Source organism: Streptomyces sp. SAI-170 (assembly GCF_049739565.1).
Taxonomy (GTDB): Bacteria; Actinomycetota; Actinomycetes; order Streptomycetales; family Streptomycetaceae; genus Streptomyces.
On the sequence record NZ_JBMGQD010000001.1, the window covers coordinates 4557582 to 4611334 of the forward strand.

Consider the following 53753-nt stretch of genomic DNA (forward strand, 5'->3'; position numbering starts at 1 on the left):
CTTCGCCATGATGGGCACCTGCCTGGTGCTGTTCGTCCTGGCGTGGGCGGTCGTGCGGCTGTTCTCGACGGAGGCGGCCGTCGCGATGTGCGTCGTCGCCATGGTCATCCCGCCGGTCGCCGCGATGGTCGCGAACCGGCGGGGCCCGGACGACCGCTGGTGGGACGACCCGTCCGGGGACCCGAAGTCCGACGAGTGGTGGGACGAGCTGGACGGCAAGAAGCGTCCGCGATAGGACCGGTACATGCCTGACGCCCGGCTCTCCACGGTCGTACTCGACGCGCACGACGCCCATGAACTCGCCGGCTTCTACCTCCGGCTACTCGGCTACGAGGTCCGCGCCGAGGAACCCGACTGGGTGCTGATCGGCCCGCCCCCGGGCACCGAGGGACTCTCCCTCGCCCTCCAGACCGAGCCGGAGTACGTCCGCCCCGTGTGGCCCACCCGCAGGCCCGGCGAGCAGCAGATGATGCTGCACCTCGACATCGAGGTCGACGACCTGGCGGCCGAGACCGCGCGGGCGGTGGCGGAGGGCGCCACCCTCGCGGAGTACCAGCCCCAGGACGACGTACGGGTGCTCCTTGACCCGTCGGGGCACCCGTTCTGCATGTGGACCGAGGCGTCTCAGTAGACGAGCGCCTGGGTGTCGTCCGCCAGTGACTCCTGCACGAACACCTGTGCGCCCGCGATGCGCACGCCCTCGATGACGTCCTTCTCCGTGATCTCCCGCCGCGCCGCGCACTGCGTGCACAGCGTGATCCGCCCGCCCGCGAGCAGCGACTCGATCAGATCCGGCAGCGGCGCGGCATGCGGCAGCTCGAACTCCGCCGCCCGCCCCGGCAGCGCGAACCACGACGACTCCCCGGTCAGCCACAGCGACACGTCCACACCGCTCGCCACGGCCACCGCCGCCACGGTGAACGCCTGCGAGCAGCGCTCGGGGGCGTCGGCCCCGGCCGTCACCTTGATCACCAGCTTCTTCGCCATGCGGGCAGCGTAGTCGCTACAGCAGAAGGTGCAGTCCGGCCGCCACGAGCATGCTCCCCACGCTGACCGCGGTGAGCAGCACGCTCCAGAAGACGTCCTTGTTGCGACGCGGCGCTGGCGACGGCTCCACCGGCGGCGGGAGCAGCGGGGGCGGGACGGCGTACCGCGGGGTCGCCTCCTGGATGTACCGGCGCCGGCTCATGCGTGCACCTGCCGCTGGTGCTGACGCAGCAGCACGTTCGCGTCCGTCTCGGCGCTGCGGTCGTACGCCGTCTTCGCGGCCTCCCGCAGCCCGGCCAACTCCGCACAGATCGAGCAGCCGGGCACGGGCCGGGGCGGCAGAAGCTCCCGGCTCCGCCCGTTCGCGGCCCGCACGCCCGCGCCGATCCGCTCCTGGTCGGTGGCGGGCCGCAGGCCGTCGGGGTCGGCCTGCCATTCGCGGCCTCCACCGACGGGGCGCAGCAGGGCGTAGGGCCCTGAGCGGTCCTGGTACTCGCCGACCTTGTCGGTGGCGGGGTCGTAGAGAAGGGTTCCGGGTTCCATCGGGCCTCCGTTTTGCGAACTTCCTTACGGAACGCACCTGTTGAACTACTCTGTGCATTCCTGGGGCGTTACGAGGATGGCCCAGGGTGGAGGGCGGATGCATCGCCAACGGGCGCAAATTCCACAGACGGCGATCCAAATTCCACAAATTCCACAGCCGAGGGCGGGAGGGTGCGGTGCCGCAGTGGAGGGCTGTCACGGGGCGGAGCCACGAACCGAGGGCGCGGTTCGCGGAGGAGTTGCGGCTGCTCAGGGCCGCGAAGGGGGAGAGTCTGCGGGACCTCGCGGACCGGCTGGGCTGGGACGCGTCAATGCTCGGGAAGATGGAGAGCGGGCGCAGTCTGGGCAGCCCGGAGATCGTGGAGGCGCTGGATCAGCACTACGGGACGCCGGGGCTGCTGCTGGCGCTGTGGGAACTGGCCGTGGGAGATCCGACGCAGTTCAAGGAGCAGTACCGGCGGTACATGGTGCTGGAGACGGAGGCGCACAGCCTGTGGCATTTCGGCGTCAGCATCCTGCCGGGGCTGCTTCAGACGGAGGGCTACGCCCGTGAGTTGCTCGCGCTGGGCGGATACAAGGGCGATGAGCTGGACCAGCAGGTCGAGGCCCGCATCGGGCGGCGCGAGCTGCTGGTGGAAGAGGATGCGCCCCTGTTCCGAGCGGTCATCGCGGAGGCCGTGCTTCGCACACCGCTTCAGGACGACAGCGCGTGGCGAGGGCAGCTGGAACACCTACTGGAGATGTCGCAGCGACCGAACGTGACGATCCAGGTGCTGCCGCAGCAGGCCGGACTCCACGGCCTGGTGAGCACGAGCGTGATGTTCCTGCGGCTGCTGGGCGGTCGGACGGTTGCTTACGCGGAGAACGCGATCCGGGGTGAACTGGTCGAGGAAAACGCCTCTGTTGAGCAACTCCACCATGCATACGATGCGATGCGGGACCTGGCCCTGAACCCGGCCGAGTCGCGCAAGTTCATCCTGCGGATGTTGGAGGAAGTGCCGTGCGAGCCATCGACCTGAGCGGCGTGACGTGGCGCAAGAGCAGCTACAGCAACCCCGACGGCGGCGAGTGCGTCGAAGTCTCCGCCGACCTCCCCACCCTCGTCCCCGTCCGTGACAGCAAGGACACCACCCGCAGCCCGCTGCTCTTCGCCGCAGGCACCTGGTCGGCGTTCGTGGACGGTGTCAAGACGGCAGACGGGCGCTGACCAGCAGCGTGTCCGTCGTGCCGGACAGCACGTCGGCCTGTGTGATGCGCAGGCGGGGCGCGAGGTGGCTGTACAGATCGTCGGCCATCGCGCAAGTCACGGCGCCCGAGGCCGGGCCCCGTGGGATCGCGACGAGCGGTCAGGCGGGACCTCGGGTCGCGCAGGCGCTCGCCTGAGACCTGGAGGGCGTACCTCACAAAGAAGGCCCGGCCCCGGCCGCGTAAGCTGGGGTCCGGCCGTGTGCATTCGTACCCTCCGCTCACCAAGGAGCGCCCCGTGATCCTCTTCTTCGAGCTGCTGCTGGTCGCCGTCGCTGTCGGCGTCCTCGCCTTCGCCGGTCTGACCGTGAAGAAGCTGTACCAGGGCCAGCGCTGAACCACGTCTAGGAACTTCCGCTGATGATCGAGATCCCGTCCGACCTCCACAAGAGCCTCGTCCCGCTGGCGTTCCTGCTCGGCAGGTGGGCCGGTGCGGGCGTGCACGACTTCCCCGGCTCCGAGAAGTGCAACTTCGGCCAGGAGGTCTCCTTCACGCACGACGGGCGTGACTTCCTGGAGTACCACTCGCACACCTGGGTGCTGGACCAGGACGGCAACAAGGTCCGTCCCCTGGAGTCGGAGTCCGGCTTCTGGCGTATCGACGACAAGCGTCAGGTCGAGGTCACGATGACCCGCGACGACGGTGTCATCGAGATCTGGTACGGCGAGATGGCTGACAAGAAGCCGCAGATCGACCTGGTCACGGACGCGGTCGCGCGCACCGCGGCCTCCCGGCCGTACAGCGGTGGCAAGCGGCTGTACGGCTACGTCAAGAGCGACCTGATGTGGGTCGGCGAGAAGCAGACCCCCGAGGTCGAGCTGCGCCCCTACATGTCGGCCCAGCTGAAGAAGGTCGTCACGCCCGAGGAGGTCGAGCGCTGGGCGAAGGCCCTGCCGCAGGACCTGCCGGACGACGGGATCGCCTTCTTCAAGTAGGCCTCCGCCGGACTTCCAGCGGGTCTCGGCCCGAGTGGTTCTAGACTCGTCGGTGTGGTGAGCACCGACTGGAAGAGTGATCTGCGGCAGCGCGGCTACCGGCTGACCCCGCAGCGGCAGCTTGTGCTCGAAGCCGTGGACACCCTGGAGCACGCGACCCCCGACGACATCCTCGCGGAAGTGAGGAAGACGGCGTCGGGGGTCAACATTTCCACGGTCTACCGGACGCTGGAGCTGCTGGAGGAGCTGGAGCTGGTCAGCCACGCGCACCTGGGGCACGGGGCGCCGACCTACCACCTCGCCGACCGGCACCATCACCTCCACCTGGTGTGCCGGGACTGCACCAACGTCATCGAGGCCGATGTGTCGGTGGCCGCCGACTTCACCGCGAAGCTGCGCGAGGAGTTCGGGTTCGACACCGATCTGAAGCACTTCGCGATCTTCGGCCGGTGCAAGGACTGCTCCGGGAAGACTTCAACTACCGAGTCGTAGGCTTGGCGGTATGAAGAGCCCCCTGCTGTCCCTGCCCGGCGCCGTTCCCGCCGAGGGCGTGGACGAAGGCGTCGCCGCCCACTACGGCGACCTGTTCCGCGAGCAGCGCGCCCTCGCCGACGGCGCCGGTTTCGTGGACCTCTCCCACCGCGGCGTGGTCACCGTCTCCGGCGACGACCGGCTGAGCTGGCTGCATCTGCTGCTCACCCAGCACGTCAGCGAGCTCCCGGCCGGTGAGGCGACGGAGGCGCTGATCCTCTCGGCGAACGGCCACATCGAGCACGCGCTGTATCTCGTCGACGACGGCACGACCGTCTGGGCGCATGTCGAGCCCGGCACCCAGGAGGCGCTGATCGCCTACCTGGAGTCGATGAAGTTCTTCTACCGCGTGGAGGTCGCCGACCGGACCGCGGACTTCGCGGTCGTGCACCTGCCCGCCGGCTCCATCGCCCCGGTGCCGGAGGGCGCCGTCGTCCGCGAGACCGCGTACGGCCGTGATCTGTTCCTCCCGCGCGCGGACCTGGAGTCGTACGCCGAGCAGGCCGGCCCCGCCGCCGGAATCCTCGCCTACGAGGCCCTGCGGGTCGAGCACCACCGTCCGCGCCTCGGCTTCGAGACCGACCACCGCACGATCCCGCACGAGCTGGGCTGGATCGGCACGGCCGTCCACCTCCAGAAGGGCTGCTACCGCGGCCAGGAGACGGTCGCCCGCGTCCAGAACCTGGGCAAGCCCCCGCGCCGCCTGGTCTTCCTCCACCTCGACGGCAGCGAGGTGCACCTCCCCGTCCCCGGCACCGAGCTCCGCCTCGCCGAGGAGGAGCCCGACGGCCGCAAGATCGGCTTCGTGACCTCCTCCGTACGCCACCACGAACTCGGCCCGGTCGCCCTGGCCCTGGTCAAGCGCAACGTCCCCGTGGACGCCCGCCTGATGGCCGGCGACACGGCCGCCGCCCAGGAAGTCGTCGTAGAGCCCTAGGGCCTGTCTTCCGGATCAGGCCGGCTGCGAGGCGCTTCCGCCTCCTGGCCGGGTCGAGCGGGGTCTGGTGCGTGCAGCTGCAAGGCGGAGGAGGGCGTCGACGCGATGGGGGTCCCCCCGCTCGAGCGAAGCCGAGAGTGGGGGAGTCGGCAACCGACGACAACGCGGCAGATGTGCGTGCCAGGCCCCGCGACGCCGGCATGATCCGGAAGACAGGCCCTAGATCTCCAGCAGCACGGTGAACGGGCCGTCGTTCGTCAGGGAGACGCGCATCTTCGCGCCGAAGCGGCCCGTCGCCACCGTCGCGCCCAGGGCGCGTAGTTGGGCGACGACCTCGTCGACCAGGGGTTCGGCGACGTCGCCGGGGGCGGCCGCGTTCCAGGTGGGGCGGCGGCCCTTGCGGGCGTCGCCGTAGAGGGTGAACTGGCTGATGACGAGGAGCGGGGCGTCGATGTCGCTGCACGACTTCTCGTCGTCCAGCATGCGGATCGACCAGAGTTTGCGGGCCAGTTGGGCCGCCTTCTCCTTGGTGTCCTCGTGGGTCACCCCCACCAGGACGCACAGGCCTTCGCCGGTGATCTCCCCGACGGTCTCGCCGTCCACGACGACACTCGCGCCGTCCACCCTCTGTACCACTGCTCGCATGCGCACCATGATGCCGTGGGGCCCGCCGGGCGTCGTAGGGCGGTTTCCATTCGCTCCTTAAGAGCCCATCTGGGGCCGTTCGGGGGCACTCGGTCACATTGCGGCCAGTTGGGGTGGCACGATGCTTCCCACACGCCGGTCGAGGGGACGGTTGAGGCACATGAGCACACCGAGTACCGGGCGGCTGGGCATGACCACCCAGCGCACGCCCGTGCAACGCACCGACGGTCCGACAGGGGCCGCCGGCACCGCGCTGGGCGTCGAGCCCGGCGCACCCGATCTGGGCCTGCTGAGCCTGCCGGAACTGCGCGCGCTGCGCAGGGACGCGCAGCGCGACGAGGCCGACCTCAGCTATGTGCGGCGGCTGCTGCAGGGGCGGATCGACATCCTGCGCGCGGAGCTGGCCCGGCGGGGCCCGGCGGCCGTGCCGCCGCAGCCGGGTGAGGCGTCCGTCGTCGACCGGCTCCCGGAGATCCTGACCGACGCCCCGGCCCGGCACCGCTCCTCGGCCCGGCACGTCACGCTGGGCACGCCGCACGGCGAGGAGTACCGGCTGCTGGCCGCCGAGATGCTCGCCGAGGTCGAGCTGTCCGACCTGGCCGCACGCACGGACCTGGAGCTGAACGCCGCGATGGGCAGGCTCGTACGGTACGAGCAGGAGGTGTCCCGGCGGCGGGCCGGGCTGCAGGGCACCACCGACGCGTGCAGCGCGGAGATCGCCCGCCGGTACCGGGACGGCCTGGCCCAGGTGGACGACCTGCTGATGTGAGCCCTGCGGTCCGCCGCGCACGGAAATGCAGACGACACCGCCGGGGCCCGCACCTACCGTGGGCCCATGACTGGCCACACCGACATCGCCGTACGTCCCATCGCCGCAGCCGAGATCGCCGACTGGAGCCGGGCCCTGAACACGGGCTTCCTGCGGGCCCCCGAGAGTTCCGAGGAGGAGGTCGCCGACCGGGCCTCGTACATCGACCTCGCCCGTACGCTGGGCGCCTTCGAGGACGGCCGTTGTGTGGCCACCTTCCGGTCGTTCGCGCAGGAGGTCACGGCCGTCGGCGGTGCGGTCGTGGCCGCGGACGCCATCTCCAATGTGACCGTGTCGCCCACCCACCGGCGGCGCGGCCTGCTCAGCCGCATGATGGCCGCCGACCTGGCGGCCGCGAAGGAGCGCGGCGACGTGGTGGCCACGCTGATCGCCGCCGAGTACCCGATCTACGGCCGCTACGGCTTCGGCCCGGCCACCTGGACCGCCGAGTGGACGGTCGACGTGCAGCGCTCCGGGCTCGACCCGCGCTGGTCGGGGCCGGGCGACGGGGGCCGGATCGACCTCGTGGACCCGGCGGACGTGCGCAAGCTGGGGCCGGAGCTGTACGAGCGGGTGCGGCGGGCGCAGCCGGGCGCGGTCGACCGCAGCGAGCGGTGGTGGCAGAAGGCCACGGGCGCGCTGCGGACCGGGCCCAGCCCCTGGAGCGAGCCGTTCTTCGCCGTGTACCGGTCGGCGCAGGGCGACGTCGAGGGCCTGGTGTCCTACGGGGCGGACGACAACTGGCAGGCCAAGCAGCCGCACAACACGGCGAGCGTGAACTGGCTGGTGGCGACGGGCCCGGCCGCCGAGCGGGCGCTGTGGCACTACCTGTGCTCGATCGACTGGATCACCCAGGTGAAGTCCGGCTGGCGGGCCCCCGACGACCTGCTGCCGCTGCTGCTGCCGGACCCGCGGGCCGCCCGGATCACCACCCAGGCGGACTGGCTGTGGGTGCGCGTGCTGGACGTCGTACGGGCGCTGGAGGCGCGTACGTACGGCGGTGAGGGCGCGCTCGTGCTGGAGGTCGGCGACCCCGACGGGCTCACCGCGGGGCGTTATCTGCTGGAGGCGTCCGCCGAGGGGGCGTCCTGTGCGCCGACCACCCGGGACGCCGATCTGGTGCTGGGCGCCGGGGAACTGGGCGCGCTGTGGCTGGGCGACGAGTCGGTGGTGCGGCTGGCCGCGCTGGGGCGGGTGCGGGAACAGCGGACGGGCGCCGCCCGGCTGGCCGACGCCCTGCTGCGCACGTCCCGGCGGCCTTGGTGCCCGGACGTGTTCTGACCGGTGCTGTCCCTGCGGACGCCGGGGTGCGGATGTGCTTGTTCAGTTGTGGCTGTGCGGTTCAGTTGTGACTGTGCTGCGCGGTTCAGTTGTGGCTGTGCGATTCAGTTGTGTCTTTGCCGCATCCGTAGCGGGCTGTTCAGTTGTGGCTGTGCGTCCGCCGGGCTCCCGGCTCCCCTCCGGAAGGGAGTCCGGCCGGGGCCAACCCCCCGTGAAGTATGACCAGGTCACCGGAGTTGGCGACCAACTTCTCTTATCTCATGCCCACTTGGGGCGATGCCTAACCACCTTCACAGGGCCGGGCCGGTGACCAGCAGGGCGAGCACCACCGCGCCGACGGAGCTGACGGTGGGGTTCTTCGCCTTGATACCGATGGTGAGCAGGAGCAGGCCGACGATCCCGGTGGGGCCGTACCGCCACTCGACGAGCTGCTCGAAGCCGATGACGAGGACCGCGGTGAGAAGAGTGAGGACGGGCACGGTGGTTCCCCCTTCGGGCAGGAGGTGGAGGCCAGGAAGCGGGAAGTAAAGCTTCCGCCAACTTGGCCGAGTTGGCGACCAACTCTGATTAAGTTGTCCCCACTTGGTCGATACTCATAAACAACTTTCCGGCAACTCCCCATAGATGGATGGAAGTTGTAGCGTTTGGTCGTGACCCAGGAGAACGTGGCAGTGAACGGCAGCAGAAGGCTCACGCCCCAGGAGATAGCCGACACTCTGCGCGAGCGGATCCGGACCGGCGCCCTGCGGGCCGGCGACCGGCTGCCCACCCAGGCCGAACTGGCCGAGGAGTTCGGGGTGGAGCGCGGCACGGTCCGCCAGGCGCTGCGCGCTCTCCAGGAGGACGGCCTGCTCAGCAACGTCAGCAAGGGCAGCCCCCCGCGCATCGCCGAGCCCACCTCCGCGCAGGCCGAGCCGCAGCCGACCATGGTCGCCCTCGCACCCCGCCTCACCGAGGCGTTCTCCGCCCGGCACGTCCACGTCGACGCCGCCTGTCTGACCGCCGAGACCCTGATGCTGGCCCTCGGCGAGCCGCTGCGCCGCATCCACGAGGGCAGCATCAGCCCCGAGTCCATCGACGTACGCATCCTGCTGCCGTCCCGGAAGATCAACCTCGCCTTCCCGGTGCCGGTCGAGCAGGGCGGCGACGACGACCCCGTCCACGACCGCTGGCTCGCCCAGCGCAACGCCCAGGGCCACGTCCTGCGCCACAACCTCCAGGCCCTGCGCGCCACCCACGGCATCGACGTCAAGGTCGCCTTCCGCGCGCTGCCCTTCACCCCGCCGGCCAAGCTGTACCTGCTCAACGGCACCGAGGCGCTGTTCGCGTACTACATGGTCGCCCGCCGCGAGGAGACCACCGACGGCGAGACCCTCGACATGTACGACGTGCTCGGCACCGAATCGCTGCTGTTCTCCTTCGACCGGCGCAGCGGACAGCGGGACGAGGCGTTCGTGGCGCAGTCGCAGCTGTGGTTCAACGCCCTCTGGGAAACCATCACGACGGACCTGACACTCTCTTAGTGACTTCCGACGTGACTTCTGATGCGACTTCTGACGCGATTTCCGACGCGAAGCAGCTGCGTGAGCTGATCGGCCGCGCCCGCGTGGTCCTGTGGGACTTCGACGGCCCCGTCTGCCGTCTGTTCGCCGGCCACACGGCGCGGCGCGTAGCGCGCGAACTGGTGGAGTGGCTGGCCGAGCAGGGACTCAGAGGACTGCTGGAGGACGGGGAGCGCGAGACCGCCGACCCGCACATCGTGCTGCGCGCGGTGGACCGCAGGCACCCGGGCAGCGACCTCCTGGACGAGCTGGAGGAACTCCTCACCCGGCACGAACTGCGCGCCGTGCCCTCGGCGATGCCCACCGCCTACGCCGACCCGCTGATACGCACCTGGTCGGCGGTCGGTGTCCAGCTGGCCGTCACCACCAACAACTCCGCGCGCGGGGTGCGCGCCTACCTGGACGGCCGGGGCCTGACCGCCTGCTTCCCGCACATCTACGGCCGTACCGCGGATCTCTCCCTGCTCAAGCCCCACCCGCACTGTCTGCACCGGGCCCTGAACGCCACCGGCGCGGCCCCGGAGGACGCCCTGATGATCGGCGACACCGCCACGGACCTCCAGGCCGCCAGGACGGCGGGCGTCCCCTTCCTCGGCTACGCGCGCAACGTCCGCAAGGAGAAGCTGCTGCGCGAGGCCGGCGCCACGACGATCGTGAGCACCCTGAAACCCGTCCTCGACGCCGTCCGCGGACGCGACCGAGCGGCAGGAGCGTCATGACCTCACCCGGGCGACCGGCGGGTTAGCATGCCCGCACCGCGCGAGCCGTCTCCCCGTCCGCATGAGGCCGGGGCGTATCGAGCAGCTTCGAACGACCTCATGCCGAAGAGTGGCGGACCACCCATTGCGCCCACTCGTTACCGGCCCCGGTCGTGGGCTGTGACCGTCCAGCCTTACCTTTGCCGTACTTCTCGTGACAGCCCTCGGAGCGGCTCGTGGACGTACCTCCTGTGCCCGCAGGCGTTCTCCGCGCGTTCGTGGAGCGCGCCGGCACCGAGGGCGAGGAGCGCGGCGGCCGGCACCACCGCAGTCTCCTGCTGAAGCTGCCCGAGGACCTGGCGCGCTGGGTGCGCCGCAGCCCGGGGACGCCGGTGACCGTGCGGGTGCGCCGCGCGGACGCGCTGCCCGTGGTGGTCAGGACCTGGGCGAGGGAGGCCGGGATCCACGCGGCGGCCCGGACCGTCCTGCCGCAGGTGCCGGGCTGCCTCGCCGAGGGCGACGGCGTCGCGGTCCTCGAGTACGTCGACGGCGTCACCCTGGCCGCGCTCTGCCCGGACGGCAAGCTCGTCGACACCCTGCTGGTGGGGGAGCTGACGCGGATGCTCGCCGACACGTCCCGGGTGCGCCGGGCGGTCGTACCGCCGCTGCCCGCCGGCCGGCCGGGCAACCACACCGACAGCCGCGCGTATCTCCGCACCCTGGCGCACCAGGCGGAGCTGCGCGTACGGCGCCCCAACTGGCCCGTGTACGGCGGCCTGTTCAAGGCGCTCGGCGTCCCCGAGGACGCCCTGCCGCGGTTCGCCGAGCGCCTCCCCGCCCTGGCCCGGCGGCCCTACGGGCTGCTCCACGGCGACCTGCACCGCGGCAATGTGATCGTCCCGCACGAGGACGGGGCCCCGCTCGTCCCCATCGACTGGGAGCTGGCCGGCTTCGGCGACCCCCTCCACGACCTGGCGGCCCATCTGTGGCGGATGAGGTACCCGGCCGCCCAGTGGGACGAGGTGATCGACGCGTGGGCGCACGCCATGGGCCGGGTCCGCCCGGCCGCGCTGAACGGCCTCACCAAGGACCTCGGCCACTACGTCGACTTCGAGCGCGCGCAGTCCGCCTACGCCGAGGTGATGCGGGCCGCCCGGTCCCTGGAGCGGTCCACCGGCGAGGCGGGCCTGGAGGTCGCGGCGGAGGCCGTCGACCGGGCCCTGGAGGAGGCCGCGGGGCCGCTCGGCCTCGCCCGGCGCCCCGGCCGCGACGAGATCGCCCGCATCCTGCACCGCCGGCACGCGGCGCGGGCCGACGCCGCGGGGCGGCCGCTCCTGGCCGTCGCCTGGGAGCCCGACGGGCGCGTGGACGAACATCCCCGCTTCCCCGCCGACGCGGTGACCCGCGCGCTGCTCGCCGAGGGCGCGGCCCCCGCCGAACGCGTCTTCAAGGGCACCGCGCACCTCAACACGGTCGTCCGGGTGCCCGGCGTCGGCTTCCCCGTCGTCGTACGGCGCAAGGTGAGCGACGTGGAGCGCCGCGAGGCCGGTTACCTCAGCGAGCACGCCGTCCTGCGGGCCCTCGAACGCTCCGGCGCCGACGTGGCGGCGCCCAGGGTGCTCGCCCTGGGCCGGTGCGGACAGGGCGAGCCGTTCGCCGTCCACACCTACGTCGGCCCCCACGACGACCTGGACCGGCCGCCCGCCCACCCGGTGTACGGGCTGCTGCCGCACGAGGCGGACGGCCTCGTCGACCAGCTGTGCGAGCTGACCCGGGTCGACTGCCGGCAGATCGACCCCACCGCGGGCGAGGGCGGCTTCCACCCGTGGCTGTGCGACCAGCTCGCCGTACTCGTGGCGGGCCTGCCGGACAGGACCCAGCAGCCGGCCCGCTCCCTCGGTCTGCCCGACGCGCCCCGGCTGCGGCAGATCCTGGCCCGCCACCGGGTGACGCCGCGTCGGCCCGTGCTGCTGCACGGCGACCTCAACCCGTGGAACCTGGTGCGCCGCCCCGACCGGCGGGCCCTCACCCTCATCGACTGGGAGCTGGCCCTGGTCGGCGACCCGCTGTACGACCTCGTCCGGCACATGCACCTGACCCCGACCGGGCCCGAGATCCGCGAGCGGATGATCCGCCGCTGGGCGGAGCGGATGCCGAAGGAGTGCAGCCGGGGCTGGGCCGAGGACTGGCGGGTCTACCGCTGGCTGGAGATCGTACGGTCGGCGTACGTCGACCTGGACCGCATGGTCAGCGGCGCGAGCCTGGACGCGCCCAACGTCCGCCGGGCCGTCGGCTCCTACGCCATGACCCTGGAGGTCGCCCTCGCCTCCCTCGGCCTGCGCCGGCCCCGGACCGCGGGGCCCTGTCTTGTGCGGGCGCTGGCCTGAGCGGGCCTCTGCGCGGGGCTTGCCGGACGGTCGTGGGCTTGCGGGGGGCTTGCCGGACGGTCGTGGGTCTGCGCGGGGCTTGCCGGACGGCCGTAGGTCTGACAGGGCCCGCCGGACGGCCCTGGCTCACACCTTCAGCACCACCTTCCCCACCAGCGCCCGCCCCTCGATCGCCGCGTGGGCCGCTGCCGCGCGGTCCAGCGGAAACACCTCGCCGATCACCGGCCGCAGCCGGCCCGCGGCGGCCTCGGTGAAGGCGGTGGCGGTGAGGCGGCGCAGGTCGGCGGGGCCGAAGCGGTAGTCCTGGATGCCGTAGAGGGCGATGTCACGGCGTTTCGCCTCGTCGGCGTCGACGGGGGCGAAGCCGCCGGTGGGGGCGCCGTGGGCGGAGAAGCGGCCACCGTCAGCGGTGAGGGCGAAGGCTGCCGCGCCCAGGGGGCCGCCCACGCCGTCCAGGACCACGTCCGCCGCGCCGCCGAGCGCGGTCCGGGCCCGCTCCGGCCAGTCGTCGGCGGTGAGGTCGACGGTCTCGTCGGCGCCCAGCTCCCGCACCAGGGCGAGCTTGGCCGCGCCGCGGGCCGGTGCCACCACACGGGCGCCGCGGGCGTGGGCCAGCTGCACCAGCAGGGTGCCCATGCCGCCGGAGGCGCCGAGGACCAGGACCCGGTCACCGGTGCCCACGCCGGTCCGCTCGACCACCCCGGACGCCGTGACCCCGTCATGGACCAGCGCGGCGGCCGTCAGCAGGTCCAGGCCGTCCGGCACGACGGTCAGCGCCTCCACCGCCGCCACCGCCCGCTCGGCGTAGCTGCCGGTGACGAAGGCCCCCACCCGGCGGCCCAGCCACGTCTCCTCGACCCCCGCCCCCAGCGCCCGCACCACACCCGTGACCCCGCCCCCGGGGACGTACGGCGGGCGCACCGGGAAGTACTCCTGGCCCCAGCCGGACCGCAGCTGCGTCTCCAGGAAGATGGTGTCGGCGTGCGCCACCTCGATCAGCACCTCGCCCGGCCCCGGGACCGGGTCGGGCAGCCGGACCGGGACCAGGACCTCGGGCCCGCCGAACTCCGTCACGTGCACTGCGCGCATGGCTCTCCCCCAGAAGGTGATCTCTTGTGCCGTGCCCGCAGTCTTCGACCTCGACCGCGCTTGAGGTCAAGCGCGGGTGCGTAGGCTCGGGGCATGGCTGAGATCGGGCTGCGCGAGCGCAAGAGGCAGCGGATGTACCAAGAGGTGTCGGACATCGCGGTCGGGCTCTTCCTGGAGAAGGGGTTCGACGCGGTGTCGGTGGCCGAGGTGGCGGCCGCCGCGCAGATCTCCAAGCCGACGCTGTTCCGGTACTTCCCCGCCAAGGAGGACCTCGTCCTGCACCGGATCGCCGACCACGAGGGCGAGTCGGCCCGGATCGCCGCCGCGCACCCCGACGCCCCGGTGGCCGCGCTGCGCACCCACTTCCTCGACGGCCTGACCCGCTTCGACCCGGTGACCGGCCTGAACGACCACCCCCAGGTCCTCGCCTTCCACCGACTCCTCTACGGCACCCCGTCCCTGGTCGCCCGCGCGTACGGCCATATGCAGCGCTCCGAGGCCGCGCTGGCGCGGGCCCTCGGCGACGACCTCGACGCCCGTCTGGCGGCCGGCCAGATCACCGCCGTACAGCGCGTGCTGGCGATGGAGAACTGGCGGCGGATCGCGGAAGGGGCGTCCGCGGCCGGGTTGCTGGAGCGGGCGGTGGGGGAGGCGGAGCGGGCGTTCGGGCGGCTGGAGCGGGGCCTGGTGCGAGACTCCGCGGGGCCTTCGAGCGAGACTCGGTAAAAAACTTAACCGAGTTACAGAATGTGGGTATGCTGGACGGCATGACCTCAGCCGACCCCGCCCTCGACCATGCCCTGCTCACCGCACGCGCCCACCACGACGCCTGCCGCGCCGCCCTCGCCGCCATGGTCGAGGGCGCCGACGAACAGGTCGTCGTCGGCGAGGACGTCTCCGCGTCCGGCGCCGACGCCGAAGTCCTCGGCCACCGGCTGCGCAGCCGGGCCAAGGCGCTGCGCGAACTGCCCGAGGGGCCGCTGTTCTTCGGCCGGCTGGACTTCGAACCCGGCGAGGCCGCCGGTGACCACGCCGGGCAGCGCTACCACCTGGGGCGGCTGCGCATCAGCGAGGACCCGGCCGCCCCGCCGCTGGTCGTCGACTGGCGCGCCCCCGTCTCCCGCGCCTTCTACCAGGCGAGCGCCCGCGACCCGCAGGGCGTCGCCGTCCGCCGCCGGTTCGGCTGGGCTCCCGGCAGCCGCGGCGACAGCGCCGACCTCACCGGCCTGGAGGACGAGCACCTGACCGCGGGCGAGGACCGCACCAGCGACATCGTCGCCCGCGAGGTCGAACGCCCCCGCGTCGGCCCGATGCGCGACATCGCCGCCACCATCCAGCCCGAGCAGGACGACCTCGTACGGGCTCCCCTCACGGCCTCCGTGTGCGTGCAGGGCGCCCCGGGCACCGGCAAGACCGCGGTGGGCCTGCACCGCGCGGCGTACCTCCTCTACACGCACCCGCAGCGCATCCGCCGCGGCGGCCTGCTGATCCTCGGCCCGAACCGCACCTTCCTGTCCTACATCGCCGAGGTGCTGCCGTCCCTCGGCGAGAGCGGCGTGCGCCAGTCGACCCTGCTGGAGGAGATCGCCCGCCACCCGGCCACCGGCGCCGACGAGCCGCGCGCCGGCGCCCTGAAGCACGACCCGCGGACGGCCGAGGTGCTGCGCCGGGCCCTGTACGCGCGCGTGGACCCCGACGCCGCCGGTTCCTTCGTCGTGCCCGACGGCAACCACCGCTGGCGGATCGACGCGGAGGAACTGCGCGCGATCGTCGCGGACGTGCGAGCCGAGGAGCCGCCGTACGACACCGGGCGCGAGCGGGTCACGGCCCGGCTGGTGCGCGTCATCCAGACCCGTTCCGAACAGCGCTTCGGCCCCCGCCCGGCCCGCTGGGTCCGCGCGGCGGAACGGGCCGTGCGGCCGCACCTCGACCAGGTGTGGCCCCGGGTCCGCCCGGAGGAGATCCTCGCCGCGCTGCTCACCGACGCGGACAGCCTCGCCCGGGCGGCCGAGGGCCTCCTGGACGCGGACGAACAGAAGGCCCTGCTGTGGCCGAAGCCGCCCCGCTCCTGGAAGTCGGCCCGCTGGTCACCGGCCGACCTGGTCCTCCTCGACGAGCTGTCCGGGCTCCTCGAACACCCCGAGGGCTACGGCCATCTCGTGGTCGACGAGGCGCAGGACCTGTCCCCGATGGAGTGCCGGGCGATCGCCCGCCGGGCCCGCTTCGGCTCGCTGACCGTCCTCGGCGACCTGGCCCAGGGCACCACCCCGTGGGCCGCCCGCTCCTGGCCCGAGCAACTGGCCCACCTGGGCAAGCCGGACGCCTCGGTCGTCGCGCTGACCACCGGTTTCCGGGTGCCCGCGCAGATCGTGGACCTCGCCAACGGCCTGCTGGCCCGCCTCGACGTGGACGTCCCCCCGGCCCGCTCCTTCCGCCCCGACGGCCGCCTCCGGCTGCGCCCGGCAGGACCCGACCTGCCCGCGCGGGTGGTGGAGACCGTGCGCGAGGCCCTCGCGTACGACGGCTCGGTCGGCGTCGTGGCGGCGGACGCGGACGTGCCCCGGCTGCGGACGGCCCTGACCGGGGCCGGCCTCGCGCCCGAGGGCCCCGAACGGCTCGCGGCCCGGCTGACCCTGGTCCCCGCGAGCCTGGCCAAGGGCCTGGAGTACGACCATGTCGTCGCCGTCGAGCCCGCCACGATCGCCGAGTCGGAGGACAGGGGCCTGCACCGGCTGTACGTGGTCCTCACGCGGGCGGTGTCGCGGCTGGACGTCGTACACGCCAGGCCGCTGCCCTTCCAGGGCGGGTCTCAGGCTGCCTCCAGTGCGGCCAGCAGCGGCAGCAAGTGCTCCTCCTCGTAGTCCAGATGGGCCTCCAGGGTGGCCGTCAGCCGCACGACGTGGCCGCGTGCGGTGGGCGTGTCGCCGCCGCCGACCACCTCGCGCAGCTCCGCCACCAGTTCGGCGATCAGCTCATGCTCCTCGCCGAGCCGCGCCAGGAGCGGCGCGGCCTGCGGATGGCGGGCCGCGACGCCCGGGAAGAGCATCAGATCCTCGCCGGTGTGGTGGTTGTGCAGACCGTGGCAGAAGGTGAGGCAGTTGGCCCGCAGCTGGACCCCCAGCACCGGACCCGACCGGCTCATCTCCTTTCGGATCAGGGCGAGTTCGCGCCGGAAGCCGTCATGGGCGATCGTGACGGCCTCGCTCAGGGAGCGGGCGCTGCTCTTCGGCGGCCCGTCCACGGCGATCGGGTGCAGGGCGATCACCGGGATCACCCGCTCGGTCTTCGCCTGGTACTCGGCCCAGCCCGGGTCCGACTCGACGGCCCGCGCGAAGGCCTGGTCGCGCTCCTCGCCGGCCAGCGGCACGGCCTGCGCCGGGTAGGTGAACAGGCCTGTCTCCACGGTCACTTCGGGGTGCGCGAGGAGGTTGTGGTACCAGTCGGGGTGCTGGGGGGCACCCCCGGCGGAGGCGATGACCAGGACGCTCTCGCCCCCGTCGGGCAGATAGCCGACCGGTGTGGTGTGCGGCCGCCCGCTGCGGGCGCCCGTGGTGGTCAGCAGCAGGAGCCGGCCACCCTCGAAGGGGCCGCCGACGCGGCCGTGGTGGGCGCGGAACTCCTCGATGACACGCTGATTGAAATCGTTGGGCATGCTTCTTCTTTCTCTGTCGCTCGCTTCTCTTCCTGGGACGGGGAGGAGAGACAGAGACGGCGGACCCCTGGTCCGCACCGGCCTCACTCAGAGGCCGGGCAACACCCAACTCGCTCGCGGCACACGGCCGACCCGGCAGTCATGATCACCACGCTAGCGGTGAACGCGACTGAGCGCCAAGGGATTTGGGCCTTCAAGGGATTTGGGCCTTCAGCCGCGCCGCCCCAGCAGATCGACCACCCGTATGAAGCCGTCCCCGCCGTGACCGAGCCCGATCACCCGCCGGGCCAGGCCCTCGGTCGCCCGCATCACACTCGCGTCGATGCCGTGCGCCTCGGAGGCGTGCACGATGTGCGCCATGGTCGACACGGCCGAGGTGATCGGGTTGATGTGCCCCGAGTACGTCCCCTCCTCGACGTCCGCCGCGAACTCCTCGAACAGCGGCGGCAGGATCGCCGCGATGCCCTGCGCGAACGGCGCCAGCTCCCGCGGGGAGACACCGTCCGCCTGCGCCATGGCGAGGGCGTGCGCGTACCCCGACATCGCGGTCCAGAAGACGTCCAGCAGCGCGAGGTCGTACGCCGCCGCCCGCCCGATCTCCTCGCCGACGTGCGTGTGCGTGCCGCCGAGCGCGCCCAGCACGCCGCGCGCCTGCTCGTACAGCGCGGCCGGCCCGCTGTGCAGGAACACCGCCTCCGCCGTGCCGATGCTGGTCGCCGGGGTCATGATCGCCCCGTCGAGATAGCCGACCCCGTGGTCGGCGGCCCATGCGCCCAGGTCACGGGCGCGCGCCGCGGTGTCGGCGCTGAGGTTGACGACCGTGCGTCCCTTCAGCGCGGCCGCGACCTCGTCCTGCCGCAGCACCGCGTCGGCGGCGTCGTAGTTCACCACGCAGACCACGGTCAGCGGGCTCGCCTCGACCGCCTCGCGGGCCGACCCCGCGCTCTTCGCACCGCGGGCGACAAGCTCCCCGTCCCGCCCCGGCGTACGGTTCCATACGGTGGTGCGCACGCCGGCGTCCAGGAAGGCCCCGGCCAGCGCCCGCCCCATCGGGCCCAGGCCGATGACGGTGACGGCGGGCTGATCCTCGTAGAAGGACATGCTTCGACTCCTCTTCATTCCTTTGGAAACCTTGAAAGCCTTTGAAAGCCTTTGAAAAACGGCACAATTGATCGAACAGACGAACAACTCACGAGAAACGGGGCGAGGATGACGCGCAGCCGGGCCCAGGATCCGAACGTCTGCGGAGTGACCGCCGCGATCGCCGTGATCGACGGCAAGTGGAAGACCGCGCTGCTGTGGCTGCTGGAGTCCGGCCCGCACCGCCCCGGGGAACTGCGCCGCAGGCTGCCGGGCCTCAGCGAGAAGGTGCTGACTCAGGCACTGCGCGAGATGGAGGAGGACGGTCTGGTGCACCGTGAGGTGTACGACGTCCTGCCGCTGAAGACGGTGTACTCGCTGACCGCCTTCGGCCGTGAACTCTCCGAGGCCCTCGCCCCCCTCTCGAACTGGGGCCACCGTCGTCTGGAGCGACTGGCGGCCGCGGCCTCCTGATCACCTGCGACCAGCCTCGCGCAGCGAGCCGGGGCCGCCAAGTACCCACAAAAAAGTGGGTAGGAGGGCGCCCGGCAGGCCCGATCGGCCCGGCACACTGGCCCCATGAACCCCGCTGATCCCGACCCCAAGGTCGCCCTCCGCTTCTACCTCCAGTCCGCCCGCGACGCGCTGCTGTGGAAGCTGGAGGGGCTTTCCGAGTACGACGCCCGCCGCCCGATGACGCCGACCGGCACGAACCTGCTGGGCCTGGTCAAGCATGTGGCCGGCGTCGAGCTGGGCTACCTCGGCGACACCTTCGGCCGGCCGCACGGCGAGTCGCTGCCCTGGCTGGAGGGTGCCGTCGAGGACAACGGCGACATGTGGGCGACGGCCGACGAGTCCCGCGAGGACCTCGTGGCGCTCTACCGCCGGGCCTGGGCCCACGCCGACGCCACCATCGAGGCGCTCCCGCTGGACACGGTCGGCCGCGTCCCCTGGTGGCCCGACGGCAAGGACGAGGTCACCCTCCACCACGCCGTCACCCGCGTGATCGCCGACACCCACCGCCACGCCGGGCACGCCGACATCCTCCGCGAGCTGATCGACGGGGCCGTCGGCATGAACGAGACCAACACCAGCCTCCCGTCGAGCGACCCGGGGTGGTGGGAGCGGCATCGGGAACGGCTGGAGGGGGAGGCGCGTAGGGCGGCGGAGCGGTGAGAGGTCCGTTCGCGCGGCGCGAGTAACTCTTGCTAGCGGCTTGCTTGCAATTGTTAGCGGGTTGGGTGCACAGTGGAGCCATGGCATCGCTCAATGTCGGCAATCTCGGTGAGTACCTGCGCGAGCAGCGGCGCAACGCGCAGCTGTCGCTGCGGCAGCTCGCCGAGGCGGCCGGGGTGTCGAATCCGTATCTGAGCCAGATCGAGCGCGGGCTGCGCAAGCCGAGCGCGGAGGTGCTCCAGCAGGTCGCCAAGGCGCTGCGGATCTCCGCGGAGACGCTGTACGTGCGCGCCGGGATTCTGGACGCGGAGCGGGAGCGGGACGAGGTGGAGACGCGCGCCGTCATCCTCGCCGACCCCACGCTCAGCGAGCGGCAGAAGCAGGTGCTGCTCCAGATCTACGAGTCGTTCCGCAAGGAGAACGGCACCGAGGCCGTCCAGCCGGACGGCGACTCCGCCGACGCCCTGGGCGGCGCCGACGGAGATCCGCGGCAGTCGGCCGGTTGACCGGACCAGGGGACCGGCCGCCGTACCGCGGACCCACCGAACCCTCAGCCGAACGCGAATCCGGGAGGACCCTCACCATGGCCATCACCGACGACCTGCGCAAGACCCTCAGCGACCCGACCCCGCTCTACTTCGCCGCCGGCACCGCCGACCTCGCCCTGCAGCAGGCGAAGAAGGTCCCGGGCCTGGTCGAGCAGCTGCGCGCCGAGGCCCCGGCCCGGATCGAGGCGGTGCGCAACACCGACCCGAAGGTCGTCCAGGAGCGCGCCGCCAGCCGGGCCAAGGAGGCCCAGGAGACCCTCCAGTCGAAGGTCACCGAGTTCTTCGGCGCCCTCGACGGCGACCTGAAGAAGCTCGGCGAGTCCGCCCAGGACCTCGCGCTGCGCGGGGTCGGCGTGGCCGCCGAGTACGCCGTCCGCGCCCGGGAGACCTACGAGAAGGTCGCCGAGCACGGTGAGCAGGCCGTGAAGACCTGGCGCGGCGAGGCCGCCGAGCAGATCGAGGACCTCGCCGTGGCCGTCGAACCGAGCGCGGAGCCGAGCGCCGAGCCGGTCCCGGTCAAGGACGAGCCCGAGGCCGCCGGCAGTGAGCCCGCCGAGGCCAAGGCCGCCGCGCCGGCGAAGAAGACCCCCGCCAAGAAGGCGCCGGCCCGTAAGCCGGCCGCGAAGAAGGCGACGCCGCCCGCCGAGTGACACAGGGCTTCCAGGAGCGGGCCGGGCACTTCCCGAGTGCTCGGCCCGTTGTTCGGGTAGCCGGGCCGGGCTTGCGGGTACGGTGACCGGGTAGGACGAGCCGAACCGGATGGTGGACATCATGCTGATGGAGGGATTCGCGGGGTTCATGGCCCTGCTGAGCCTGGCCTTCACCCTTTTCAGCGGCTTCGCGCTGGTGGACGCCGCCGTGCGGCGTGAGGACGCCTATCGCGCCGCCGACAAGCAGACCAAGCCGTTCTGGCTGGTCATCCTCGGCCTGGCCTTCGTGGTGAGCCTGATCTTCGGCATCCTGTCGTTCCTGCCGATCATCGGCCTCATCGCCACGATCGTCTACATGGTCGACGTCCGCCCGGCGCTCCGCCAGATCTCGGGGCCGCGGCGGCGTGGGGGCAGCAGCAGCGACGGGCCCTACGGGCCGTGGAACGGCGGTCGCTGACGCCGCCTGGCCGCGGGCATGCGTGCCGCCTGGGGCGGCACGGGTGGGCTGGGGGTCCCCCTCTGGGGGAGGCACCTCGTAGCGCCGAGTTGCGCGAACGCCCCTCGCCCCGCCGCACACCCTCCCGCTGCTCAGCTCGGCCGGAGGCTACGGCACCCGGTCCAGCAACAGCACGGCCACGTCATCCGTGAGGTCGCCCCCGTTCAGCTCGCGCACCTCGTGCACGGCCGCCCGCAGCAGCTCCTCCCCGCGCAGGCCCTCGGCCAGCTGCCGGCTGACCATCTCGACCATGCCGTCCTGCCCCAGCCGCTCCTTGCCGGCGCCGACGTGGCCCTCGATCAGCCCGTCGGTGTAGAGCATCAGGCTCCACTCGGCGCCCAGCTCCACCTGCATCCGAGGCCACCGGGCCCCGGGCAGCAGTCCCAGCGCGGGCCCGTTGTTGTCGTACGGCAGCAGCCGCGGGGCCCGTCCGGGACGGGCGATCAGCGGGGCCGGATGCCCGGCCAGGCACAGCCCGGCCCGGCGGCCGTCCGGGGCGATGTCCACCGTGCACAGGGTCGCGAAGATCTCGTCGTCGGACCGCTCGTGCTCCAGCACCTGCTGCAACGTGCTCAGCAGCTGGTCCCCGCACAGCCCCGCCAGGGTCAGCGCGCGCCAGGCGATGCGCAGCTCCACACCGAGCGCGGCCTCGTCCGGGCCGTGCCCGCAGACGTCGCCGATCATGGCGTGCACGGTGCCGTCCGGCGTACGGACGACGTCGTAGAAGTCACCGCCCAGCAGGGCACGCGAGCGGCCGGGCCGGTAGCGCGCGGCGAAGCGCAGCGGGGAGCCCTCCAGCAGCGGCGTGGGCAGCAGCCCGCGCTCCAGGCGGCGGTTCTCCTGCGCGCGCATACGGCCCTCGGCGAGCCGCCGCTCGGCCGTGTCGGAACGTTTCCGCTCCACGGCGTAGCGGATCGCGCGGCTCAGCAGCCGGCCGTCCAGCTCGTCCCGGAAGAGATAGTCCTGGGCGCCGACGCGCACGGCATGGGCACCGCGCTCGGCGTCGCCGGAGGCGGTGAGCGCGAGCACGGCGTGCCGGGGCGCGATCTCCAGCACGTGCTTGAGCACGGCGAGCTCGTCGTCGTCCGGCTCGCCCGCGCGGCCGGGCGCGGTGAGCGCCAGGTCGAGCAGGATGCAGTGGACGTCGTCGGTGAGCAGCCGCTCGGCCTCGGTGAGGTTGCGGGCGGTGCGGACGCGGATGGGCTGGCCGGCGGAGTCGAGCAGATCGGGCACGATGGCGGACCCGCCCGGGTCGTCCTCGATCAGCAGCAGCGTGAGGGGGGCGGTGGTGTCCTCCTTGATGAGGCCTGCGGTGGACGCGGCCGGCGCCTGACCACTCTCCACGGCCGGGATCGCTCTCTGCCGCGGTACGGGTACGGGCATTGTCCTGTGTTCCTTCCCTCCCCCCGAGGGCATGGCGGGGCGAGGGACCTCGACCCACCGACCGGGACCATAGCGGGTGACGCCGCCGCAGCGGAATGGTCCACGCCACTCCGCCCGGTGCCAGGTCACTGTCATATGCCGCGTTCCGTACCGCAGTTGGGCGAGGTGACCGGGGCTCCGGGATGACGAACGTCACGTCCTGGCCGAGTTTGGGAGCGACTTGCCGTGCCGCAGGTCACGTGGTCGCGGTCACGGCTTCGGTCACGGGGCCCGGCTCAGGCGGTGGCCCGCGTCACGAGGTCCCCGTCACGAGGTCCCCGTCACAAGGCATGCCCCCGCACCCCATAGCCGTACAAGACCTCACGCATCCGGCCGAACCACCCCGAGTATCGGCATCGAGCCCGCACCCGCGACCGTCACCGTGCGCCCCGGGCGCGGGGCGTGGACGATCAGGCCGTCGCCGATGTACATGGCGACATGGCTGGCGTCGTCGAAGTAGATGATCAGGTCGCCGGGCCGCATGTCCTCGACGTCGACATGGGGCAACTGGGCCCACTGCTGCTGCGAGGTGCGCGGGATGGCGCGGCCGGCGCTCGCCCAGGCCTGGGAGGTCAGGCCGGAGCAGTCGAAGGAGTCGGGGCCCTCGGCGCCCCAGATGTACGGCTTGCCCTGCTGTGCGGCGGCGAACTGGACCGCCTTCCTGCCCTGTTCGCTGGCTCCGGCGGTGCTGCCGTCGAGGACGCCGGTGTCGAGCCAGGCGGTCTGGGCCTTCTGTGCGGCCTCCCGCTCCAGGCGGGCCAGCCGCTCCTTCTCCTCCTTCTGCAGCTGCTTCTGGAGCGCCTCGGCCTCGGTGATCCGCTTCTTGATCTTCTGCCGGGCGGCGGCCTTGGCCTTGCGGTTGGCCTCCAGCTTCTTCCACTGCGCGGAGGCGTCCTTGGCGTACTGCTCCAAGTCCTGCTGGGTGCGGGTCACTTCCCCGAGCAGGTTCTTGGTGGCGCGCTCGCCCTGGCGGATGCGGCCGGTGCCGTCGAGGAACTCGCTCGGGTCGTCGCTGAGCGCGAGCTGGGCCTCGGGCGGCAGTCCGCCGGTGCGGTACTGGGCGGCGGCCGCGGCGCCCATGCGGTCCTTGAGCCCCGCGAGCCGCTCGCGGCCCGCCACGATCTTCTTGGCCAGCGCGACCAGTTGCGCGGACTGCTGCTCGGCCTTCTCCTCGGCGGCGTTGTAGGCGTCGGTGGCGACGGCCGCGTCGTGGTAGAGCTCGTCCAGCCGCTGCTGCACGGCCTGAAGCTCCTTGTTGGTGGCCGGAGTCGGCCGGGTCGCCGAGGCGGACGGCGTGGGCTCGGGCGTGGGGGCGGGTGCGGCGAACGCCGTGCCCGGTGCCGCCAGCACGGTGACCGCGCAGACGACGGTCAGAGCCGCCGTGATCAGGCCGCGCTTGCCCGTTGCCATACCTCTTCCCCCAAACTGATTAACCGTCAGTAACTTACGGCGCCTGGGGGATAGTGCCATGCCGCCGCCCAGAACGACAGAGGTCGTGCCCGGACGGGGCATGAATCGCCTTCCCCCCACGGCCGTACGGCCATGTCGTGCTCCCCGCCTGTGTGACGAACGGCTCGCCGAGATCGTTCCCCCAGGTCACCCACATGGGCGAAGGTCAGCTGCCGGGGGCCAACGCGTCCCAGCGCACGGTCACTTCGCCCTGGCGCCAGCGCGCCGGCCCGTCCGTCACCGGCCAGTCGGCGGTCAGGTCCCGCACTGTGCGCATCCAGCGCTGGCGGGCGCCGTAGGAGGCGTACGGCGCGGCGGCCGCCCAGGCGCGGTCGAAGTCGCGCAGGAAGGCGTGCACCGGCTCGCCGGGGACGTTGCGGTGGATCAGCGCCTTCGGCAGCCGCTCGGCGAGGTCGGAGGGCCGCTCCAGGGAGCCCAGCCGGGTGGCGAAGGTGACCGTGCGCGGCCCCTCCGGGCCGAGCGCGACCCAGACGTGCCGGCGCCCGATCTCGTCGCAGGTGCCCTCCACCAGCAGCCCGCCCCGCGAGGGCCCGGCGGCCGGGGCGAGCCGGGCGCACAGCCGCTCCCAGACGGCGGCGACCTGCTCCTCGTCGTACTGGCGCAGCACGTTGGCGGCGCGGATCAGCAGCGGCCGCTGGGGGAGCGGGATCTCGAAGCCGCCGTGCCGGAAGGTCAGGCCCTCCCGCTCGTAGGGCCTGGCGGCCTGCACGCGCGCGGGGTCGATCTCGATGCCGACCACGCGCGCGTGCGGCGCGACCGTGCGCAACCGGCCGAGCAGCTCGACGGCGGTCCAGGGGGCGGCGCCGTAGCCGAGGTCGACGGCCACGGGGTCGGCGGCGCGGCGCAGTTCGGGGCCGTGGGCCGCCGCGATCCAGCGGTCCATGCGGCGCAGCCGGTTCGGGTTCGTCGTCCCGCGCGTGACCGTGCCGATGGGGCGGGCGGCGCGGGATGTCATACGTATGAGGGTATGCGGCCCGCGGTGCCCCGACTCCCATGGATATCGAACGGTTGAGCGACAAGCCGTAATGATTCGGCAAAGAAGCCATGGGAAGAAGGCGGAAGGAAATGGAACTACGGCGTCCGTGGTTGCACCCCCTTGGAGGGCGCGGCAGGTCCTCCGTCCGGCATGCCCGCAGCAAGGAGGAACGCCACGTGAGCCACTACGTCGGCCGGCTCGGGCGTCGCTCTCCGGCGGCCCCCTCGCGGCTCAGGCTCGGGCACCGCCGCCCCCGGCGCGTCGCCATGCTCTCCGTGCACACCTCCCCCCTGCACCAGCCGGGTACCGGCGACGCGGGCGGCATGAACGTCTACATCGTGGAGCTGGCCCAGCGGCTCGCCGCGATCAACATCGAGGTCGAGATCTTCACCCGGGCCACCACCGCGGCCCTGCCGCCCACGGTCGAGATCGTCCCCGGCGTGACCGTCCGGCACGTCGACGCCGGCCCCTACGAGGGCCTGGCCAAGGAGGACCTCCCCGCCCAGCTGTGCGCCTTCACGCACGGCGTGATGCAGGCCTGGGCCGGCCACCGCCCCGGCCACTACGACCTCGTCCACTCCCACTACTGGCTCTCCGGCCACGTCGGCTGGCTCGCCGCCCAGCGCTGGGGTGTGCCCCTGGTGCACGCCATGCACACCATGGCCAAGGTCAAGAACGCCAACCTCGCCGACGGCGACACCCCCGAGCCCGCCGCGCGGGTCATCGGCGAGACGCAGATCGTCGCCGCGGCGGACCGGCTCATCGCCAACACGTCCGAGGAGGCCGACGAGCTCGTACGGCACTACGCCGCCGACCCCGGGAAGGTCGCCGTCGTCCATCCCGGCGTCAACCTCGAGCGCTTCCGCCCGGCCGACGGCCGAGCCGCCGCACGGGCCCGTCTGGACCTGCCGCAGGACGCCCTGATCCCCCTCTTCGCGGGCCGCATCCAGCCCCTGAAGGCGCCGGACGTGCTGCTGCGCGCGGTGGCGGTGTTGCTGGACGAGCGCCCGGAGCTCCGCTCGCGCATGCTGGTCCCGATCGTGGGCGGCCCCAGCGGCAGCGGCCTGGCCAAGCCGGAGGGTCTGCAGAAGCTGGCCGCACGCCTGGGCATCGCGGACGTCGTACGGTTCCGCCCGCCGGTCGGCCAGGACCAGCTCGCGGACTGGTTCCGCGCGGCATCGGTGCTGGTCATGCCGTCGTACAGCGAATCCTTCGGCCTGGTCGCCATAGAGGCGCAGGCGGCCGGCACGCCCGTCCTCGCGGCCTCGGTCGGCGGCCTGCCGGTGGCCGTCCGCGACGGGCGCACCGGCTTCCTCGTCCAGGGCCACGATCCGGCGGCCTACGCGCGCGTGCTGCGCGATTTCGCCGACACCCCGCACCTGTCGGCGAGCATGGGCGAGGCCGCCGCCCGGCACGCCCGCTCCTTCGGCTGGGACGCCTCGGCCGCCGCCACCGCCGAGGTCTACACCGCCGCCCTGCACGCCCATCGCCGTCGCGTACGCTCCCACCATGGGTGAGTCACAGCAGGCCGCACGAACCATCGAGGGCGCCCTGAAGGACGCCGAACTGGAGTGGGAGTCCCCGGAGTCCGGCCACTACGTCGTCAAACTCCCCGGCACCCGCAAGCTGTCGACCACCGTCTCCCTGAAGGTCGGCCGCCACTCGCTGTCGCTGAACGCCTTCGTCATCCGCCACCCCGACGAGAACGAACCCGCCGTCCACCGCTGGCTCCTGGAACGCAACCTCAAGCTCTACGGAGTGAGCTACGCGGTCGACCCCCTCGGCGACATCTACGTGACCGGCAAGCTCCCCCTGGCCGCCATCACCCCGGACGAGATCGACCGCCTCCTCGGCCAGGTCCTCGAAGCCGCCGACGGCTCCTTCAACACCCTCCTCGAACTCGGCTTCGCCACGGCCATCCGCCGCGAGTACGAGTGGCGGACCTCACGGGGTGAATCGACCCGGAACCTGGACGCGTTCGCGCACTTGCTGCGACGGCCTTCGAGCTGAGGGCCGCGGTCCGCGGGCGGCTTCACGCCCGTCACCCGTCCGGATCTCCCGGACTGTGCGGGCGGTGCGACCGGCATGACGCTGGAAGCCAGCCCGAGAGCCGACGTCCTGCGGCTGCCCATCCTCCAGGAGCGTGCGCATGGCCCGGAACCGTCGTCTGATCCTGAGCTCGCCCTCCGAGGTCTGGAGCCTGCTGTCCGACGGCCACCGCTACGGGGAGTGGGTGACAGGGACCCAGCAGGTCCTGGCCGTGGACCCGCACTGGCCGGACGTCGGCGCCCGACTGCGCGTCCGCGTCGGCGCCGGCCCCCTCACCCTCGACGACACCTGCGTCGTCCGCATTTCCGAACCACACCACCGCCTGCAACTGGAAGCCAAGGCAGACCCCTTCGGCGCGGCCCGCATCGCCATGAAGCTGACCCCCTGGGGCGACCACACCCTCTTCACCCTCGACTGGCACCCTCTCCGCGGCCCCGGCACCCGCATGCACGGCCTGCCCGTCGACTACGTCGTCGCCATCCGCAACGGCATGATGCTGACGAAGCTGGCCCGCATCGCGGTCAGCGAGCATGCCGGGAGCGTCTGATCCGGCTGCCGAACGGGGGAGGACCTGTGGCAGAACTGCCCGAGCGTGTGGATCGCGACATTCTGGAGGGGCGCGCCATCCTCGCGGTGCAGACGATTCGTGAGGCACGAGGATGCTCGCTCCGCGAAGCGGTCGATCTTTACCATCAGCGCTACGGAGAGCTGCGTCCTGAGCCGGAGCCATCTCCGGAAGCCCCCCGGCCCCGCGTGCTGCGGTTCGAGCGGGACGGGTCTTTGGTCGTGCTCGAGGGACTGCAAGACGGTCAGCACCCGAAGGAATGAGGGGCCGGACGGCCACCTGGACCGCTACGCGCCGGGGGCCCGGTACTGGACTTGCCCGGCTTTGCGCAGGGCATCCATGGTTTCGTCGATGCTCAGCAGCACGGTCGTCTCGAACGAGCTGAGTGCGCCGCCTCCGCTGATCGCCAGGGCGACCGCGGCCATGGAGACGTTGTCGGGGGCCTCCCACAGGTTGTAGCCGTCGCGGCTGCCGAACGCGTACCAGAAACCGTGGAGCTTGCCGCCGACGGACTCGATGTACGACTGAGCGGCCTTCGCGCGGTCCTCGGGGTGGCCGATGAGTCTCGCCCAAGTCTCCGGTGTGTAGCTGAACCTCGATAGATAGAGCGGCATCATGTCTCCCTTTCGTCCCAGCAAGGGATGCCCCCGCAGGAGGAGACACGCCGCCGAGGCCGCGCGCATCTCCCCCGAATGGCCGGGATGATGACCGGCATGGCCACTGCGTGAGCGACTCCGCCCGCATCGGAACTAGGGGGCCTTCCGAAACCTCGGGCTTACTTCTCCTTGCCCTGGGTCTTGGCGGGGATCTTGGCGAGCTGGGTTTTTGCTGGTCAAGGGCGTTGGGCTTGTGCGCCTGGTGGCCGTCGTTGGTCGCCCTTGGCCGCTGTCGATCGGCATCGGACGGCCCAGGCTCTTCCGCACTCGACTAACGGCCAGCACCATCGATGCGCCGCGTCTGAACATCAGCCGACGACAGTCAGCCACGGCGGCGGGTCCGTCGACCGATCTACGCACGCGTGTGCCTCGCTGTACCCCACCAGGCTTAGCCACGCTGCCCTGTCGTCGACGAGAGCAAGCCCCACCGGCCGGGACGGTGAGGACGACTCGGCATACGGAAGCCAGCACCCTGAGCTTGAGGAACTGCTCACTCCCGCCACTCACCTGGGCGAACGATCAGGGAAACGGCTTCTCGTCCGTGGCTGCTGTATCGCGGTTGCCCGCTCGGTGCCGGACTCGCGGGACACCCGCCGTTGCCAGCCTTGGCAGCAGCGTGCCGTCCGGGATCATCGACACTGTCCGAAACCGTACATTGGTGGCAGAATTGAGCAACAATAAGGAGACCTCGGACCCAGTGGCACCCTAGGACGTTCGACACTCGGAGCACTATATGCGGCTAGTCTCTTTCGCTCTTTCTAATTTTCGAAGCATTACGCGCACAGAGAGACTAAGTCTCGATTCCTTCACGGTATTGGTGGGGCCGAATAACGAAGGCAAGTCGAATATCCTTCTAGGTCTGGTTAGCGGCATGAAGCTGCTTTCGCTGCATAACGTCCCGCCTGCGCGGACTGTGGTGCTACTGGCAAGGCGTGTAACGACCCGGGCGTTCACAACAGATGTGTATAAAGCGAGTAGGGATCTTCCCCTCCATCTACAAGAGAAGCCTGCCGCCAAAACAACCTTCGACTTCGAGTTCGAGTTGACAGATCGGGAGATCGCAGAATTTAAAGTGGAGGTTAAGAGTAATCTCAATGGAAGACTTCCGGTGAGATTGACCGCCTCAGCCGATTCTATTCAGTTTGAAGTGAGGAAACAGGGGCGTGGGGCCGCTACTCTATCTGCCAAAGCCGCACAGATTTCACGATTCATTGCGACCCGGATTGATGTAAAGGACATCCCTTCGGTTCGTACTGCGCGAGATTCTGTGGAGTTGGTTCGGAACATGGTAGAGAGTGAAATTGCAGATTTGGAGAAGTCTGAGGAATATCGCAGGGCGGTGGAAAGAATCGCAGATCTCCAAGCACCCGTGCTGGCCAGCCTTGAAAAGGCGCTGAAAACCTCGCTTGGGAAATTTATTCCAGATCTAAATTCTGTGGAAGTGATCGTCTCTGATAGGCTTTCCGCCCTCCGGAAAAACTGCCAAGTAATCATCGATGATGGAACGCCGACACAGCTCCGCTACAAGGGCGACGGCATTCAGAGCCTCGCTGCTATGAGCCTGATTCACCATCTCGCGCAACAAGGGTCGCGCAACGGTGGCATGGTGCTGGCTGTAGAGGAACCCGAAGCTCATCTGCATCCAAGGGCGATCCACTATCTGAGGGATACTCTGCTTGAAATCTCGGAACGGCAGCAAGTTGTAATTACCACCCACAGTCCACTTTTTGTCAACAGGGCTGATGTGGCTAGCAACGTAATCGTCAACAACAACAAGGCTCGGCCCGCTAGGACCGTCTCTGAGATCCGGGATGTACTGGGGGTTAGAGTTTCTGACAATCTCAGTGCAGCCCGCGTGGTTCTGCTGGTTGAAGGAACCGAGGATAAGCGCGCAATCGTGCCGATTCTTCGGAATATGTCGACTATTCTCGATTCTGGAATCGAGTCTGGAGCATTGGCCGTTGAGTGCCTGAGGGGCGCTGGAAACCTTGGGTATCAGGCATCCCTATTTAAGAGTCAGCTTTGCCTGGTGCATGTGTTTATGGATAACGATAAAGCTGCAACCGATGCTGCAGCGAAGTCACTGAGTCTCGGAGGCTTGGAGTATTCGGAGATTTCACATGCCATTTTCCCGGGCATGAAGGAGTCGGAAATTGAGGACCTTTACAAGGTTGCCGCCTATCAAGAGGTTATCGTCCAAAAATTCTCAGTAAGTTTCCCCACTGCCCAATTCAACAAGAAGAGGTTGAAATGGTCCGAAAGGATGAAGAGAGCCTTCTTGGCGTCGGGGCAGCAGTGGAATGATGCAATCGAGGTCAGTGTAAAGAATGCTGTGGCAGAGTCCGTGGCAAGGGACCCCGGAAATGCCATCGATCCCGCAGTTGGAAGTTTGATGAAGAATCTTTGCAGCGTTTTGGAGCGCAAGCTTGGTACGTAAGAGCGGCTTGGGGTGACGCTGCTTTGCAGCCATGATCTGCGAGGCTCGCGCCTTCTAGTCGGTGCTGTGTGTGCGGCCCGGACGCTGGCCGGGCTGGAGCGGGGCGGAGATAGGAGTGCAGGCTCAGCCGGGGGCCGGGCCGCGCGCGGGGAGCGGAGCGAGCCGCCTTGAACCAGTAGAGAAAGTTGTAACTCGGTCGGTCGCGAGGGGCTTGAAAGTGGTATGTGCATGCCGGGAGTTCGGCGCCCTCGCGGTCGGCGAGCTGAAGGAAGAGCACTGGGCGGATGGTCCACGTGACACTTACGTCGGCCTGCGTGACCGTGATCGTGCAGGGTTCTGCCCGTAGGAGTGCTTGTCAGGTCGTGATGCGGCCGTCGTAGAGCCACTCCCAGGCCTCTTCGCTAGCGGCGGCGTCGAGCATGGGTGTCATGGTGCGGAGGGTGATCGCCACCCACCTGTCTGCCTGGGCTGCGGTGTCGGCGTCGAACGAGGCGACAAGGGCCCTCGGCCGTGGATCTGTGACGTCCTCGGTCCAGCACTCGCACCAGTAGCCGCGGCGGAATTCCTTCTTCAGCACGGGTGGCCTCCCCGCTGGGCGTCCGCGTACAGCTCCGCGGTGACCGTGTGGCCCTGGTCGCTGCCGTGGATGACGACGCGGTGAGCAATCGCGCTGACCATGCCCAGGCCCCGCCCGTGCTCGGAGTCCTCCGCTTGGTCCTGGTGCTCGACCTTCGGGGCAGCCTCCGTGTCCCCGTCGTCCGTCACCGATACCGCGACCACCTGCGCCGAGACGGGGACGGCCAGGTGAAAGCTGCCGGAGCGTTGGCCGCTCGCCGTGTGGAGAATCGCGTTGGCGCTCAGCTCGCTCGCGATCAGCTCCGCGTCCTCGGCTAATGGCGAGCCACGCAGAATGTCGCGCGTCCAGCGGCGGGCTCGGCTGACCTCTTCCGGGGAACCTGGGCAATTGAGCCCCCAGACGCGTTCCTCGCCCGGCGGCGCCGGTATCTGCTCGACGGGCGGCCGATCGAGTTCGCCACGTCCTACCTCCCGCTCGACATCGCGCGCGGTACGCCGATCGCCGAGCCCAACCCCGGCCCCGGCGGCATCTACGCGCGCCTCGAAGATCTCGGCCACCGCCTCGACCACTTCGAGGAGGAGATCCGCGCCCGGATGCCCTCGCCGGCCGAGGTCAAGACGCTGCACCTCGCCTCCGGTGTGCCCGTGATCCACCTGATCCGGACTGCCCTCGACACCGAGGGTCGAGCCGTCGAGGTCTGCGACACGGTCATGGCAGCGGACGCCTACGTCCTGTCGTACCAGCTCCCGGCCACATGAGCGGGTGAGCGGCGGTGGTGCGCCGGGACGCTTCTCCGAACTCGTACACCCCAAATCCCAGTCGCTCTGCTGATCACCCTCGACAATCCGCGTCGCTGGGGCGGCCGCGCCTGACTGCCCAGCAACAGCTGACGGCCCGAGGGAGGCTTTGCCCTGGAAGTGACAGCCCGAGCCCCTCAAGTGCGGCGGCACGCCGTAGCTGCCACGGTGAACTGCGTGAAGGCGGGGCTCGCGCGGTGTCAAGGGCCACCGTAGGTGCCAAGGGTGGGCAACGGCTGCTGCCAGGTACCCGCTAGTTCGGTGAGTGCCTCGCGTGCCAGCTGGCGCACTTTGAGCCACCCTGCGTCGGCCGTGAGTGCCGCGTACGTCCACCTGGAAGACTGCTGCGTCCCGCTCATCGCGTCGAGGATCGCGTCAATGCGTGCGAGTCGCGACTCCAACGCCACGTCGATCCGGCCGGCTTCGGCGAGGACGTGAATGGCGGCCCCCGCGTTTTCGTAGTCCAACGCCAAGTCGTCGGTTTCGAGTCGGTACCTTTCGAGCCATACCGTCTGGTCCTCTGCCTCTGCGGCGAGCATCGTGAGTGTCTCGACCAGGTACTTCCACGCGCCTGCTTCGGACAGCCTCTGCTCGCTCATCCGCACCCGCCCCCTCGGCGCCAATCGGCCGTACGCCCACACGATGACCGGCACCTTCCCCCACCCCGTGCGCGGGACAGTACCAAGGCCCTCGCGAGCGCAGCGAAAAGCCGTGGCTGCCGTCTTCGAGGGCGCATACGCTCCCGTGCGCTTAGGCCAGGAGGGCGAGATGTCCGACGAAGAGTCCACCGAGTACTACACGCTGCTCTGCGACGATCCGTCCCACGAGGTGGTCCTCGTCGACTGCGGGCCCCGCGAGATGGATGTGGTCCTTGCAGTGCGCAAGGTGACCGGGCTGAGCTTGTGGCACAGCCGAGTCCTGGCGCGCCAAGCGCCCGTCACCCTCCGAAAGGGGCTGTCTGCGTACAGGGCCCAGTCCGCTGTCGCTGTGCTCCAGAGTGCCGGCGCGAGGGCGGAGTGGAGACAGGAGCCCGAGCCCGGAGAGCGCACGGCCCCATCGCCCTGACGGCCCGGAGGCAGCGAAAAGCCCCCTCCCCGCAGCAAACCCGCAGGCAGGGGGCCTCCCAAAGACGTCGGGCTTACTTCTTCTTGCCCTGGTTCTTGACCGCCTCGATAGCCGCAGCGGCCGCCTCGGGGTCGAGGTACGTGCCGCCCGGGTTGACCGGCTTGAAGTCGGCGTCGAGTTCGTAGGCGAGGGGGATGCCCGTGGGGATGTTCAGGCCCGCGATGTCGGCGTCGGAGATGCCGTCGAGGTGCTTGACCAGGGCGCGCAGCGAGTTGCCGTGGGCGGCGACCAGGACGGTGCGGCCGGCCAGGAGGTCGGGGACGATGCCGTCGTACCAGTAGGGGAGCATCCGGATGACGACGTCCTTGAGGCACTCCGTCCGCGGGCGCAGCTCCGGCGGGATCGTCGCGTAGCGCGCGTCGGAGGACTGCGAGAACTCCGAGCCGTCCTCGAGCGGCGGGGGCGGGGTGTCGTACGAGCGGCGCCACAGCATGAACTGCTCCTCGCCGAACTCGGCGAGGGTCTGGGCCTTGTCCTTGCCCTGCAGGGCGCCGTAGTGGCGCTCGTTCAGGCGCCAGGAGCGGTGGACCGGGATCCAGTGGCGGTCAGCCGCTTCGAGGGCGAGCTGCGCGGTGCGGATCGCTCGCTTCTGGAGCGAGGTGTGCACCACGTCAGGGAGCAGGCCGGCGTCCTTGAGCAGCTCACCGCCGCGGACCGCCTCCTTCTCGCCCTTCTCGTTGAGGTTGACGTCCACCCATCCGGTGAACAGGTTCTTCGCGTTCCACTCGCTCTCGCCGTGGCGGAGGAGGATCAGCTTGTACGGTGCGTCGGCCATGGCCTTTAGCCTACCTAAGCGCTCTGGGGCCCGAGGGTGTGTGCTCACTGTGTGGAATGGTGTGGGCTTCGCCCCACCGGGGCGGGGGGAGGGCGATCTGACAGCCGACCGCCCGGCCCTCTAAATTAAGGTGAACTCTTCCACAACCTAAAGCCACGTCCACCTGTCTGCCTCAGCGCAGGTGTAGCGGTTCAGATGAGGAGCACAGAACGTGACCGTGCGTTCCTTTGCGCGGCGGATGCGACCGCGAATCGAGCGGAAGGCCGCCGAGCGAGTCTGGCAGCTGCGAACCATGCGACGGCGCCGTATGGCTGCGGAGACCAACCCCGTGCTGCGTCCCGTCGTCGTACGCGGCCAGCAGTTGTTCGGGCGGGTTGTGACGGAGTTCACCGCCGTCGGAGCGGCCGCCGCCAACCTCGACCTGGTCGTCGCCGCGCTGGAGCAGGAGAACATCTCCTACTTCCTCGTGCCGACCGCCCGTACCCGCCATGTCGTCGGCGTCAACGCCGTCGACCGTGACCGGCTCCTCGCGGGCCTGGAGAAGCTGTACGCGGGCAAGGCGGTCTTCATCGGCCGTCCGCTGCCCGGCGGCCAGCTCAAGCACCCGGCGATGTTCCTGGACGGCATCCTGCCCGCCGGCCTGCGCACGGCTCCGGTCCTGCGCATCGGCGAGAACCACCTCGGCCCGGCCGGGCAGCTCCTCTCCGGCCCCGAGCTGGCCTGTGACGTGGAGTTCTGGGAGGACGGCGGGCAGCTCCTCGCCGGCGAGGACGGCCCGCGCCGCCTGGCCAAGGTGCAGCCGCAGGCGTCCGAGGACGTCTTCGCCGAGTCGCTGATCGCGCCCCGCAACAACGGCATAACGGACGTGCTGCCGGCCTCCGAGCAGAAGCCGGTCACCGTGAAGGTCGGCGCCCGCGAGCTGCCCAGCTTCGCCGCGCTGACCCTGCCGACCGTGAACCGCGTCACCTTCCCGGTGGACATCGTCTACACGTGGGTGGACGGCGAGGAGCCCGCGATGCGGGCCAAGCGCGCCAAGTACCAGGAGAAGGGCACGGCCGAGATCCTCGACAAGGAGATCAACGCCTCCCGCTACACCAGCCACGACGAGCTGAAGTACTCGCTGCGCTCGCTGGCGATGTACGCCGACTTCGTGCGGCACATCTACATCGTCACCGACGGCCAGAAGCCGCACTGGCTGGACGACACCGCCGACGGCATCACGGTCGTCGACCACCGCGACATCTTCCCCGAGGGTGTCCTGCCGGTGTTCAACTCGCACGCGATCGAGACCCGGCTGCACCACATCCCGGGCATCTCGGACCACTACCTGTACTTCAACGACGACGTCTTCTGCGGCCGTCGCGTCACCCCGGAGCACTTCTTCCACGGCAGCGGCCTGATGAAGATCCCGGTGTCCCCGCTGAAGATCGGTGTCGGCAAGCCGCACGCCGAGGAGACGGCCACCAACTCCGCCAGCAAGAACGTACGGGCGCTGCTGCTGGAGAAGTTCGGCAAGATCACCACGAACAACTTCATGCACACCCCGCTGCCGCAGCACCGTGGCACGCTGCAGGAGATCGAGGAGCTGTTCCCCGAGGACGTCCAGCGCACCACGGCGTCCCGGTTCCGCTCCCCGACGGACATCGCCGTCACCGCGCCGATGCTCTACAACTACTCGCTGATGACGGGCCGCGGTGTGCCGGGCAAGTTCAGCTTCCGGTACGTCAACATCAGCCGCCCGGACGCCGACAAGCGCCTGACGGACCTGAAGAACAACCGCCGCTTCGACTTCTTCTGCCTGAACGACGTGGACGTTCCGGAGGAGGAGCGCGAGCAGGTGCACACCCGCATGGCGGAGTTCCTGGAGAACTACTTCCCGTTCCCCAGCCCCTACGAGAAGCGCGACTGACGGGCTGAGGCCATGGAGATACGTCACCGCCTGCCGGCATCCGCGGGCATGCGGGCCGCCCGGGACCTGCTGCTGCGCTGCCGGCTCTGGCTGACCGCCCGGCTGTGGGCAGCGCGCGCCGCCCGGCGCCGCCGCCGGCTGCGGCGCACGGTCCCCGGGCTGCGCCGCGTCGCCTTCGGGTCGCAGCGGCTGTACGGCCGTACGGTCGCCGCCTACACCGCCGCGGAGGCCGTCGAGGCCGACCTGGCGCAGGTGTGCGACCTGCTGGAGGCGGCGGGGGTGCCGTACTTCCTGGTGCCCTCGGAGCACGGGCACGGCGCGCCGCGCCAGGTCGTCGGCGTCGCCGACACCCATCGCCGTACGGTCCTGGCGCAGGCCGCGCGGACTTTTCCGGGCACGGCGGCGTACGTCGGCGCGGTCGGCGCGGACGGCGGTGTCTCGAACGCGGTGCTCTGGGCCGACGGCAAGCTGCCGCGGGCCCTCGGCCGGGCCGCGGTGCTGCGCATCGGTGAGGTGCGCCTCGGCCCCGCCGGTCAGGTGCTCAGCGGCCTGGAGGCGGGCTGCGACATCGAGTTCTGGCGGCAGGGCCGGGACCTGGGCGCGGAGCCCGGGCATCTGACGGTCCCCGGCGACAAGCTGGCGGACGTCTACGCCACCGCGCTGGTCGCCCCGCGCCGCAACCCGGTGTCCGAGGTCGTCCCCGAGGCCGCGCAGAAGCCGGCCACGGTCGCCGTCCACGCCCGCCCGGTGCCGACGTTCGCCGCGTTCGCCGAGCCCGGCATCGACGAGGTGCTGTTCCCGGTCGACGCCGTCTACACCTGGGTCGACGGCAACGACCCGGCGATGGCCGCCAAGCGCCGCGCCCACCAGGAGCGCTCCGAGAACGACATCGCCGCCCGCGAGACCGGGGACTCCCGCTACACCAGCCATGACGAGCTGAAGTACGCCCTGCGCTCGCTGGAGATGTACGCCGGTTTCGTACGGCATGTGTATCTGGTGACCGACGCGCAGGTGCCGGAGTGGCTGGACCCGGAGGCGGAGGGCATCACGGTCGTCGACCACCGGGACATCCTCCCGGCGGACGCGCTGCCGGTGTTCAACTCGCACGCGATCGAGAGCCGGCTGCACCACATCCCGGGCATTTCGGACCACTACCTGTACTTCAACGACGACGTGTTCATCAACCGTCCGGTGCAGGCGGAGCACTTCTTCCACGGCAACGGCATCGCGCGGATCCCGTTCTCGCCGCTGAAGCTGGGGGTCGGGGCGCCGCATCCGCTGGAGCCGGCGCCGAACTCGGCGGGCAAGAACACCCGTGAGGTGATCAAGCGGTTCCACGGCCGGCAGATCACCAACAAGTCGCTGCACACGCCGCATCCGCAACTCCTTTCGGTGATGCGGGAGATGGAGCAGCTCGAGATCGGGGAGCTGCAGCGCACCGCGTACTCCCGGTTCCGCTCCACCTCGGACGTGGCGCCCGCCTCGACGCTGCACCACCACTGGGCGCTGGCGACCGGCCGGGCCGTCCCGGCGGAGTACCTCTTCCGCTATGTGCAGCTCGGCTCGCCGGACATGCGGCAGCGCCTCGCGCGGCTCGCGGCCGGCGAGGACGTCGACTTCTTCTGCCTGAACGACGTGGACACGCCTGCGGCGGCACGGGCCGCGGCGCAGCACGCGATCGGGGCGTTCCTGCAGCGCAAGTACCCGTTCCCGAGCCGCTTCGAGCGCCGGGGCAAGGGCACCGCGGCGCGGCCCCGTGGGGGACCCGCACGCCGCCGGATACGCGAGAAGGCGCCGGTACAGCCCGTGGATTGACGGGGAGCGTCAATCCGGTGGCGCGCCCGGCAGTCCCCTCCGTAAGTTGTGAGCGCCGCTTGTGCCGCTTACAGCTGTGGGGGATGCGCCGATGTCACCAGCCTCGTTGAGACGTGCCGCACGGGAGACCGTCTCGGGTCTCCCGAGGGAGTTCTGGTGGCTGTGGACCAGCACGCTGGTCAACCGGCTGGGCGCGTTCGTCGCCACGTTCATGGCGCTGTACCTCACGCTGGACCGCGGCTACTCCGCCTCGTACGCCGGTCTGGTCGCGGCTCTGCACGGCCTCGGCGGCGTCATCTCCTCGCTCGGCGGGGGCGTGATGACCGACCGTCTGGGCCGGCGCCCGACCCTGCTGATCGCCCAGTCCTCGACGGCCTTCTCCGTCGCCCTGCTCGGCTTCATGCACGACCCGGTCGCCATCGCGGCCGTGGCGTTCCTGGTCGGCATGGCGTCCAACGCCTCGCGGCCGGCCGTGCAGGCGATGATGGCGGACATCGTGCGCCCCGAGGACCGGGTGCGGGCGTTCTCCCTGAACTACTGGGCGATCAACCTCGGCTTCGCGGTCTCCTCCACGGCGGCCGGTTTCATCGCCGAGTTCAGCTACCTCGCGGGCTTCCTCATCGAGGCGGGCATGACCCTGGTCTGCGCGATCGTGGTGTTCCTGAAGCTGCCCGAGTCGAAGCCGGTGCGGACCGCCGCCGAGGAGGCCGGGGGCGAGGAGGTCGGCCTCGGCACGGTGCTGCGCGACGGCCGCTTCATGGGCGTGGTCGGCCTGTCCTTCCTGATCGCGGTGATCTTCCAGCAGGGCTCGGTGGGTCTGCCCGTGGCCATGGGCGCGGCCGGGTTCACGCCCGCCGACTACGGCCTGGCCATCGCCGTCAACGGCGTCCTGATCGTCGCCCTCCAGATCCCGGTGACCCGCTTCATCGAACACCGCGACCCGCAGCGCCTGCTGGTGATCTCGGCCCTGCTCGCGGGCTACGGCTTCGCCCTCACGGCCTTCGCGGGCTCCGTCGCCGCCTTCGCCCTGACGGTGTGCGTGTGGACCCTCGCCGAGATCGTCAACGCCCCCACCCAGACCGGCATCGTGGTCCGCCTCTCGCCCGTCCACGGCCGGGGCCGCTACCAGGGCATGTACACCATGTCCTGGTCCGTCGCCGCCCTCGTCGCCCCCCTTTCCTCCGGCCTCCTCATCGACCACTTCGGCGCCGAGTGGCTCTGGGGCATGTGCGCGGTCGTCGGCACGATCGCGGCGATCGGCTACTGGCTCCTGATGCGCTCGCTCCCGGCGGAGCCGTCCCCGGCGGACTCCCGGTCCGCTGCCGTACGACCGCTGCCGCGGGACGAGGCGGAGACGGTCACCGGCTGACGCGGCCCTCCGTCATCGCGGAATGTGATCTGGGCCACAACCTGTCACACCCCTGTGATGCCCGGTGTCTTGAGGTCGAACGCGCTACGGACGACGGAGGAGACACCATGAACGGGAACACGCAGGTGGTCGTGATCGGTGGCGGCTACGCCGGAGTGATGGCGGCGAACCGGCTCACGCTGCGGGACGGCGTGGCGGTGACGCTGGTCAACCCCCGGCCGGACTTCGTGAACCGGGTACGGCTGCACCAGCACGTCGGAGGGACCGGCGACGCGGTCGTCGCGTACCGGGACGTGCTGGCCGAGGGCGTGGAGCTGGTGGTCGACAGTGTGGAGCGGATCGACGCGCAGGGCCGCGGGGTGGTGCTGGCCGGCGGCGGCACCGTCGGGTACGACTACCTCGTCTACGCCGTCGGCAGCGGCGGTGCGACGCCGACCGTGCCGGGGGCGGGCGAGTTCGCGTACCCGATCGCCACGCTGGAGGACGCCGAGCGGCTGAAGCCCGTCCTGGACGCCGCGCCCGTCACCGCGCCCGTCGTCGTCGTGGGAGGCGGGCCCACCGGGATCGAGACCGCCGCCGAACTGGCCGAGGCCGGCCGGGCCGTGACCCTGGTGTGCGGCCGGGTCCTGGGCCCGTACCTGCACCCGCGGGGCCGGCGCTCGGTGGCCGGGCGGCTCGCGAAGCTCGGGGTGAACGTGCTGGAAGGGCCCGGTGCCGAGGTGACGGCCGTGACGCGGGACGCCGTACGGCTCGCCGACGGGCGGGACGTGCCGAGCGGTGTGACCGTCTGGACCGCCGGCTTCGCCGTCCCGGACCTGGCCGCGCGCAGCGGACTGAGCACCGACGCGGAGGGCCGCCTGCTCACCGACGAGACGCTGACCAGCGTCGACGACGTACGCATCGTCGCGGCCGGCGACTCGGCGGCCCCCTCGGGCCTGCCGCTGCGGATGAGCTGCCAGGCCGCGATACCGCTGGGCGCGCGCGCCGCCGACACGATCCTCAGCCGGATCGACGGCGAACAGCCCGAGGACCTCCACCAGGTCTTCGCCGGGCAGTGCATCAGCCTCGGCCGCGGTGCCGGCATCTTCCAGTTCGCCCACCGCTACGACGTCGCCGTGTGGTTCCACGTCGCCGGCCGGCCCGGCGCGCGGCTGAAGGAGATCGTGTGCAGCGGCATCATCAAGCACCTGGCCGAGGAGGCCCACAAGCCCGGCGGCTACCGCCTGCACCGCGTCTCGGGCGGCTCCAAGCGGCAGCAGCTGCTCCAGGCCGGCCGTGACGGGGCGCTCGTGACGACATGAGCGACAGCAGCTGCTCCAGGCCGGCCGCATCAGGACCTAACGCCGGCTGTTGAGGAAGCCGATGAGGACCGCGCCCCACCAGCACACCTGCGAGGTCAGGGCCGTCGCCGCGCCCCAGGTGAGCAGCCGGGGGCCGAGTGGGGAGCCGGCCGGGTGCTGGGCGGTCCGGCGGTTGAGCAGGCCCGCCTGGAGGCCGTTGACGGTCAGGACGAGGATCAGGGCCAGCTTGGTGCGGGTGAGGGCGGAGCCCAGGTCCGGGTGCAGCAGCACCCCGCTGGCGACCAGTCCGGCCAGGCCGGTCCAGATCGGCAGGTGCAGCCGGGCCGCCGCGGTGAGGGTGTCGGGCAGGGTGCAGCGGCCCGTCAGCCACAGCAGGGCGTAGTAGTCGGCCACCAGCACCGCGCCGAAGCCGAGGATCAGTGAGGCGAGGTGGACGAAGAGCGCGGCGGTGTGGAGGGTGGCGTCCGTGTGCAGGTGCAGGGACATCCAGGTGCAGGCCGCGAGAGCCAGGCACGCGGCGAGCGCGGCGGCGCAGACCGTCCACCAGGTGTCGTACAGTCCGAGCCGCCGGACGGGCGCCGGGGGCTGAGAGGGCAACGCGGACACAGACGACTCCTAGGGGAAGCACAGACTGAGGTAAGGCTCACCTAAGGTCGATTTCTCGTCAAGGTCATGGCGTGAAGAGCGTGTATGCCGCGACGCAAGTGTGATGCCGGTGTGTCACTCCCGCGATCTACCGCCGGGACCGTCGGGACGGTCAGTACCGCCAGGCCCGTCAGACCGACAGCGGAACCGGGTGCACCTCGTCGGCGGGATGGCCCGCGCGCTCGTGGATGCGCTGGACCGCGTCGGCCGAGGGCGCCTCGGACAGGCAGTAGACGACGCCGGACTCGGGATCGGCCCAGGCCCGCTCGAAGTGCACGGCCTCGTCCTTCTCGATGGCGAGGTCCGCCCGGTGCGCCTCCATCAGCTGATCGGCCGTGATGCCCTTCATCCCGCGGTGGACGTCCATGAACTGGGGCATGGCTTCCCACCTCCTTCCCAGGCGCGGCACCGGAAGGGGCCGCACCTCCATGCTGCGCCCGCCCCGCCACGACGGCGACACGACGAGGCCCCCGGTGCCGGAACACCGGGGGCCTCGCGACGCGTCGTACTCAGCCGCACTGGCAGGGATTGCCCGCCTGGCACCCGCAGCCACAGCCCGAGCCGCAGCCGCACGCGCCGATCAGCATCAGATTCCTGATCTCGGCGGGCTGCTCGCTCGGGGCTTCCTGGGTGGGGTCGGGCGTACCGGGGGACTCGGCCATGGTTCCTCCTAGAGAGGCAGGTGCCTGTGCCCATTGCATGCCCGGCGGGACAGGCGCGTCAACGGCGCACGGAGGCGAAGCCGCGCCCCCTTTTGCGGAGGTACGACCCCAGGCCAACTCGCCCGCGACCTCAGGCCAACTCGCCCGCGACCCCAGGCCAACTCGCCCGCGACCTAGGCCAGGTCACCGGCGGCCGGCTGGATCTCCGGCTGCGCATCCGCCTGGAAGTCGTCCGCGTGCTCACCCGTCACCAGGAACACCACCCGCTTGGCCACCGACACGGCGTGGTCGGCGAACCGCTCGTAGTAGCGGCCCAGCAGCGTCACGTCGACCGCCGTCTCGATGCCGTGCTTCCAGCGGTCGTCCATCAGGTGCTGGAAGAGGGCGCGGTGCAGAAGGTCCATCGCGTCGTCGTCCTGCTCCAGCTGCATCGCCAGGTCGATGTCCTTGGTGATGATGACCTCCGCCGCCTTCGCCATCAGGCGCTGCGCGAGCTGGCCCATCTCCAGGATCGTGGCGTGCAGGTCCTGCGGGACCGCGCGCTGCGGGAAGCGCAGCCGGGCCAGCTTCGCCACGTGCTGGGCGAGGTCCCCGGAGCGCTCCAGGTCGGCGGACATCCGCAGCGACGTCACCACGATGCGCAGGTCCGTCGCGACCGGCTGCTGCCGCGCCAGCAGCGCTATGGCGCGGGCCTCCAGCTCGTGCTGCAGCTCGTCGACCTTCTTGTCGGCCTCGATCACGGCCTCGGCCAGCTTCAGGTCGGCGTCGAGGATCGCGGTCGTGGCGCGCCCGATCGCCGAGCCGACCAGCCGGGCCATCTCCACCAGACCGTCGCCGATCGAGTCCAGTTCCTCGTGGTACGCGTCCCGCATCAGGGTTCCCTCTCGTGCGTGTGTCCCAGGGGTTCGGCCCCTGCGGTTTCTCGGGGGTTCCGCCCCCACACTCCCACGTTCGGCCCTCCACGCGTCCGATTCCGTCATCCCAAATGAACCGGTACTGGCTCCTGGGTGAACTCTGGGCGACGAGTGTTCGAGGTCGCACATGCATGGCTGTGGCCACGCCGTATCCCATGCCTAACCTGGGGGCATGGACGTGAACGCGGCGGTCGCCGCAGCGGCAGCGATCGCCGGGGTGCTCACCGGTGTCATCGCCATGCTGGCGTTCCGCTGGAGCGAACGCGACCTGAAACGCCCCACCCGAACCTCCCTGCACACCGAAGCGGTGCTGCCGCCCGGCGTGGACACCGTCCTGTCGGTGCTGCGCTCCTCGGCCGTGGTCCTCGACGAGGCCGACGCCGTCGTCAAGGCCAGCTCCGCGGCGTACGCCCTGGGCCTGGTGCGCGGCGGCAAGCTGGCCGTCGAGCCGATGCTCCAGATGGCCCGCGACACCCGGCGCGACGGCGAGATACGCCAGGTCGAGCTGGACCTGCCCAGGCGCGGCAGCGGCCGCGGCGAGGCCCTCGCGGTCTCCGCCCGGGTCGCCCCGCTCGGCTCCCGGCTGGTGCTGCTGCTGGTCGAGGACCTCACCGAGGCCCGGCGCATAGAGGCGGTGCGGCGGGACTTCGTCGCGAATGTCAGCCATGAGCTGAAGACCCCGGTCGGCGCGCTCTCCCTGCTCTCCGAGGCTGTCATGGACGCATCCGACGACCCCGAGGCCGTGCAGCGCTTCGCGGGCCGGATGCAGATCGAGGCGACCCGGCTGACCAACCTGGTCCAGGAGCTGATCGACCTCTCCCGGGTGCAGAACGACGACCCGCTGGAGGACGCCGAACCGGTCGGGGTGGACGAACTGGTCGCCGAGGCCATCGACCGCTGCCGGCACCAGGCCGGCACCAAGCAGATCACCATGGCCGCGGGAGGCACCGCCGACCTGCGGGTGTGGGGCCACCGCGGCCAGCTCGCCGCCGCTCTCGGCAACCTCGTCGAGAACGCCGTCAACTACTCGCCCGCCCGCACCCGCGTCGGCATCGCCGCGCGCCGGGTCACCGCCCCCGGCGGCGACCTCATAGAGATCGCCGTGACCGACCAGGGCATAGGCATCTCCGACAAGGACAAGGAGCGCATCTTCGAGCGCTTCTACCGCGTCGACCCGGCCCGCTCCCGCGCCACCGGCGGAACCGGCCTGGGCCTGGCGATCGTCAAGCACGTGGCCGCCTCGCACGGCGGGGAGGTCACGGTGTGGAGCTCGGAGGGACAGGGCTCCACGTTCACCCTGCGGCTGCCGGAGGCGGGGGCCTCCCGCGACCGCGCGCAGCAGCACCCCGCCCTCGACGAAGAGAGCGAGCCGGGAGCCGGAGGCTCCCGCACACCGTCTTCCCCTTCCCCCGACTCAACCGCGTACCAGACGCTTTCCGCCCCGGAGGTCCTTCCGTGACCCGTGTGCTCGTCGTCGAGGACGAGGAGTCCTTCTCCGACGCCCTGTCGTACATGCTCCGCAAAGAGGGCTTCGAGGTCGCCGTCGCGACCACGGGCCCCGACGGACTCGACGAGTTCGAGCGCAACGGCGCCGACCTCGTGCTCCTCGACCTGATGCTGCCCGGCCTGCCGGGTACGGAGGTCTGCCGTCAGCTGCGCGGCCGCTCCAACGTCCCCGTGATCATGGTGACCGCCAAGGACAGCGAGATCGACAAGGTCGTGGGCCTGGAGATAGGGGCCGACGACTACGTCACCAAGCCGTTCTCCTCCCGCGAGCTGGTCGCCCGCATCCGCGCGGTGCTGCGCCGCCGCGGCGAGCCGGAGGAGGTCGCCCCGGCCGCCCTGGAGGCCGGCCCGGTCCGCATGGACGTGGACCGCCACGTCGTCACGGTCTCCGGCGCCAAGATCGACCTCCCCCTGAAGGAGTTCGACCTGCTGGAGATGCTCCTGCGCAACGCCGGCCGTGTCCTGACCCGTATGCAGCTCATCGACCGCGTCTGGGGCGCCGACTACGTGGGCGACACCAAGACCCTCGACGTCCACGTCAAGCGCCTCCGCGCCAAGATCGAGCCCGACCCGGGCGCCCCGCGCTACCTGGTGACGGTGCGGGGTCTCGGCTACAAGTTCGAGCCGTAAACAGCGGTCGTACGACGACGAAGGGCGGGCCTCCCCGATCGGGAAGGCCCGCCCTTCGTCGTGTGCGTACGGCCGTCAGTGCTCGGCGGCACCCGACTCCGTGGCCGACGCGGAGGCGGAGGCCTCGTCGGTCGGCGTGGCGGAGGCGGACTCCGAGGCGCCCTCGGAGGGCTCGCCGCTCTCGGACGGGCCGGACTCCGGCGCGGAGGGCACCTCGGTCGGGCCCCACGAGGCGAAGAAGCTTTCGGCCGGGACGACGTAGGCGCGCAGGCTCACGTCGCCGGTCTCGCTGAAGGCGAAGGTGACCTTCTGGGCGTTGCCGTCGGTGAGGGCGGCACCGTCGCTGAGGGTGGCCACGGCGTTGCCGTCGCCGCCGATGACGACCGAGCCGCCCGCCGGGATGGTCAGCTTGTCGCCCTCGACGGGCTTGATCTCGGCCGTGCCGGCGCCGTCCACGGCGATGGAGTCCAGCGTCTGGGCGGCGTCGCCGTTGTTGAACAGGGTCGCGGAGATCGCGGCCGGGCCCTCGGCCTCGGGGTCGGGCTGGGTGATCACCACCGCGTTCTGGACCTTGATGTCGCCGACGGTGGTGGCCGCGTTGTCCGGCCTGATCCCGAGGGTCTGCGCGTCGTTCCCGGCTCCGCAGGCGGCGAGCGAGGCGAAGGAGAACGCGATGACGGAGGCGGCGAGGGCGCCGCGTCGAAGGCTGCTGCTCACGGCGGCGGCAACTCCTTGAACGCAGGGGCGGCCTTCCTGATAAAGCCGCCCTAAGTGTCTGTCAGCGGCCCCAGGTTACCGAGCCGTTCCCGCGCCGCCGCACCCGACCCTCCCCCCGGCCCGTCGCGTCGCTCGGCAGGGGGTACCCGAGCCCCTCGCGCAGGCCACCGGTCACTTCGCCCGGTGCTGGTCCGGCATTCACACAAACGCGCCTCGCAAAGCGCCGGGATCCGCTCGCAAATTTTCCGTGAAGGAATGCGCCAAGGCGCCGGAAATTGATCACCGGTGACCGGCGCGGACACGCGAGCAGATCAATTCCGGATTCGTCTCGTACCCGACTCCTCTCACCGAACGGAGTAGCGGAAGTCGATCACTTGGAAGCGGACATATCGGGATGTTCGGCCAGTTGGCGGAGCCTCCGGAGGTGTGTGACGTGCGCGTTTCACCCCGCCCGGAGACCCGCTCCGACCTGCGAATACCTGCCTCCACGGACCCGCCGCAGCATGTTCCTGTCGCTGTTGTCAAGCCCCGAGATATGCCCTGACCTGCGAAAACGCCATTCAGAACCCGCAGTTTCCGTGTTACCCTGGATAGCCACGGAAGGGGTACCTGTCACATGACGTTCAAGGTTGGCGACACCGTGGTCTATCCCCATCACGGGGCCGCGCTGATCGAGGCCATCGAAACTCGCCAGATCAAAGGCGTGGACAAGACCTACTTGGTGCTGAAGGTCGCCCAGGGTGACCTGACGGTACGTGTGCCAGCGGACAATGCGGAGTTCGTCGGCGTGCGTGATGTGGTCGGCCAGGACGGGCTGGACCGGGTCTTCGAGGTGCTGCGCGCGCCGTACGCCGAGGAGCCCACGAACTGGTCCCGTCGCTACAAGGCAAACCTGGAGAAGCTTGCCTCCGGTGATGTCATCAAGGTCGCGGAAGTCGTGCGTGACCTGTGGCGTCGCGAGCGCGAGCGCGGACTGTCCGCCGGTGAGAAGCGCATGCTCGCCAAGGCCCGCCAGATCCTGGTGAGCGAGCTCGCCCTCGCGGAGAACACCAACGAGGACAAGGCCGAGGCCCTGCTCGACGAGGTTCTCGCCTCCTGAACCGAGCGGTGTGAACCCGCCCGGCCCAGCACACCGAAATGCCGCGGTGCCCGATGACACTACGACTGTCGCCGGGCGCTGCGGCATGTGCGTACACGGAGTACGTCAGGTCGGACGCCCGCTCCGTACGTCCCCGTACGCCCGGCATGTCCGAGTCGTGCGCCGAAGCCGTACGCCGAGGGGAACACCCCCCGGTACTGTGCGGGCCCGGGACACTGGCTCGACCGGAGTCACGGAAGGGGCCGGTCGGACCACGTGCCCAAGCACGCCGACTGAGGCCATACCCAACAAGGCCGCGCACACAAACCTGACAGGAAGCGATGTCTGACGTCTCGCGCCCTTCGCCCTCGGACACCGGCTCCGAGGCCCGCCCGGCACGCACTGCCGCCGTCATCCCGGCCGCCGGCCGGGGCGTACGTCTCGGCCCCGGTGCCCCCAAGGCGCTGCGCGCGCTGAACGGCACCCCCATGCTCATCCACGCGGTGCGCGCCATGGCCGCCTCCCGCGCGGTCTCCCTCGTGGTCGTCGTGGCCCCGCCCGACGGCGCCGCCGAGGTGAAGTCGATGCTCGACGCGCACGCGCTGCCCGAGCGAACCGACTTCCTGGTCGTGCCCGGCGGCGATTCCCGCCAGGAGTCCGTCAGGCTCGGCCTGGACGCGCTGCCGCCCGGCCACGACATCGTCCTCGTGCACGACGCCGCCCGCCCGCTGGTCCCGGTCGACACCGTCGACGCCGTGATCGAGGCGGTCCGCGACGGCGCCCCCGCCGTGGTGCCCGCCCTGCCGCTCGCCGACACCGTCAAGGAGGTCGAGCCCGCCGAGGAGCCCGGCACGCCGGAGCCGGTCGTGGCCACCCCCGAGCGCGCCCGCCTGCGCGCGGTGCAGACCCCGCAGGGCTTCGACCGCGCCACCCTGGTCCGCGCCCACGAGACGGTCACCGACAACGTCACGGACGACGCGAGCATGATCGAGCAGCTCGGCGTCCCGGTCGTGACCGTCCCCGGCCACGAGGAGGCCTTCAAGGTCACCCGCCCCCTCGACCTGGTCCTCGCCGAGGCGGTCCTCGCCCGCAGGAGGCTCAACGATGGCTTCTGACGCACCCCTGCTGCCCCAGATCGGCATCGGCACCGACATCCACGCCTTCGCGGAGGGCCGCGAGCTGTGGTGCGCCGGCCTGAAGTGGGAGGGCGAGGGCCCCGGCCTCGCCGGACACTCCGACGCGGACGTCGTCGCCCACGCCGCCTGCAACGCCCTGTTCTCCGCCGCGGGCCTCGGCGACCTCGGGCAGCACTTCGGCACCGGCCGACCCGAGTGGTCCGGCGCCTCCGGAGTGACCCTGCTGACCGAGGCGGCGCGGATCGTGCGCGAGGCGGGCTTCACCATCGGCAACATCGCCGTACAGGTCGTGGGCCCCCGCCCCAAGATCGGCAAGCGCCGCGACGAGGCCCAGAAGATCCTCTCCGAGGCCGCGGGCGCCCCCGTCTCCGTCTCCGGCGCCACCACGGACGGCCTCGGCTTCCCCGGCAGGGAAGAAGGCCTGATGGCGATCGCGACCGCGCTCGTGGCCCGGGTGCCCGGCTGACTCGACGCTAGGTGTTGTCCACAACCGTCGTGGGCACCGTATCCCGCCCACTACCCTGGACCCGTGACTATTCGCCTGTACGACACCAGCGCCCGGCAGATCCGTGACTTCACCCCGCTCACGCCGGGCTGTGTCTCGATCTACCTGTGTGGCGCCACCGTCCAGGCGGCCCCGCACATCGGCCACATCCGCTCCGGCCTGAACTTCGACATCATGCGCCGCTGGTTCGAGTACCGCGGCTACGACGTCACGTTCATCCGCAACGTCACCGACATCGACGACAAGATCATCGCGAAGTCGGCCGACCAGGGCCGCCCGTGGTGGTCCATCGGCTACGACAACGAGCGCGCGTTCAACGACGGCTACGACGCCCTCGGCTGCCTGCCGCCCACCTACGAGCCCCGCGCCACCGGCCATGTCACCGAGATGGTCGAGATGATGCGCGGCCTGATCGAGCGCGGTCACGCCTACGAGGCCGAGGGCAACGTCTACTTCGACGTGAAGTCCTTCCCCGAGTACCTGCGCCTGTCCAACCAGGAGCTGGAGAACCTCCTGCAGCCCTCCGGCGAGGGCGAGACCGGCAAGCGGGACCCGCGCGACTTCGCCATGTGGAAGGCCGCCAAGCCGGGCGAGCCCAGCTGGGAGACGCCGTGGGGCCGCGGCCGGCCCGGCTGGCACCTGGAGTGCTCGGCGATGGCCCACAAGTACCTGGGCACCGCCTTCGACATCCACGGCGGCGGCCTGGACCTGATCTTCCCGCACCACGAGAACGAGATCGCGCAGGCCAAGGCCTACGGCGACGAGTTCGCCCGGTACTGGGTGCACAACGCCTGGGTCACCATGAGCGGCGAGAAGATGTCCAAGTCGCTCGGCAACAGCGTCCTCGTCTCCGAGATGGTCAAGCAGTGGCGGCCCGTCGTCCTGCGCTACTACCTCGGCACTCCCCACTACCGCTCGATGATCGAGTACAGCGAGGAGGCCCTGCGCGAGGCCGAGTCGGCGTACGCGCGGATCGAGGGCTTCGTGCAGCGCGTCGTCGAGCTCGCCGGGGGACCGGTCGCGCCCGCCGCCGAGGTGCCGCCGGCCTTCGCCGACGCGATGGACGACGACCTCGGTGTCCCGCAGGCGCTCGCCGTCGTCCACACCACCGTCCGGCAGGGCAACAGCGCCCTGGCCGCCGACGACAAGGACGCCGCCGTCGCCCGCCTCGCCGAGGTCCGCGCCATGCTCGGCGTCCTCGGCCTCGACCCGCTCGACCCGCACTGGGCCGGCGAATCGGACCAGGGCGAGGATCTGCACGCCGTCGTCGACAGCCTCGTCCGCCTGGTCCTCGACCAGCGCGAGGCGGCCCGCTCCCGCAAGGACTGGGCCACCGCCGACGCCATCCGCGACCAGCTGAAGCAGTCCGGCCTCGCCATCGAGGACAGCCCGCAGGGCCCGCGCTGGAGCATCGGCCGCTGACCTCGGCGAATGTGCCGCCCGGCCTCCCGGGCGGCACACTTGCACTGACGTACGTACTTCCCATTCCGCAGCACCCCGAAAAGACAGGTAGTCATGGCAGCCAACAACCGCCGCATGTCCGGCAAGAAGGGCGCGCAGGTCGGCAGTGGCGGCCAGCGACGCAAGGGCCTGGAGGGCAAGGGGCCGACCCCGCCCGCCGAGATGCGCAAGGGGCACAAGAAGAACCGCATCGCCAACGCGAAGGCGAAGCAGTCGGTGCGCCGCCCCGCGCCCAAGGGCCGCGGCGGCAAGTCCGCCTCCGAGCTGGTCGTCGGCCGTAACCCGGTCGTCGAGGCGCTGCGCGGCGGCGTCCCCGCCTCCACGCTCTACGTCCAGCAGTTCATCGACAACGACGAGCGGGTCCGCGAGGCGCTCCAGCTCGCGGCCGAGCGCGGCGGGATCAACCTCATGGAGGCCCCCCGCCCCGAGCTCGACCGGATGACCAACGGCCTCAACCACCAGGGCCTGGTCCTGCAGGTCCCGCCGTACGAGTACGCCCACCCCGAGGACCTCCTCGACGCCGCCGCCGACGAGGGCGAGGACGCGCTGATCGTCGCCCTCGACGGCGTCACCGACCCGCGCAACCTCGGCGCCGTCGTCCGCTCCGTCTCCGCCTTCGGCGGCCACGGCGTGGTCGTGCCCGAGCGCCGCGCGGCCGGCATGACCGCCGGCGCCTGGAAGACGTCCGCCGGTACGGCCGCCCGTACGCCGGTCGCCCGTGCCACCAACCTGACCCGCGCCCTGGAGCACTACAAGAAGGCCGGCGTCACGGTCGTCGGCCTCGCCGCCGACGGCGAGGCCGAGCTGGGCGAGCTCCAGGCCCTGGACGGACCGGTCGTCATCGTCGTCGGCAGCGAGGGCAAGGGCCTGTCCCGGCTGGTCGGCGAGACCTGCGACCACCGCGTGCGCATCCCCATGCCGGGCGGCGCCGAGTCGCTGAACGCCGGTGTGGCGGCGGGCATCGTCCTGTACGAGGCGGCGCGCCGACGCAGCTGAACAGACGTCCACAGGATCACCCGTACGGGGTAATCCTGGCGTGCAGGGCAAGCTTGACGGGGTCCGGACAGATCCGGCAGGTCAAAGCAGTGTCCTAACCTCGCGTCACTCGGTTAGATGAGTGTGGACACCAGAACACCCCGCACACCCACGGGGGACCGCTCGTCGGGATTCGTTTCCGGACCCGACGACGCTCCCGCGCTGAGCATGGTGAAGGTGCCGAGCGACCCGGCGCAGATCATCGTCAACCATGCGAGTTTCCGCGTGCAGTTGGGCGCCTCCTCGCGGCGCGCCCAGTCGCCGCGGGTCGCACGGCACCTGAGCGCCACCGAGGACACCGCCCGCATCCCCGCCGTCAGCGCGGCGGGTGCGGCGGCGCCCGGCGGCGCCCGCCGCCGCCCCGTCGTCTGGAGCGGCCGCTCGGCCCCCGACGACACCGGCGCCCACCGCCTGCTCCAGGCCGTGCGCACAGCGGGCGTCCGCCCCGCCGAGGAAGCCGACGCCGGCGCCACCCAGGTCATCCCGCGCGTCGACGTCACCGGCCCCGGCTACGACGACGGTTACGACGACGTCTACGACCAGCTCGACCAGACCGTCGAATCCCCGCTCGTCGGCGCTCAGCGCACCCCCGAGGGCGCCGGCACCCGCCTCCTGCCCGCCATGCGCACCGTCGGCAGCGCCTACGACGAACCCGCCTACACCGGCTACGACGAGGACCCCGACACCGAGCCGGACACCGGCGGCACCGGCCGCCGCGGCGCCCGCACCGGCGACGACCCCGCGCGGCACGCCTACTACCCCGGCCGCCGCATGAACCTCGGCGTCGTCCTCCTCCCGCTGCGGATCTTCCTCGGCTTCATCTCCATCTACGCCGGCATGGGCAAGCTGTGCGACCCCGTCTACTTCGACGGCGGCAAGCGCGGCTCCATGGTGAAGTGGCTCAACACCCTCCACCCGTGGGAAGTGGCCGAACCACTTCGCCAGTTCGCCCTGGAACACCCCGTCGGCTCCGGCCTCGTCATCGCCTTCGCGCAGGTCGTCGTGGGCGTCCTGACCGTCCTGGGCTGCTGGCAGCGGGTCGCCGCCGTGTTCGGCGCGCTGCTGTCGGCCGCGCTGCTCGTCACCGTCAGCTGGAAGAGCGTCCCCGCCTACGACACCCCCGACATCATCTACCTGGCCGCCTGGTCGCCGCTGATCATCGCCGGCGCCCCCGTCTACTCCGTCGACGGCCGCGTCGCCGGCATGGCCTGGCGCCGGCTCGGCCCCCGCTCCGACATCTGGGAGCTGCGCAGCTACGTCCTGCGCCGCGGCGCCCTGGTCACCGCCATCGTCACCGGGCTGACCCTGCTGCTGGGCTCGCTGCTCGGCGGCGCCGTCCGTGACGCCGACCGGATCGTCGTCCCCGGCCCCGGTGGCGTCCCGCGCAACGAGCTGCCCGGCTCGCCGCTGCCGCAGGAGCCCGAGAAGAAGCGCGCCGAGAAGGAGAGCGGCAGCCCCTCCGCCGCCACGACGCCCACCCAGGAGGCCGCCACCTCGGCCGCCCCCACCGAGGGCGCCGCGACCACGCCCGGCGCCACGCAGGAGACCACGGCGGGCAGCGCGCCCAGCCAGACCCAGGGCACCGTGGGCGAGGCCCCGCCGCAGCAGTCCTCCCCGGCCGAGCAGCAGCCTCCGTCCTCCACCAGCTCCGGCCCCACCTCCGGCGGCGCCACCTCCACCGGCGGCACCGGCGCCGGCGGCGACCAGCCCACGCCCGAGGAGCCCGGCCTGGTCGGCGGCCTCCTGGGCTGACGCCCTTTCCGGGGATACGACGACGGGGTCCCGCATCCTCACCGGATGCGGGACCCCGTCGTCGTACGCCCACAGGAGCCGTGGGCGCAGGTGCCTCTAGCGGCCCAGGGCGGCCAGTTCCTTCGCGGCCTCCGTGAGGTCCTTCGCGGTGTCGATGGCGCGCCAGTAGGCGCCCTGGGGCAGCGGGAAGCCGGCCAGGCGGCGTTCACGGGCCAGGTGCGGGAACGTGGTGCGCTCGTGGTCGCCGCGCTCGGGGAGCAGGCCGGCGAACTCGGGGGAGAAGACGTAGACGCCCGCGTTGATCTCGAAGGTCGACGGCGGGGCCTCGATGAAGTCCGTGATGTGGCCGAAGCCGTCCGTCTGGACGGCGCCCCACGGGATGCGCGGGCGGGCCAGGGCGAGCGTCGCGACGGCGTCGCGCTCGGCGTGGAAGTCGGCCATGTCCCGCAGTGAGAAGCGGGTCCAGATGTCGCCGTTGGTGGCGTACCAGGGCCGGTCCGGGTGGGGCAGACGCGCGGCGGCGTACTTCAGGCCGCCGCCGCGGCCGAGGGGCTCCGTCTCGACGACGGTGGTGACGTTCAGCGGCAGATCCGCGGCGTCGAGCCACTTCTGGAGCACGTCGGCGAGGTGGCCGCAGCTGACGACGACGTCGGTGACGCCCTCCTCGGCGAGCCAGGCGAGCTGATGGCCGATGATCGGCGTGCCCGTGCCCGGGATCTCCACCATCGGCTTGGGGCGGTCGTCGGTGTAGGGGCGCAGGCGTGAGCCCTGGCCTCCGGCGAGGACCACGGCCTGGGTGGGGCGGGTGGCGGCGTTCGGGTCGGTCATGCCCTGACTTTACGCGGGCGTTTTTTGCGCCCACTGGGGCGGGGGGTTCTGTGCGATCGCGGCTGCGGGCCGTGTGTGGCTGGTCGCGCAGTTCCCCGCGCCCCTTTTCAGGGCGTCGGTGTTTCAGCCCGTCGCGACCATCACGCCCGACGCGTATGCCGTGTCGCAGACCGGGCGGGCGAAGGACTGGGCGCGCTTGGGGCCGTAGACGCGGACGGCGGCGCGGCCGAGGGCGCGGGCGATGGACGTGCAGTGGGCGGCGAGCGAGGGGCGCTCGTCGACGGCCTGCTGGAGGTGGGTGAGGGCGATGCCGGGGTCCTTCTCCTGGAGCTCGGTCAGGAGCTGGTCGCGCAGCCGCTCGTGCGGTCGGCGCGGGGCGGCCGGCTTGGC

Annotated in this window: 60 protein-coding genes and 1 pseudogene (2 of these 61 cut by a window edge); 38 read left to right on the top strand and 23 right to left on the bottom strand. The window is 71.1% G+C overall.

The window, feature by feature from the left end; genetic code table 11:
- On the top strand, nucleotides 1-235 hold the 3' portion of the coding sequence (locus RKD23_RS20355; protein WP_424854948.1) for a DUF3099 domain-containing protein. It extends 26 nt beyond the left edge of the window; 235 of the gene's 261 nt are visible here — the last part of the coding sequence; the start codon falls outside the window, past its left edge; its stop codon occupies nucleotides 233-235.
- Nucleotides 236-244: 9 nt separating this feature from the next.
- Nucleotides 245-631, top strand: a complete 387-nt coding sequence (locus tag RKD23_RS20360; protein WP_424854949.1) for a VOC family protein — start codon at nucleotides 245-247, stop codon at nucleotides 629-631.
- Here the strand turns inward: RKD23_RS20360 and RKD23_RS20365 are convergent.
- The 3 genes from RKD23_RS20365 to RKD23_RS20375 are packed head-to-tail and all read right to left on the bottom strand — an operon-like array spanning nucleotide 625 to nucleotide 1530.
- Nucleotides 625-987: a DsrE family protein gene (locus RKD23_RS20365; protein ID WP_424854950.1), complete on the bottom strand. Its 363-nt coding sequence runs from the start codon at nucleotides 985-987 to the stop codon at nucleotides 625-627. The two genes, RKD23_RS20360 and RKD23_RS20365, sit on opposite strands and share 7 nt — an antisense overlap.
- 16 nt (nucleotides 988-1003) lie before the next feature.
- On the bottom strand, nucleotides 1004-1189 hold the full coding sequence (locus RKD23_RS20370; protein ID WP_424854951.1) for a hypothetical protein: 186 nt from the start codon (nucleotides 1187-1189) through the stop codon (nucleotides 1004-1006).
- A complete protein-coding gene (locus tag RKD23_RS20375; protein ID WP_424854952.1) occupies nucleotides 1186-1530 on the bottom strand; it encodes a hypothetical protein in 345 nt (114 codons plus the stop codon). Before RKD23_RS20375 ends, RKD23_RS20370 begins: the two co-directional genes overlap by 4 nt.
- A 176-nt stretch (nucleotides 1531-1706) precedes the next feature.
- Here RKD23_RS20375 and RKD23_RS20380 point away from each other — a divergent pair, with 176 nt between their 5' ends.
- The 5 genes from RKD23_RS20380 to RKD23_RS20400 all read left to right on the top strand — a co-directional run bounded on the left by RKD23_RS20380 (nucleotide 1707) and on the right by RKD23_RS20400 (nucleotide 5179).
- Nucleotides 1707-2549, top strand: coding sequence for a helix-turn-helix domain-containing protein (locus tag RKD23_RS20380; protein WP_424854953.1), 843 nt, complete (start codon nucleotides 1707-1709; stop codon nucleotides 2547-2549).
- Entirely contained in the window at nucleotides 2531-2737 is a 207-nt protein-coding gene (locus RKD23_RS20385; RefSeq protein WP_424854954.1) for a DUF397 domain-containing protein, read from the top strand. Before RKD23_RS20380 ends, RKD23_RS20385 begins: the two co-directional genes overlap by 19 nt.
- 398 nt (nucleotides 2738-3135) lie before the next feature.
- On the top strand, nucleotides 3136-3711 hold the full coding sequence (locus RKD23_RS20390; protein ID WP_424854955.1) for an FABP family protein: 576 nt from the start codon (nucleotides 3136-3138) through the stop codon (nucleotides 3709-3711).
- A 54-nt stretch (nucleotides 3712-3765) separates the two neighbouring features.
- Nucleotides 3766-4203, top strand: coding sequence for a Fur family transcriptional regulator (locus RKD23_RS20395; RefSeq protein WP_424854956.1), 438 nt, complete (start codon nucleotides 3766-3768; stop codon nucleotides 4201-4203).
- Nucleotides 4204-4213: 10 nt separating this feature from the next.
- On the top strand, nucleotides 4214-5179 hold the full coding sequence (locus RKD23_RS20400; protein ID WP_424854957.1) for a YgfZ/GcvT domain-containing protein: 966 nt from the start codon (nucleotides 4214-4216) through the stop codon (nucleotides 5177-5179).
- Between the two features lie 219 nt (nucleotides 5180-5398).
- Here the strand turns inward: RKD23_RS20400 and dtd are convergent, their stop codons facing one another.
- Complete coding sequence (dtd, locus tag RKD23_RS20405; protein ID WP_404041666.1) at nucleotides 5399-5824, bottom strand: D-aminoacyl-tRNA deacylase; 426 nt, start codon at nucleotides 5822-5824, stop codon at nucleotides 5399-5401.
- 160 nt (nucleotides 5825-5984) lie between these two features.
- Between dtd and RKD23_RS20410 the strand changes: the two genes are divergently transcribed.
- Together RKD23_RS20410 and RKD23_RS20415 are read left to right on the top strand one after the other, a co-directional pair.
- The gene (locus tag RKD23_RS20410) at nucleotides 5985-6593 is read left to right on the top strand and encodes an aerial mycelium formation protein (RefSeq protein ID WP_424854958.1); all 609 of its coding nucleotides are present in this window, start codon (nucleotides 5985-5987) and stop codon (nucleotides 6591-6593) included.
- Nucleotides 6594-6659: 66 nt separating this feature from the next.
- On the top strand, nucleotides 6660-7913 hold the full coding sequence (locus tag RKD23_RS20415; RefSeq protein ID WP_424854959.1) for a GNAT family N-acetyltransferase: 1254 nt from the start codon (nucleotides 6660-6662) through the stop codon (nucleotides 7911-7913).
- Nucleotides 7914-8203: 290 nt separating this feature from the next.
- Here the strand turns inward: RKD23_RS20415 and RKD23_RS20420 are convergent, their stop codons facing one another.
- Nucleotides 8204-8392 (bottom strand): hypothetical protein, encoded by a 189-nt coding sequence (locus tag RKD23_RS20420; protein WP_424854960.1) that lies wholly within the window; start codon nucleotides 8390-8392, stop codon nucleotides 8204-8206.
- A 165-nt stretch (nucleotides 8393-8557) separates the two neighbouring features.
- Here RKD23_RS20420 and RKD23_RS20425 point away from each other — a divergent pair, with 165 nt between their 5' ends.
- The 3 genes from RKD23_RS20425 to RKD23_RS20435 all read left to right on the top strand — a co-directional run bounded on the left by RKD23_RS20425 (nucleotide 8558) and on the right by RKD23_RS20435 (nucleotide 12560).
- Entirely contained in the window at nucleotides 8558-9436 is an 879-nt protein-coding gene (locus RKD23_RS20425; protein ID WP_424854961.1) for a GntR family transcriptional regulator, read from the top strand.
- A gap of 83 nt (nucleotides 9437-9519) precedes the next feature.
- Nucleotides 9520-10194 carry an HAD family hydrolase gene (locus tag RKD23_RS20430; protein WP_424858291.1) on the top strand — a complete coding sequence of 225 codons (675 nt, stop codon included), beginning with the start codon at nucleotides 9520-9522 and terminating at the stop codon, nucleotides 10192-10194.
- 215 nt (nucleotides 10195-10409) lie between these two features.
- Nucleotides 10410-12560 (top strand): phosphotransferase family protein, encoded by a 2151-nt coding sequence (locus RKD23_RS20435; RefSeq protein WP_424854962.1) that lies wholly within the window; start codon nucleotides 10410-10412, stop codon nucleotides 12558-12560.
- Between the two features lie 126 nt (nucleotides 12561-12686).
- On the opposite strand, the gene RKD23_RS20440 is transcribed toward RKD23_RS20435, so the two are convergent.
- Complete coding sequence (locus tag RKD23_RS20440) at nucleotides 12687-13649, bottom strand: zinc-binding dehydrogenase (RefSeq protein WP_424854963.1); 963 nt, start codon at nucleotides 13647-13649, stop codon at nucleotides 12687-12689.
- A gap of 93 nt (nucleotides 13650-13742) precedes the next feature.
- Between RKD23_RS20440 and RKD23_RS20445 the strand changes: the two genes are divergently transcribed.
- Nucleotides 13743-14375, top strand: coding sequence for a TetR family transcriptional regulator (locus tag RKD23_RS20445; protein ID WP_424854964.1), 633 nt, complete (start codon nucleotides 13743-13745; stop codon nucleotides 14373-14375).
- A gap of 41 nt (nucleotides 14376-14416) precedes the next feature.
- Nucleotides 14417-16510, top strand: coding sequence for a HelD family protein (locus RKD23_RS20450; RefSeq protein WP_424854965.1), 2094 nt, complete (start codon nucleotides 14417-14419; stop codon nucleotides 16508-16510).
- Here RKD23_RS20450 and RKD23_RS20455 read toward each other — a convergent pair.
- On the bottom strand, nucleotides 16459-17301 hold the full coding sequence (locus RKD23_RS20455; protein WP_424854966.1) for a nitroreductase/quinone reductase family protein: 843 nt from the start codon (nucleotides 17299-17301) through the stop codon (nucleotides 16459-16461). The genes RKD23_RS20450 and RKD23_RS20455 overlap by 52 nt on opposite strands.
- A gap of 210 nt (nucleotides 17302-17511) precedes the next feature.
- A complete protein-coding gene (locus RKD23_RS20460; protein WP_424854967.1) occupies nucleotides 17512-18402 on the bottom strand; it encodes an NAD(P)-dependent oxidoreductase in 891 nt (296 codons plus the stop codon).
- A 108-nt stretch (nucleotides 18403-18510) separates the two neighbouring features.
- Between RKD23_RS20460 and RKD23_RS20465 the strand changes: the two genes are divergently transcribed.
- From RKD23_RS20465 to RKD23_RS20485, 5 genes are all read left to right on the top strand, one after another.
- On the top strand, nucleotides 18511-18855 hold the full coding sequence (locus RKD23_RS20465) for a winged helix-turn-helix transcriptional regulator (RefSeq protein ID WP_404041686.1): 345 nt from the start codon (nucleotides 18511-18513) through the stop codon (nucleotides 18853-18855).
- Nucleotides 18856-18960: 105 nt separating this feature from the next.
- Complete coding sequence (locus RKD23_RS20470; RefSeq protein ID WP_424854968.1) at nucleotides 18961-19557, top strand: DinB family protein; 597 nt, start codon at nucleotides 18961-18963, stop codon at nucleotides 19555-19557.
- Between the two features lie 80 nt (nucleotides 19558-19637).
- The gene (locus tag RKD23_RS20475; RefSeq protein ID WP_404041706.1) at nucleotides 19638-20063 is read left to right on the top strand and encodes a helix-turn-helix domain-containing protein; all 426 of its coding nucleotides are present in this window, start codon (nucleotides 19638-19640) and stop codon (nucleotides 20061-20063) included.
- Between the two features lie 77 nt (nucleotides 20064-20140).
- A complete protein-coding gene (locus RKD23_RS20480; protein WP_424854969.1) occupies nucleotides 20141-20755 on the top strand; it encodes a hypothetical protein in 615 nt (204 codons plus the stop codon).
- A 121-nt stretch (nucleotides 20756-20876) separates the two neighbouring features.
- Nucleotides 20877-21212 (top strand): DUF2516 family protein, encoded by a 336-nt coding sequence (locus RKD23_RS20485; RefSeq protein WP_424854970.1) that lies wholly within the window; start codon nucleotides 20877-20879, stop codon nucleotides 21210-21212.
- 147 nt (nucleotides 21213-21359) lie between these two features.
- Here RKD23_RS20485 and RKD23_RS20490 read toward each other — a convergent pair whose 3' ends face one another.
- The 3 genes from RKD23_RS20490 to RKD23_RS20500 form a co-directional block, all read right to left on the bottom strand.
- Nucleotides 21360-22634 carry a PP2C family protein-serine/threonine phosphatase gene (locus RKD23_RS20490; protein WP_424854971.1) on the bottom strand — a complete coding sequence of 425 codons (1275 nt, stop codon included), beginning with the start codon at nucleotides 22632-22634 and terminating at the stop codon, nucleotides 21360-21362.
- Between the two features lie 360 nt (nucleotides 22635-22994).
- Nucleotides 22995-24083: an NlpC/P60 family protein gene (locus tag RKD23_RS20495; RefSeq protein WP_424854972.1), complete on the bottom strand. Its 1089-nt coding sequence runs from the start codon at nucleotides 24081-24083 to the stop codon at nucleotides 22995-22997.
- 205 nt (nucleotides 24084-24288) lie between these two features.
- Entirely contained in the window at nucleotides 24289-25098 is an 810-nt protein-coding gene (locus RKD23_RS20500; RefSeq protein ID WP_424854973.1) for a class I SAM-dependent methyltransferase, read from the bottom strand.
- Nucleotides 25099-25295: 197 nt separating this feature from the next.
- On the opposite strand from RKD23_RS20500, the gene mshA reads away from it, so the two are divergent.
- The 4 genes from mshA (at nucleotide 25296) to RKD23_RS20520 (ending at nucleotide 27996) form a co-directional block, all read left to right on the top strand.
- The gene (gene mshA, locus RKD23_RS20505; protein ID WP_424854974.1) at nucleotides 25296-26636 is read left to right on the top strand and encodes a D-inositol-3-phosphate glycosyltransferase; all 1341 of its coding nucleotides are present in this window, start codon (nucleotides 25296-25298) and stop codon (nucleotides 26634-26636) included.
- Entirely contained in the window at nucleotides 26629-27129 is a 501-nt protein-coding gene (locus RKD23_RS20510) for a YbjN domain-containing protein (RefSeq protein ID WP_424854975.1), read from the top strand. The genes mshA and RKD23_RS20510 overlap by 8 nt, the downstream gene beginning before the upstream one ends.
- A 139-nt stretch (nucleotides 27130-27268) precedes the next feature.
- Nucleotides 27269-27715 (top strand): SRPBCC family protein, encoded by a 447-nt coding sequence (locus tag RKD23_RS20515; protein WP_424854976.1) that lies wholly within the window; start codon nucleotides 27269-27271, stop codon nucleotides 27713-27715.
- Nucleotides 27716-27741: 26 nt separating this feature from the next.
- Nucleotides 27742-27996 (top strand): hypothetical protein, encoded by a 255-nt coding sequence (locus RKD23_RS20520; protein ID WP_424854977.1) that lies wholly within the window; start codon nucleotides 27742-27744, stop codon nucleotides 27994-27996.
- Between the two features lie 24 nt (nucleotides 27997-28020).
- Here the strand turns inward: RKD23_RS20520 and RKD23_RS20525 are convergent, their stop codons facing one another.
- Nucleotides 28021-28347 (bottom strand): GYD domain-containing protein, encoded by a 327-nt coding sequence (locus RKD23_RS20525; RefSeq protein ID WP_404041725.1) that lies wholly within the window; start codon nucleotides 28345-28347, stop codon nucleotides 28021-28023.
- 775 nt (nucleotides 28348-29122) lie between these two features.
- Between RKD23_RS20525 and RKD23_RS20530 the strand changes: the two genes are divergently transcribed.
- Nucleotides 29123-30826 (top strand): ATP-dependent nuclease, encoded by a 1704-nt coding sequence (locus tag RKD23_RS20530; protein ID WP_424854978.1) that lies wholly within the window; start codon nucleotides 29123-29125, stop codon nucleotides 30824-30826.
- Between the two features lie 355 nt (nucleotides 30827-31181).
- Here RKD23_RS20530 and RKD23_RS20535 read toward each other — a convergent pair whose 3' ends face one another.
- Complete coding sequence (locus RKD23_RS20535; RefSeq protein WP_424854979.1) at nucleotides 31182-31403, bottom strand: hypothetical protein; 222 nt, start codon at nucleotides 31401-31403, stop codon at nucleotides 31182-31184.
- Entirely contained in the window at nucleotides 31397-31831 is a 435-nt protein-coding gene (locus tag RKD23_RS20540; protein ID WP_424858292.1) for an ATP-binding protein, read from the bottom strand. The genes RKD23_RS20535 and RKD23_RS20540 overlap by 7 nt, the downstream gene beginning before the upstream one ends.
- Between RKD23_RS20540 and RKD23_RS20545 the strand changes: the two are divergent.
- Nucleotides 31811-32161 (top strand): annotated as a pseudogene (locus RKD23_RS20545) (GntR family transcriptional regulator); the annotation flags it as partial. The gene RKD23_RS20540 and the pseudogene RKD23_RS20545 sit on opposite strands and share 21 nt — an antisense overlap.
- Nucleotides 32162-32400: 239 nt before the next feature.
- On the opposite strand, the gene RKD23_RS20550 reads toward RKD23_RS20545, so the two are convergent.
- Nucleotides 32401-32799 carry a hypothetical protein gene (locus tag RKD23_RS20550; protein ID WP_424854980.1) on the bottom strand — a complete coding sequence of 133 codons (399 nt, stop codon included), beginning with the start codon at nucleotides 32797-32799 and terminating at the stop codon, nucleotides 32401-32403.
- A gap of 169 nt (nucleotides 32800-32968) precedes the next feature.
- Between RKD23_RS20550 and RKD23_RS20555 the strand changes: the two genes are divergently transcribed.
- Nucleotides 32969-33265 carry a ribosomal protein L7/L12 gene (locus RKD23_RS20555; RefSeq protein ID WP_424854981.1) on the top strand — a complete coding sequence of 99 codons (297 nt, stop codon included), beginning with the start codon at nucleotides 32969-32971 and terminating at the stop codon, nucleotides 33263-33265.
- 73 nt (nucleotides 33266-33338) lie between these two features.
- Here RKD23_RS20555 and RKD23_RS20560 read toward each other — a convergent pair whose 3' ends face one another.
- The gene (locus tag RKD23_RS20560; RefSeq protein WP_424854982.1) at nucleotides 33339-34100 is read right to left on the bottom strand and encodes a phosphoglyceromutase; all 762 of its coding nucleotides are present in this window, start codon (nucleotides 34098-34100) and stop codon (nucleotides 33339-33341) included.
- A 211-nt stretch (nucleotides 34101-34311) separates the two neighbouring features.
- Between RKD23_RS20560 and RKD23_RS20565 the strand changes: the two genes are divergently transcribed.
- The 4 genes from RKD23_RS20565 to RKD23_RS20580 all read left to right on the top strand — a co-directional run bounded on the left by RKD23_RS20565 (nucleotide 34312) and on the right by RKD23_RS20580 (nucleotide 40494).
- Nucleotides 34312-36009: a stealth family protein gene (locus RKD23_RS20565; RefSeq protein ID WP_424854983.1), complete on the top strand. Its 1698-nt coding sequence runs from the start codon at nucleotides 34312-34314 to the stop codon at nucleotides 36007-36009.
- A 12-nt stretch (nucleotides 36010-36021) separates the two neighbouring features.
- Nucleotides 36022-37824 (top strand): stealth conserved region 3 domain-containing protein, encoded by a 1803-nt coding sequence (locus RKD23_RS20570; protein ID WP_424854984.1) that lies wholly within the window; start codon nucleotides 36022-36024, stop codon nucleotides 37822-37824.
- A gap of 91 nt (nucleotides 37825-37915) precedes the next feature.
- Nucleotides 37916-39193 carry an MDR family MFS transporter gene (locus tag RKD23_RS20575; RefSeq protein WP_424854985.1) on the top strand — a complete coding sequence of 426 codons (1278 nt, stop codon included), beginning with the start codon at nucleotides 37916-37918 and terminating at the stop codon, nucleotides 39191-39193.
- Between the two features lie 107 nt (nucleotides 39194-39300).
- Nucleotides 39301-40494: an NAD(P)/FAD-dependent oxidoreductase gene (locus tag RKD23_RS20580; RefSeq protein ID WP_424854986.1), complete on the top strand. Its 1194-nt coding sequence runs from the start codon at nucleotides 39301-39303 to the stop codon at nucleotides 40492-40494.
- 36 nt (nucleotides 40495-40530) lie between these two features.
- Here the strand turns inward: RKD23_RS20580 and RKD23_RS20585 are convergent, their stop codons facing one another.
- The 4 genes from RKD23_RS20585 to phoU form a co-directional block, all read right to left on the bottom strand.
- The gene (locus RKD23_RS20585; RefSeq protein WP_424854987.1) at nucleotides 40531-41100 is read right to left on the bottom strand and encodes a hypothetical protein; all 570 of its coding nucleotides are present in this window, start codon (nucleotides 41098-41100) and stop codon (nucleotides 40531-40533) included.
- A gap of 169 nt (nucleotides 41101-41269) precedes the next feature.
- Nucleotides 41270-41518 (bottom strand): SCO4226 family nickel-binding protein, encoded by a 249-nt coding sequence (locus RKD23_RS20590; protein WP_424854988.1) that lies wholly within the window; start codon nucleotides 41516-41518, stop codon nucleotides 41270-41272.
- Nucleotides 41519-41648: 130 nt separating this feature from the next.
- Nucleotides 41649-41801, bottom strand: coding sequence for a hypothetical protein (locus RKD23_RS20595; protein ID WP_404041742.1), 153 nt, complete (start codon nucleotides 41799-41801; stop codon nucleotides 41649-41651).
- Between the two features lie 173 nt (nucleotides 41802-41974).
- Complete coding sequence (phoU, locus tag RKD23_RS20600; protein ID WP_424854989.1) at nucleotides 41975-42673, bottom strand: phosphate signaling complex protein PhoU; 699 nt, start codon at nucleotides 42671-42673, stop codon at nucleotides 41975-41977.
- A 214-nt stretch (nucleotides 42674-42887) separates the two neighbouring features.
- On the opposite strand from phoU, the gene RKD23_RS20605 reads away from it, so the two are divergent.
- Entirely contained in the window at nucleotides 42888-44174 is a 1287-nt protein-coding gene (locus RKD23_RS20605; RefSeq protein WP_404041746.1) for a sensor histidine kinase, read from the top strand.
- Nucleotides 44171-44851: a response regulator gene (locus RKD23_RS20610; RefSeq protein ID WP_404041748.1), complete on the top strand. Its 681-nt coding sequence runs from the start codon at nucleotides 44171-44173 to the stop codon at nucleotides 44849-44851. The genes RKD23_RS20605 and RKD23_RS20610 overlap by 4 nt, the downstream gene beginning before the upstream one ends.
- Before the next feature lie 75 nt (nucleotides 44852-44926).
- Here the strand turns inward: RKD23_RS20610 and RKD23_RS20615 are convergent, their stop codons facing one another.
- Nucleotides 44927-45568, bottom strand: a complete 642-nt coding sequence (locus RKD23_RS20615; RefSeq protein ID WP_424854990.1) for a copper chaperone PCu(A)C — start codon at nucleotides 45566-45568, stop codon at nucleotides 44927-44929.
- 616 nt (nucleotides 45569-46184) lie between these two features.
- Here RKD23_RS20615 and RKD23_RS20620 point away from each other — a divergent pair.
- From RKD23_RS20620 to RKD23_RS20645, 6 genes are all read left to right on the top strand, one after another.
- Nucleotides 46185-46667 (top strand): CarD family transcriptional regulator, encoded by a 483-nt coding sequence (locus RKD23_RS20620; RefSeq protein ID WP_003953493.1) that lies wholly within the window; start codon nucleotides 46185-46187, stop codon nucleotides 46665-46667.
- A gap of 320 nt (nucleotides 46668-46987) precedes the next feature.
- Entirely contained in the window at nucleotides 46988-47761 is a 774-nt protein-coding gene (gene ispD / locus RKD23_RS20625) for a 2-C-methyl-D-erythritol 4-phosphate cytidylyltransferase (protein WP_424854991.1), read from the top strand.
- Nucleotides 47751-48248, top strand: a complete 498-nt coding sequence (gene ispF / locus RKD23_RS20630; RefSeq protein WP_424854992.1) for a 2-C-methyl-D-erythritol 2,4-cyclodiphosphate synthase — start codon at nucleotides 47751-47753, stop codon at nucleotides 48246-48248. Before ispD ends, ispF begins: the two co-directional genes overlap by 11 nt.
- A 63-nt stretch (nucleotides 48249-48311) precedes the next feature.
- The gene (cysS, locus tag RKD23_RS20635) at nucleotides 48312-49709 is read left to right on the top strand and encodes a cysteine--tRNA ligase (protein ID WP_424854993.1); all 1398 of its coding nucleotides are present in this window, start codon (nucleotides 48312-48314) and stop codon (nucleotides 49707-49709) included.
- 93 nt (nucleotides 49710-49802) lie between these two features.
- Nucleotides 49803-50744 (top strand): 23S rRNA (guanosine(2251)-2'-O)-methyltransferase RlmB, encoded by a 942-nt coding sequence (gene rlmB / locus RKD23_RS20640; protein ID WP_424854994.1) that lies wholly within the window; start codon nucleotides 49803-49805, stop codon nucleotides 50742-50744.
- A gap of 117 nt (nucleotides 50745-50861) precedes the next feature.
- The gene (locus RKD23_RS20645; RefSeq protein WP_424854995.1) at nucleotides 50862-52535 is read left to right on the top strand and encodes a DoxX family membrane protein; all 1674 of its coding nucleotides are present in this window, start codon (nucleotides 50862-50864) and stop codon (nucleotides 52533-52535) included.
- 96 nt (nucleotides 52536-52631) lie between these two features.
- On the opposite strand, the gene RKD23_RS20650 is transcribed toward RKD23_RS20645, so the two are convergent.
- Together RKD23_RS20650 and RKD23_RS20655 are read right to left on the bottom strand one after the other, a co-directional pair.
- On the bottom strand, nucleotides 52632-53363 hold the full coding sequence (locus RKD23_RS20650) for a nucleotidyltransferase family protein (protein ID WP_424854996.1): 732 nt from the start codon (nucleotides 53361-53363) through the stop codon (nucleotides 52632-52634).
- A gap of 123 nt (nucleotides 53364-53486) precedes the next feature.
- Nucleotides 53487-53753 carry the 3' portion of a hypothetical protein gene (locus RKD23_RS20655; RefSeq protein ID WP_404041763.1) on the bottom strand. Its footprint extends 189 nt past the window's final position, so 267 of the gene's 456 nt are visible here — the last part of the coding sequence; its start codon lies beyond the right edge, outside the window; it ends in the stop codon at nucleotides 53487-53489.

What these genes read in the sequence shown, in the direction of transcription:
- RKD23_RS20590 (WP_424854988.1), bottom strand. Translation starts at nt 41,518, where the DNA reads ATGCCCCAGTTCATGGACGTCCACCGCGGGATGAAGGGCATCACGGCC.
- RKD23_RS20580 (WP_424854986.1), top strand. Translation starts at nt 39,301, where the DNA reads ATGAACGGGAACACGCAGGTGGTCGTGATCGGTGGCGGCTACGCCGGA.
- RKD23_RS20480 (WP_424854969.1), top strand. Translation starts at nt 20,141, where the DNA reads ATGGCCATCACCGACGACCTGCGCAAGACCCTCAGCGACCCGACCCCG.
- RKD23_RS20455 (WP_424854966.1), bottom strand. Translation starts at nt 17,301, where the DNA reads ATGCCCAACGATTTCAATCAGCGTGTCATCGAGGAGTTCCGCGCCCAC.
- RKD23_RS20605 (WP_404041746.1), top strand. Translation starts at nt 42,888, where the DNA reads ATGGACGTGAACGCGGCGGTCGCCGCAGCGGCAGCGATCGCCGGGGTG.
- RKD23_RS20415 (WP_424854959.1), top strand. Translation starts at nt 6,660, where the DNA reads ATGACTGGCCACACCGACATCGCCGTACGTCCCATCGCCGCAGCCGAG.
- RKD23_RS20475 (WP_404041706.1), top strand. Translation starts at nt 19,638, where the DNA reads ATGGCATCGCTCAATGTCGGCAATCTCGGTGAGTACCTGCGCGAGCAG.
- RKD23_RS20370 (WP_424854951.1), bottom strand. Translation starts at nt 1,189, where the DNA reads ATGAGCCGGCGCCGGTACATCCAGGAGGCGACCCCGCGGTACGCCGTC.
- RKD23_RS20445 (WP_424854964.1), top strand. Translation starts at nt 13,743, where the DNA reads ATGGCTGAGATCGGGCTGCGCGAGCGCAAGAGGCAGCGGATGTACCAA.
- RKD23_RS20595 (WP_404041742.1), bottom strand. Translation starts at nt 41,801, where the DNA reads ATGGCCGAGTCCCCCGGTACGCCCGACCCCACCCAGGAAGCCCCGAGC.
- RKD23_RS20620 (WP_003953493.1), top strand. Translation starts at nt 46,185, where the DNA reads ATGACGTTCAAGGTTGGCGACACCGTGGTCTATCCCCATCACGGGGCC.
- RKD23_RS20575 (WP_424854985.1), top strand. Translation starts at nt 37,916, where the DNA reads ATGTCACCAGCCTCGTTGAGACGTGCCGCACGGGAGACCGTCTCGGGT.
- RKD23_RS20375 (WP_424854952.1), bottom strand. Translation starts at nt 1,530, where the DNA reads ATGGAACCCGGAACCCTTCTCTACGACCCCGCCACCGACAAGGTCGGC.
- RKD23_RS20465 (WP_404041686.1), top strand. Translation starts at nt 18,511, where the DNA reads ATGACGCGCAGCCGGGCCCAGGATCCGAACGTCTGCGGAGTGACCGCC.
- RKD23_RS20390 (WP_424854955.1), top strand. Translation starts at nt 3,136, where the DNA reads ATGATCGAGATCCCGTCCGACCTCCACAAGAGCCTCGTCCCGCTGGCG.
- RKD23_RS20460 (WP_424854967.1), bottom strand. Translation starts at nt 18,402, where the DNA reads ATGTCCTTCTACGAGGATCAGCCCGCCGTCACCGTCATCGGCCTGGGC.
- RKD23_RS20510 (WP_424854975.1), top strand. Translation starts at nt 26,629, where the DNA reads ATGGGTGAGTCACAGCAGGCCGCACGAACCATCGAGGGCGCCCTGAAG.
- RKD23_RS20360 (WP_424854949.1), top strand. Translation starts at nt 245, where the DNA reads ATGCCTGACGCCCGGCTCTCCACGGTCGTACTCGACGCGCACGACGCC.
- RKD23_RS20365 (WP_424854950.1), bottom strand. Translation starts at nt 987, where the DNA reads ATGGCGAAGAAGCTGGTGATCAAGGTGACGGCCGGGGCCGACGCCCCC.
- phoU (WP_424854989.1), bottom strand. Translation starts at nt 42,673, where the DNA reads ATGCGGGACGCGTACCACGAGGAACTGGACTCGATCGGCGACGGTCTG.
- RKD23_RS20485 (WP_424854970.1), top strand. Translation starts at nt 20,877, where the DNA reads ATGCTGATGGAGGGATTCGCGGGGTTCATGGCCCTGCTGAGCCTGGCC.
- RKD23_RS20550 (WP_424854980.1), bottom strand. Translation starts at nt 32,799, where the DNA reads ATGAGCGAGCAGAGGCTGTCCGAAGCAGGCGCGTGGAAGTACCTGGTC.
- RKD23_RS20410 (WP_424854958.1), top strand. Translation starts at nt 5,985, where the DNA reads ATGAGCACACCGAGTACCGGGCGGCTGGGCATGACCACCCAGCGCACG.
- RKD23_RS20495 (WP_424854972.1), bottom strand. Translation starts at nt 24,083, where the DNA reads ATGGCAACGGGCAAGCGCGGCCTGATCACGGCGGCTCTGACCGTCGTC.
- RKD23_RS20645 (WP_424854995.1), top strand. Translation starts at nt 50,862, where the DNA reads ATGAGTGTGGACACCAGAACACCCCGCACACCCACGGGGGACCGCTCG.
- rlmB (WP_424854994.1), top strand. Translation starts at nt 49,803, where the DNA reads ATGGCAGCCAACAACCGCCGCATGTCCGGCAAGAAGGGCGCGCAGGTC.
- dtd (WP_404041666.1), bottom strand. Translation starts at nt 5,824, where the DNA reads ATGCGAGCAGTGGTACAGAGGGTGGACGGCGCGAGTGTCGTCGTGGAC.
- RKD23_RS20400 (WP_424854957.1), top strand. Translation starts at nt 4,214, where the DNA reads ATGAAGAGCCCCCTGCTGTCCCTGCCCGGCGCCGTTCCCGCCGAGGGC.
- RKD23_RS20570 (WP_424854984.1), top strand. Translation starts at nt 36,022, where the DNA reads ATGGAGATACGTCACCGCCTGCCGGCATCCGCGGGCATGCGGGCCGCC.
- RKD23_RS20650 (WP_424854996.1), bottom strand. Translation starts at nt 53,363, where the DNA reads ATGACCGACCCGAACGCCGCCACCCGCCCCACCCAGGCCGTGGTCCTC.
- RKD23_RS20440 (WP_424854963.1), bottom strand. Translation starts at nt 13,649, where the DNA reads ATGCGCGCAGTGCACGTGACGGAGTTCGGCGGGCCCGAGGTCCTGGTC.
- ispD (WP_424854991.1), top strand. Translation starts at nt 46,988, where the DNA reads ATGTCTGACGTCTCGCGCCCTTCGCCCTCGGACACCGGCTCCGAGGCC.
- RKD23_RS20525 (WP_404041725.1), bottom strand. Translation starts at nt 28,347, where the DNA reads ATGCCGCTCTATCTATCGAGGTTCAGCTACACACCGGAGACTTGGGCG.
- RKD23_RS20560 (WP_424854982.1), bottom strand. Translation starts at nt 34,100, where the DNA reads ATGGCCGACGCACCGTACAAGCTGATCCTCCTCCGCCACGGCGAGAGC.
- RKD23_RS20555 (WP_424854981.1), top strand. Translation starts at nt 32,969, where the DNA reads ATGTCCGACGAAGAGTCCACCGAGTACTACACGCTGCTCTGCGACGAT.
- RKD23_RS20515 (WP_424854976.1), top strand. Translation starts at nt 27,269, where the DNA reads ATGGCCCGGAACCGTCGTCTGATCCTGAGCTCGCCCTCCGAGGTCTGG.
- ispF (WP_424854992.1), top strand. Translation starts at nt 47,751, where the DNA reads ATGGCTTCTGACGCACCCCTGCTGCCCCAGATCGGCATCGGCACCGAC.
- RKD23_RS20470 (WP_424854968.1), top strand. Translation starts at nt 18,961, where the DNA reads ATGAACCCCGCTGATCCCGACCCCAAGGTCGCCCTCCGCTTCTACCTC.
- RKD23_RS20450 (WP_424854965.1), top strand. Translation starts at nt 14,417, where the DNA reads ATGACCTCAGCCGACCCCGCCCTCGACCATGCCCTGCTCACCGCACGC.
- RKD23_RS20490 (WP_424854971.1), bottom strand. Translation starts at nt 22,634, where the DNA reads ATGCCCGTACCCGTACCGCGGCAGAGAGCGATCCCGGCCGTGGAGAGT.
- RKD23_RS20500 (WP_424854973.1), bottom strand. Translation starts at nt 25,098, where the DNA reads ATGACATCCCGCGCCGCCCGCCCCATCGGCACGGTCACGCGCGGGACG.
- RKD23_RS20530 (WP_424854978.1), top strand. Translation starts at nt 29,123, where the DNA reads ATGCGGCTAGTCTCTTTCGCTCTTTCTAATTTTCGAAGCATTACGCGC.